Annotated in this window: 54 protein-coding genes, 1 tRNA gene and 1 other RNA gene; 22 read left to right on the forward strand and 34 right to left on the reverse strand. The window is 66.9% G+C overall.

What is annotated here, in order from left to right:
* On the reverse strand, positions 1-616 hold a 616-nt coding region (locus A5713_RS08115), incomplete at its 3' end, for a metal-dependent hydrolase (RefSeq protein ID WP_068094538.1).
* 236 nt (positions 617-852) lie between these two features.
* Here A5713_RS08115 and A5713_RS08120 point away from each other — a divergent pair.
* Positions 853-1,656 carry a DUF1906 domain-containing protein gene (locus A5713_RS08120; RefSeq protein WP_068094434.1) on the forward strand — a complete coding sequence of 268 codons (804 nt, stop codon included), beginning with the start codon at positions 853-855 and terminating at the stop codon, positions 1,654-1,656.
* Positions 1,657-1,687: 31 nt separating this feature from the next.
* Here the strand turns inward: A5713_RS08120 and A5713_RS08125 are convergent.
* The 3 genes from A5713_RS08125 to pgm form a co-directional block, all read right to left on the reverse strand.
* Positions 1,688-1,760: transfer RNA gene (locus A5713_RS08125), tRNA-Ala, on the reverse strand.
* 53 nt (positions 1,761-1,813) lie between these two features.
* A complete protein-coding gene (locus tag A5713_RS08130) occupies positions 1,814-2,983 on the reverse strand; it encodes an MFS transporter (RefSeq protein WP_068094436.1) in 1,170 nt (389 codons plus the stop codon).
* A 92-nt stretch (positions 2,984-3,075) separates the two neighbouring features.
* The gene (pgm, locus tag A5713_RS08135; RefSeq protein ID WP_068094439.1) at positions 3,076-4,704 is read right to left on the reverse strand and encodes a phosphoglucomutase (alpha-D-glucose-1,6-bisphosphate-dependent); all 1,629 of its coding nucleotides are present in this window, start codon (positions 4,702-4,704) and stop codon (positions 3,076-3,078) included.
* Between the two features lie 105 nt (positions 4,705-4,809).
* Here pgm and crcB (A5713_RS08140) point away from each other — a divergent pair, with 105 nt between their 5' ends.
* The gene (gene crcB / locus A5713_RS08140) at positions 4,810-5,205 is read left to right on the forward strand and encodes a fluoride efflux transporter CrcB (RefSeq protein ID WP_068094442.1); all 396 of its coding nucleotides are present in this window, start codon (positions 4,810-4,812) and stop codon (positions 5,203-5,205) included.
* Positions 5,202-5,585: a fluoride efflux transporter CrcB gene (gene crcB / locus A5713_RS08145; protein WP_068094444.1), complete on the forward strand. Its 384-nt coding sequence runs from the start codon at positions 5,202-5,204 to the stop codon at positions 5,583-5,585. The genes crcB (A5713_RS08140) and crcB (A5713_RS08145) overlap by 4 nt, the downstream gene beginning before the upstream one ends.
* On the opposite strand, the gene A5713_RS08150 is transcribed toward crcB (A5713_RS08145), so the two are convergent.
* The 3 genes from A5713_RS08150 to A5713_RS08160 are packed head-to-tail and all read right to left on the reverse strand — an operon-like array spanning position 5,586 to position 7,453.
* The gene (locus A5713_RS08150; RefSeq protein ID WP_068094446.1) at positions 5,586-6,203 is read right to left on the reverse strand and encodes a GNAT family N-acetyltransferase; all 618 of its coding nucleotides are present in this window, start codon (positions 6,201-6,203) and stop codon (positions 5,586-5,588) included.
* On the reverse strand, positions 6,200-7,075 hold the full coding sequence (locus A5713_RS08155) for an LLM class F420-dependent oxidoreductase (protein ID WP_068094449.1): 876 nt from the start codon (positions 7,073-7,075) through the stop codon (positions 6,200-6,202). Before A5713_RS08155 ends, A5713_RS08150 begins: the two co-directional genes overlap by 4 nt.
* 21 nt (positions 7,076-7,096) lie before the next feature.
* The gene (locus A5713_RS08160; RefSeq protein ID WP_068094452.1) at positions 7,097-7,453 is read right to left on the reverse strand and encodes a DUF488 domain-containing protein; all 357 of its coding nucleotides are present in this window, start codon (positions 7,451-7,453) and stop codon (positions 7,097-7,099) included.
* Between the two features lie 48 nt (positions 7,454-7,501).
* On the opposite strand from A5713_RS08160, the gene A5713_RS08165 reads away from it, so the two are divergent.
* A complete protein-coding gene (locus tag A5713_RS08165) occupies positions 7,502-8,776 on the forward strand; it encodes an HNH endonuclease signature motif containing protein (protein ID WP_068094455.1) in 1,275 nt (424 codons plus the stop codon).
* Here A5713_RS08165 and A5713_RS08170 read toward each other — a convergent pair.
* The 3 genes from A5713_RS08170 to A5713_RS08180 all read right to left on the reverse strand — a co-directional run bounded on the left by A5713_RS08170 (position 8,773) and on the right by A5713_RS08180 (position 11,528).
* A complete protein-coding gene (locus tag A5713_RS08170; protein ID WP_068094457.1) occupies positions 8,773-9,471 on the reverse strand; it encodes a DsbA family protein in 699 nt (232 codons plus the stop codon). The genes A5713_RS08165 and A5713_RS08170 overlap by 4 nt on opposite strands.
* A 20-nt stretch (positions 9,472-9,491) precedes the next feature.
* Positions 9,492-10,415 (reverse strand): CoA ester lyase, encoded by a 924-nt coding sequence (locus tag A5713_RS08175; RefSeq protein WP_067920905.1) that lies wholly within the window; start codon positions 10,413-10,415, stop codon positions 9,492-9,494.
* A gap of 150 nt (positions 10,416-10,565) precedes the next feature.
* Positions 10,566-11,528 carry a hypothetical protein gene (locus A5713_RS08180; protein WP_068094459.1) on the reverse strand — a complete coding sequence of 321 codons (963 nt, stop codon included), beginning with the start codon at positions 11,526-11,528 and terminating at the stop codon, positions 10,566-10,568.
* A gap of 250 nt (positions 11,529-11,778) precedes the next feature.
* Between A5713_RS08180 and A5713_RS08185 the strand changes: the two genes are divergently transcribed.
* Positions 11,779-12,351 (forward strand): hemerythrin domain-containing protein, encoded by a 573-nt coding sequence (locus A5713_RS08185; protein WP_068094462.1) that lies wholly within the window; start codon positions 11,779-11,781, stop codon positions 12,349-12,351.
* 53 nt (positions 12,352-12,404) lie between these two features.
* On the forward strand, positions 12,405-13,850 hold the full coding sequence (locus A5713_RS08190) for a YdiU family protein (protein WP_197516337.1): 1,446 nt from the start codon (positions 12,405-12,407) through the stop codon (positions 13,848-13,850).
* A gap of 2 nt (positions 13,851-13,852) precedes the next feature.
* Here the strand turns inward: A5713_RS08190 and A5713_RS08195 are convergent, their stop codons facing one another.
* Genes A5713_RS08195 through A5713_RS08210 form a run of 4 tightly spaced genes read right to left on the reverse strand, consistent with a single transcriptional unit; the run spans position 13,853 to position 16,004 of the window.
* A complete protein-coding gene (locus tag A5713_RS08195) occupies positions 13,853-14,680 on the reverse strand; it encodes an LLM class F420-dependent oxidoreductase (protein ID WP_067920913.1) in 828 nt (275 codons plus the stop codon).
* A gap of 5 nt (positions 14,681-14,685) precedes the next feature.
* Complete coding sequence (locus A5713_RS08200) at positions 14,686-15,105, reverse strand: DUF4267 domain-containing protein (protein ID WP_068094467.1); 420 nt, start codon at positions 15,103-15,105, stop codon at positions 14,686-14,688.
* A gap of 46 nt (positions 15,106-15,151) precedes the next feature.
* Positions 15,152-15,571: a YkvA family protein gene (locus A5713_RS08205; RefSeq protein ID WP_068094470.1), complete on the reverse strand. Its 420-nt coding sequence runs from the start codon at positions 15,569-15,571 to the stop codon at positions 15,152-15,154.
* Positions 15,572-15,602: 31 nt separating this feature from the next.
* Entirely contained in the window at positions 15,603-16,004 is a 402-nt protein-coding gene (locus tag A5713_RS08210; RefSeq protein WP_068094542.1) for a DUF732 domain-containing protein, read from the reverse strand.
* A gap of 121 nt (positions 16,005-16,125) precedes the next feature.
* On the opposite strand from A5713_RS08210, the gene A5713_RS08215 reads away from it, so the two are divergent.
* Positions 16,126-16,989 (forward strand): phytanoyl-CoA dioxygenase family protein, encoded by an 864-nt coding sequence (locus tag A5713_RS08215; RefSeq protein WP_067920919.1) that lies wholly within the window; start codon positions 16,126-16,128, stop codon positions 16,987-16,989.
* On the opposite strand, the gene A5713_RS08220 is transcribed toward A5713_RS08215, so the two are convergent.
* Both A5713_RS08220 and glnA read right to left on the reverse strand, forming a co-directional pair.
* The gene (locus A5713_RS08220) at positions 16,908-17,897 is read right to left on the reverse strand and encodes a DMT family transporter (protein WP_068094473.1); all 990 of its coding nucleotides are present in this window, start codon (positions 17,895-17,897) and stop codon (positions 16,908-16,910) included. The genes A5713_RS08215 and A5713_RS08220 overlap by 82 nt on opposite strands.
* 56 nt (positions 17,898-17,953) lie before the next feature.
* Positions 17,954-19,390 (reverse strand): type I glutamate--ammonia ligase, encoded by a 1,437-nt coding sequence (gene glnA / locus A5713_RS08225; protein WP_068094477.1) that lies wholly within the window; start codon positions 19,388-19,390, stop codon positions 17,954-17,956.
* 295 nt (positions 19,391-19,685) lie between these two features.
* Between glnA and A5713_RS08230 the strand changes: the two genes are divergently transcribed.
* Positions 19,686-21,464, forward strand: a complete 1,779-nt coding sequence (locus tag A5713_RS08230) for an NAD-binding protein (protein ID WP_082972843.1) — start codon at positions 19,686-19,688, stop codon at positions 21,462-21,464.
* Positions 21,465-21,777: 313 nt separating this feature from the next.
* Here the strand turns inward: A5713_RS08230 and A5713_RS08240 are convergent, their stop codons facing one another.
* Positions 21,778-22,122, reverse strand: coding sequence for a hypothetical protein (locus tag A5713_RS08240; protein WP_156751798.1), 345 nt, complete (start codon positions 22,120-22,122; stop codon positions 21,778-21,780).
* A 253-nt stretch (positions 22,123-22,375) separates the two neighbouring features.
* On the opposite strand from A5713_RS08240, the gene A5713_RS08245 reads away from it, so the two are divergent.
* Positions 22,376-23,329 (forward strand): UDP-glucuronic acid decarboxylase family protein, encoded by a 954-nt coding sequence (locus tag A5713_RS08245; RefSeq protein WP_068094484.1) that lies wholly within the window; start codon positions 22,376-22,378, stop codon positions 23,327-23,329.
* Positions 23,326-24,525, forward strand: a complete 1,200-nt coding sequence (locus A5713_RS08250; RefSeq protein WP_068094486.1) for a glycosyltransferase — start codon at positions 23,326-23,328, stop codon at positions 24,523-24,525. Before A5713_RS08245 ends, A5713_RS08250 begins: the two co-directional genes overlap by 4 nt.
* A gap of 12 nt (positions 24,526-24,537) precedes the next feature.
* On the opposite strand, the gene A5713_RS08255 is transcribed toward A5713_RS08250, so the two are convergent.
* Positions 24,538-25,269 (reverse strand): class I SAM-dependent methyltransferase, encoded by a 732-nt coding sequence (locus A5713_RS08255; protein ID WP_067920931.1) that lies wholly within the window; start codon positions 25,267-25,269, stop codon positions 24,538-24,540.
* A gap of 207 nt (positions 25,270-25,476) precedes the next feature.
* On the opposite strand from A5713_RS08255, the gene A5713_RS08260 reads away from it, so the two are divergent.
* On the forward strand, positions 25,477-26,376 hold the full coding sequence (locus tag A5713_RS08260) for a universal stress protein (RefSeq protein ID WP_068094544.1): 900 nt from the start codon (positions 25,477-25,479) through the stop codon (positions 26,374-26,376).
* Positions 26,377-26,389: 13 nt separating this feature from the next.
* Here A5713_RS08260 and A5713_RS08265 read toward each other — a convergent pair whose 3' ends face one another.
* Positions 26,390-27,688, reverse strand: coding sequence for an MFS transporter (locus A5713_RS08265; protein ID WP_067920933.1), 1,299 nt, complete (start codon positions 27,686-27,688; stop codon positions 26,390-26,392).
* Between the two features lie 209 nt (positions 27,689-27,897).
* On the opposite strand from A5713_RS08265, the gene A5713_RS08270 reads away from it, so the two are divergent.
* Positions 27,898-28,584, forward strand: a complete 687-nt coding sequence (locus A5713_RS08270) for a M15 family metallopeptidase (RefSeq protein ID WP_082972845.1) — start codon at positions 27,898-27,900, stop codon at positions 28,582-28,584.
* On the opposite strand, the gene A5713_RS08275 is transcribed toward A5713_RS08270, so the two are convergent.
* The gene (locus tag A5713_RS08275; RefSeq protein WP_082972846.1) at positions 28,581-30,044 is read right to left on the reverse strand and encodes a serine hydrolase domain-containing protein; all 1,464 of its coding nucleotides are present in this window, start codon (positions 30,042-30,044) and stop codon (positions 28,581-28,583) included. The two genes, A5713_RS08270 and A5713_RS08275, sit on opposite strands and share 4 nt — an antisense overlap.
* 341 nt (positions 30,045-30,385) lie before the next feature.
* Between A5713_RS08275 and A5713_RS08280 the strand changes: the two genes are divergently transcribed.
* The 3 genes from A5713_RS08280 to A5713_RS08290 all read left to right on the forward strand — a co-directional run bounded on the left by A5713_RS08280 (position 30,386) and on the right by A5713_RS08290 (position 31,605).
* Positions 30,386-30,961 carry a peptidoglycan recognition family protein gene (locus A5713_RS08280; protein WP_231980283.1) on the forward strand — a complete coding sequence of 192 codons (576 nt, stop codon included), beginning with the start codon at positions 30,386-30,388 and terminating at the stop codon, positions 30,959-30,961.
* Positions 30,962-31,148: 187 nt separating this feature from the next.
* The gene (locus A5713_RS08285) at positions 31,149-31,382 is read left to right on the forward strand and encodes a hypothetical protein (protein ID WP_067920941.1); all 234 of its coding nucleotides are present in this window, start codon (positions 31,149-31,151) and stop codon (positions 31,380-31,382) included.
* A 4-nt stretch (positions 31,383-31,386) separates the two neighbouring features.
* Positions 31,387-31,605 carry an ANTAR domain-containing protein gene (locus tag A5713_RS08290; protein ID WP_067920943.1) on the forward strand — a complete coding sequence of 73 codons (219 nt, stop codon included), beginning with the start codon at positions 31,387-31,389 and terminating at the stop codon, positions 31,603-31,605.
* Positions 31,606-31,727: 122 nt separating this feature from the next.
* Here A5713_RS08290 and A5713_RS08295 read toward each other — a convergent pair whose 3' ends face one another.
* The 10 genes from A5713_RS08295 to prfB form a co-directional block, all read right to left on the reverse strand.
* Positions 31,728-31,967, reverse strand: a complete 240-nt coding sequence (locus A5713_RS08295; RefSeq protein ID WP_068094495.1) for a hypothetical protein — start codon at positions 31,965-31,967, stop codon at positions 31,728-31,730.
* A gap of 1,803 nt (positions 31,968-33,770) precedes the next feature.
* Positions 33,771-34,138, reverse strand: a transfer-messenger RNA (tmRNA) gene (gene ssrA, locus A5713_RS08300).
* Between the two features lie 88 nt (positions 34,139-34,226).
* A complete protein-coding gene (locus A5713_RS08305; protein WP_068094498.1) occupies positions 34,227-35,072 on the reverse strand; it encodes a maleylpyruvate isomerase family mycothiol-dependent enzyme in 846 nt (281 codons plus the stop codon).
* 34 nt (positions 35,073-35,106) lie between these two features.
* Positions 35,107-35,952, reverse strand: coding sequence for an EamA family transporter (locus tag A5713_RS08310; RefSeq protein ID WP_142393456.1), 846 nt, complete (start codon positions 35,950-35,952; stop codon positions 35,107-35,109).
* Entirely contained in the window at positions 35,949-36,458 is a 510-nt protein-coding gene (smpB, locus tag A5713_RS08315) for an SsrA-binding protein SmpB (RefSeq protein WP_067920951.1), read from the reverse strand. Before smpB ends, A5713_RS08310 begins: the two co-directional genes overlap by 4 nt.
* A 2-nt stretch (positions 36,459-36,460) precedes the next feature.
* The gene (ftsX, locus tag A5713_RS08320) at positions 36,461-37,354 is read right to left on the reverse strand and encodes a permease-like cell division protein FtsX (protein WP_067920953.1); all 894 of its coding nucleotides are present in this window, start codon (positions 37,352-37,354) and stop codon (positions 36,461-36,463) included.
* Entirely contained in the window at positions 37,355-38,044 is a 690-nt protein-coding gene (gene ftsE, locus A5713_RS08325) for a cell division ATP-binding protein FtsE (protein ID WP_067920955.1), read from the reverse strand.
* Positions 38,045-38,087: 43 nt separating this feature from the next.
* Positions 38,088-38,573, reverse strand: coding sequence for a hypothetical protein (locus tag A5713_RS08330; protein WP_068094502.1), 486 nt, complete (start codon positions 38,571-38,573; stop codon positions 38,088-38,090).
* The gene (locus tag A5713_RS08335) at positions 38,570-39,565 is read right to left on the reverse strand and encodes a mechanosensitive ion channel family protein (protein ID WP_068094505.1); all 996 of its coding nucleotides are present in this window, start codon (positions 39,563-39,565) and stop codon (positions 38,570-38,572) included. Before A5713_RS08335 ends, A5713_RS08330 begins: the two co-directional genes overlap by 4 nt.
* Positions 39,555-40,676 carry a peptide chain release factor 2 gene (gene prfB, locus A5713_RS08340; protein ID WP_068094508.1) on the reverse strand — a complete coding sequence of 374 codons (1,122 nt, stop codon included), beginning with the start codon at positions 40,674-40,676 and terminating at the stop codon, positions 39,555-39,557. Before prfB ends, A5713_RS08335 begins: the two co-directional genes overlap by 11 nt.
* Before the next feature lie 163 nt (positions 40,677-40,839).
* Here prfB and A5713_RS08345 point away from each other — a divergent pair, with 163 nt between their 5' ends.
* On the forward strand, positions 40,840-42,207 hold the full coding sequence (locus A5713_RS08345; RefSeq protein ID WP_068094514.1) for an FAD-dependent oxidoreductase: 1,368 nt from the start codon (positions 40,840-40,842) through the stop codon (positions 42,205-42,207).
* Here the strand turns inward: A5713_RS08345 and A5713_RS08350 are convergent, their stop codons facing one another.
* Both A5713_RS08350 and A5713_RS08355 read right to left on the reverse strand, forming a co-directional pair.
* Complete coding sequence (locus A5713_RS08350; RefSeq protein WP_067916792.1) at positions 42,208-42,624, reverse strand: group III truncated hemoglobin; 417 nt, start codon at positions 42,622-42,624, stop codon at positions 42,208-42,210.
* A gap of 8 nt (positions 42,625-42,632) precedes the next feature.
* Positions 42,633-43,430: a universal stress protein gene (locus A5713_RS08355; protein WP_068094516.1), complete on the reverse strand. Its 798-nt coding sequence runs from the start codon at positions 43,428-43,430 to the stop codon at positions 42,633-42,635.
* A 237-nt stretch (positions 43,431-43,667) separates the two neighbouring features.
* Here A5713_RS08355 and A5713_RS08360 point away from each other — a divergent pair, with 237 nt between their 5' ends.
* The 3 genes from A5713_RS08360 to A5713_RS08370 are packed head-to-tail and all read left to right on the forward strand — an operon-like array spanning position 43,668 to position 47,416.
* Positions 43,668-45,992, forward strand: a complete 2,325-nt coding sequence (locus A5713_RS08360) for a nitric-oxide reductase large subunit (protein WP_068094518.1) — start codon at positions 43,668-43,670, stop codon at positions 45,990-45,992.
* A 3-nt stretch (positions 45,993-45,995) separates the two neighbouring features.
* On the forward strand, positions 45,996-46,622 hold the full coding sequence (locus tag A5713_RS08365; protein ID WP_067916786.1) for a hypothetical protein: 627 nt from the start codon (positions 45,996-45,998) through the stop codon (positions 46,620-46,622).
* Positions 46,619-47,416, forward strand: coding sequence for a slipin family protein (locus A5713_RS08370; RefSeq protein ID WP_068094521.1), 798 nt, complete (start codon positions 46,619-46,621; stop codon positions 47,414-47,416). The genes A5713_RS08365 and A5713_RS08370 overlap by 4 nt, the downstream gene beginning before the upstream one ends.
* 19 nt (positions 47,417-47,435) lie before the next feature.
* Here the strand turns inward: A5713_RS08370 and A5713_RS08375 are convergent, their stop codons facing one another.
* The gene (locus tag A5713_RS08375; protein ID WP_068094524.1) at positions 47,436-47,765 is read right to left on the reverse strand and encodes a hypothetical protein; all 330 of its coding nucleotides are present in this window, start codon (positions 47,763-47,765) and stop codon (positions 47,436-47,438) included.
* Between the two features lie 33 nt (positions 47,766-47,798).
* Between A5713_RS08375 and A5713_RS08380 the strand changes: the two genes are divergently transcribed.
* The 3 genes from A5713_RS08380 (at position 47,799) to A5713_RS08390 (ending at position 51,314) form a co-directional block, all read left to right on the forward strand.
* Positions 47,799-48,587 carry an inositol monophosphatase family protein gene (locus tag A5713_RS08380; protein ID WP_068094528.1) on the forward strand — a complete coding sequence of 263 codons (789 nt, stop codon included), beginning with the start codon at positions 47,799-47,801 and terminating at the stop codon, positions 48,585-48,587.
* 78 nt (positions 48,588-48,665) lie between these two features.
* Positions 48,666-50,072, forward strand: a complete 1,407-nt coding sequence (locus tag A5713_RS08385) for an acyl-CoA dehydrogenase family protein (RefSeq protein WP_068094533.1) — start codon at positions 48,666-48,668, stop codon at positions 50,070-50,072.
* A gap of 36 nt (positions 50,073-50,108) precedes the next feature.
* Positions 50,109-51,314: an acyl-CoA dehydrogenase family protein gene (locus A5713_RS08390; RefSeq protein WP_067923985.1), complete on the forward strand. Its 1,206-nt coding sequence runs from the start codon at positions 50,109-50,111 to the stop codon at positions 51,312-51,314.
* Between the two features lie 80 nt (positions 51,315-51,394).
* Here the strand turns inward: A5713_RS08390 and A5713_RS08395 are convergent.
* The coding region (locus A5713_RS08395) for an aldo/keto reductase (protein ID WP_197509241.1) at positions 51,395-51,656 on the reverse strand (262 nt) is incomplete at its 5' end.

Below are 51,656 nucleotides of genomic sequence, written 5' to 3' on the forward strand. Positions count from 1 at the left end.
ACATCGAGAACGCCCTGATCAAGTAGCTCCCGGAGACGTGCTGGTAGACGTCGTACACCAGCGACCGGTGCTCGACCTCCTCGGCGCCGTGCCAACGCAGCAGATCCAGCATCATGGGGTCGGCCTTCGCGTAGTCCAGGCCCCGGTTCGTCAGCACCCATTGGCCCAACATCGCGGTGTAGTGCTCCAGCGCGGCCACATCGGCCAGCCGCCGATACAGCCACCACCGCTTCATGGCCGGCGGAAACCACTGGGGCGGGTCGCCCAGCGTCATCGACAACAGCCTCCCGAGCCGATCCGTGTACGGCTTGGTGTCGATGCCCTGCTCGGCGAGGTGGTCGAGCACCACCTGGTGCGCCCAGGCATGCCAGGACTCCTGCTGGATGAACGGCTTGATCGCCGCCTCCAACTCCGGGTCATCGACCATCGACGACGCTTCGAGCACGGCCTTGATGAAGTGCCGCTCGCCCTCGGGCAGCAGCAGATGCAGGACGTTGATCATGTGCGTCGAGAACGGATCGTCGGGGACCCAGTGCAGCGGCGTCTCCGACCAATCGAACCGGACCATCCGCCGATACCTGGGGTGCCCGTCGTGGTGAAGTTGGACCTCGGGCATCAGAAACTCCCTCCCGACTACTGCGAACAACCGTTCACTCGCCCGCGTACCCACGCGAGCGGCCGGTTATGCGTACCGGCGGTACCAGGATGCGGAAAGTTCGCTTTCGGACTAAGGGACTCGAACCCCCATGCGCTCCAGCGATTGACTCGACACGGTGAACCGCAGAAACCGATTTGATATCGACTGCTATGCGCCACTTATGTTGACAAAAGTCACAAAATTAACATCACGCGATGCAGGACTTCTCGGTGAGTGCGCAGCGGTCGCGCCCTCTCCCCCGGCGCGACGTATTGCGCTACGCCATCACCATGTCGGCACTGCCAGCGCTGTATGCGGCATCGACAACCGCCACGGCCCGTGCCGCCGTCGGCGCCACCCCCACATTGATCGACTTCGCCGCGCGCCAAATTCCGGCGCAGCAGATTAGAGCCGCCGGCCACTCCGGGGTCATCAACTACGTCTCGCTGTCGCGTCCCGGCTCGTCCATGGGCGCCAAGCCGATCACCCGGTCCTACGCCGAGCAGCTCAACGCCGCCGGCCTGATCATCGTCAGCAATTACCAATACGGGAAGCCGGGCGGGACGGCACCATCGGACTTCCGGCGCGGGTTCGAGGGCGGCGTCGATGATGCGCGCACGGCCTGGAAGCTGCACACCGAGGCGGGTGGCGGTCAGAGCGCCCCGATCTTCTTCAGCATTGACGAGGACATCAACCACGACACCTGGAACAACTTGGCGCTCAAGTGGTTTCGTGGAATCAATTCGGTACTGGGAGTGCAGCGCACCGGCGTCTACGGCGGTATTGATGTGTGCCGGTGGGCCGCCGCTGATGGGGTTATCGGGAATTCGAGCACCCCGGGCCACCGGTGGGCCTGGCAAACCAAGGCCTGGTCCCACGGCCAGATCGATCCCGCCGCGGTGCTCTACCAACGCGTGGTGAGCACGGCGTCGAATCCAGGCCCAAAAGTCGGGGGGCTCGAAGTCGACGTCAACGACGTCCTTGCCGGCGATTGCGGCCAGTGGAACCTACATCGGTGAGCCGGGTGTCGTCGGGCCGCCGAATATCCGGTGGAGCTAAGGGGACTCGAACCCCTGACCCCCACACTGCCAGTGTGGTGCGCTACCAGCTGCGCCATAGCCCCAAGTCGTGCCAGTCGAAGCTACACCACTGGTAACCGTCCTTCAAAGTTGCTGCTCAGGCTGCCTCACCGTCCGCTTGAGACTCCGCCAAACCGTGTTCCGGATGGATCAGCGTGCGCGTTTCCGCCGCCGGCACCCAGCCGACGGCGGCGACCAGCAAGACGATCCCGCTGATGCCGAATCCCCAGCCGAAGCTGAGCTGCTCCGCGGCCCACCCGACTGTCATGGAGCCGACGATGGCACCCAGATCGGACAGCATCTGCACCGCCGCCACCGGAATGCCCGCGCGCGCCTCGTTGCCGAGGATGTCGGCCACCGCGGCCTGCATCGGGGACATGAAAATGCCGGTCGTCGCACCGGATATGGCCGCGGCGATCATGAACGCGGGCAGCGACGACACGACTCCCAGCGCGGCGGTCGCCACGCCGGACGCCGCCAGGCCCACGATCAACAGCGTGCGCCGTCCCATCCGGTCGGACAGGTAACCACTGGGGACGACGGCCACAGCGTTGCCGGCGGCGAACGCCGCGAGCGCCACCCCGATGACGCCGACGCTTTTGCCCATGACGTCGGCGAGGAACAGCGGCACCAGCGCGACCCGCAGACCAAACGCCGCCCAGCCGGTCGCAAAGTTGGCCAGTAGCGCCGCCCAGTACGCGCGGACGCGCAGCGCCTGGCGCATCGTCACCGTCGATCGGGTCGGCGGCGGGGGCGCGGCCAGTTCCGAATGCCGCAACCCGTAGAACAACGCCACCACCACACCCAGCATGGCGACGCCGTACACGATGAACGGGGCGGTCAGACCCCAGCCCGCCGTCAGGCCGCCGATCGCCGGCCCGCCCACCGCGCCGATCATGAACGAGGTCGTGAACAGCCCCGCGATTCGCCCCCGCGCATCGGGTGGGCTGATATGGATCATCAGTCCCAGCGCCGAGACGTAGAACATCGTCGAGCCGACACCGCTGATGCCGCGGAACACCAGCAATTGCCAGTACGCCTGCGAATACGCGCACGCGATCGTGGACAACGCCACGATCAGCAAACCACCGATGTAAATCCGTCGCTCGCCCAACCGCTGCACCAGCGCACCGCTGACCGGTGCGAAACACAGCCGGCTCAACGAAAAGACGGTGACCAAGAAAGTCACCGCTTTGATGCTGACCCCGAAGGTATGCGCGAAGGCGGGCATCGCCGGCGAAATGACACCGTAGCCCAAGGCAACCATGACATTCGCCCAGCTGAGGATCCAGACTTCGCGGGGCAGCCGACTAGAACGAGTGCCACGTCCCCCCGAACGGGCAAGGCGGAGGGAAATGGTCACCCAATGACTTTATTAACCACCTCGCGCGCGGCTTCCTGCACCTCCGCCAAATGCTCTGGGCCGTTGAATGACTCCGCGTAGATTTTGTACACGTCTTCCGTGCCCGACGGCCGCGCGGCAAACCAGGCGTTGGCGGTCGTCACCTTCAATCCGCCCAGCGCGGCACCGTTGCCGGGCGCGGCGGTGAGTTTCGCGGTGATCGGCTCGCCCGCCAGCTCCGTGGCGGTGACCTGCTCGGCCGACAGCTTGGCCAGGCGGGCCTTTTGCTCGCGGTCGGCGGGCGCATCGACGCGAGCGTAGAACGGCGTGCCGTACTCGGCGGTCAGTTCCTGGTACCGCCGGGACGGGCTCAGCCCCGTAACGGCCAGGATTTCCGAGGCCAGCAGGGCGAGGATGATGCCGTCCTTGTCGGTGGTCCACACCGAACCGTCGCGCCGCAGGAACGACGCGCCCGCGGACTCCTCACCGCCGAAGCCGATGGTGCCGCCGATCAGGCCGTCGACGAACCACTTGAACCCGACCGGCACCTCGACGAGCTTGCGGCCGAGACCGGCGACCACCCGGTCGATGATCGACGAACTCACCGCGGTTTTGCCCACGGCGATGCCGTCCGGCCACGACGGGCGGTGCGTGTAGAGGTAGTCGATGGCCACCGCGAGGTAGTGGTTGGGGTTGAGCAGTCCCCCGTCGGGCGTGACGATACCGTGGCGGTCGGAGTCCGCGTCGTTGCCGGTGGCGATCTGGTAGCGGTCCCGGTTGGCGATCAGGCCAGCCATCGCATCGGGTGAGCTGCAATCCATCCGGATCTTGCCGTCGTGGTCGAGCGTCATGAACCGCCAGGTCGCATCGACCAACGGGTTGACCACGGTCAGGTCCAGACGGTGGCGCTGGGCGATCTCACCCCAGTAGTCCACGCTCGCCCCGCCCAGCGGGTCGGCGCCGATGCGGACCCCGGCCGCGCGGACCGCGTCGATGTCGACCACGTTCGGCAGGTCGTCGACGTAGTCGCCCAGGTAGTCGTGACGCTGGACGGTTTGCAGCGCCCGGGCCAGCGGCACCCGCTTCACGCCGGCGCCGTCGCGCAGAATCTCGTTGGCGCGCTTGGCGATTGCGTTGGTTGCGTCGGTGTCCGCCGGGCCGCCGTTGGGCGGGTTGTACTTGAAGCCGCCGTCCGGCGGCGGGTTGTGCGACGGCGTGACGACGATGCCGTCGGCCAGCGCCTCGGCGCGCCCCCGGTTGTAGCCGAGGATGGCGTGGCTGACCGCCGGTGTCGGGGTGTAGCGATCGCGGGAGTCGATCATCGTGACGACGTCGTTGGCCGCCAGCACCTCCAGCGCCGACACCCACGCCGGCTCGGAGAGGCCGTGCGTGTCACGGCCGATGAACAGCGGGCCCGTGGTGCCCTGGGCGGCGCGGTATTCGACGATCGCCTGGGTGATGGCCAGGATGTGGGCCTCGTTGAAGGCGCCGTTCAGCGCCGACCCGCGGTGGCCCGACGTGCCGAACACCACCTGCTGGGCGACGTCGTCGGGATCGGGCTCAATCGAGTAGTAGGCCGTCACCAGGTGCGGCAGGTCGACGAGGTCTTCGGGCTGGGCCGGCTGGCCGGCGCGGGGGTGGGCCATGGTTGTCAATTCTGCCTGCGGCGCACGTCGCTGACTTGTCAGGTACTTTTCTGACGTCCCGGATTCACCCACCCGTAAGTCCAGGCAGAGGCGAAGGGATCGCGCGTGGCACACGACTATCGCGAGTTGGCCGCGGTTTTCGCCGGCGGGGCGCTGGGCTCCCTCGCCCGTGCCGGCCTGGGCACGCTCGCCGCCGGCGACCCGGCGAGGTGGCCGTGGCCGACGTTCACGGTCAACATCGTCGGCGCCTTCCTGCTCGGGTACTTCACCACCCGGCTGCTGGAGCGGCTGCCGTTGTCCAGTTACCGGCGCCCGCTGCTGGGCACCGGATTGTGCGGCGGACTCACCACCTTCTCCACGATGCAGGTCGAGACGCTGAGGATGGTCGAGCACGGCCATTGGGTCCTGGCCGCGACCTACACGCTCACCAGCATCGTGGTGGGACTGTTGGCGGTGCACCTCGCCACCAAATTGGTGCGCCGCGTCCGGATCCGCGGATGACGGCCGGCGCGGCCACGACGGCTGCGGTGTGGGTGGGGGTGGCACTGATCGGCGGCGCCGGGTCGGTGCTGCGGTTCGTGGTCGACCGTGCGGTGGCCAGGCGGGCCGCCCGGTCATTGCCGTTCGGCACGTTGGTCGTGAACGTCAGCGGCGCCGCGCTCCTGGGCTTCCTCGGGGGCCTGGTGCTCAGCAAGGAGGCGGCCCTATTGGCCGGAACGGCGTTCGTCGGGGCCTACACCACGTTTTCCACCTGGATGCTGGAAACGCAGCGGCTCGGCGAGGAGCGACAGCTGCGCACGGCGGTCGCCAACATCGTCGTCAGCGTCGCGCTGGGCGAGGCGGCGGCGTTCTCCGCGCAGTGGATCGCCGAGCAGCTCTAGTCAACCGCGGGGAACGTCGTCGGGCGTGCGGGGCAGCGCATAGAGCGCCATCCGCCGGTTCGACATGTCGTGCTCGCCGAGGAAGACGCAGCCTCCCCGCTCGCAGAATGTGCGCGCCAGGGCGTTGCGGTGGTCGGGATCGAACATGATGCGCCGGCATTGCGGATCGAGGCCCAGGATGCTGCCCACCAGGTAGGGCAGCAGGTAACTCACGTGTCCCCGCTTGATGTAGTCCAGATCGGCCACCGCGACGTGCAACCCCAGATCGTGGGGATCATGCTCATATCGGGTCGCGATGGAATCCTTTGCCGCCCTGTACAATTCGATGTAGGCGCGGTCTGTTCCATAGAGCGTGGCGATGAAGGGTCGCGAGAAGGCGCCTTCGATCTGCGCGCGCAGATAACGATGCCAGCGCGCCACCGGCCAGGCGGACTCCCACGCTTCGGCCAAGTGCGGCCGGCTCATCCACTCGGCGATCATCTCCGCGTCCGCGTCGGGATCGGCCAGACGCAACCCGTATGGGTCGGGCAACGCGGGAATGGGAGGTGGTGGGACTGCGCGGACTTCGGCGGAAACGTCGGTCAATTCCCGCGGCAGGATGGGGTCGGCCCCGCTCACGCGAGTGCCGCCTTCATCCACCGCTCGGCCAGCGCCACAACCCATTCGGCCGCCGCCTCGGGCCGGTCGGGAGGTGACTCGACGAGAACCAGTTCGTCGATGCCCATGTCGGCGAGGGCGCCGATGTCAACGACTTCCGGGTCGCGTAGCGCGACCGACAGCCGCAGCTGGGCGGGATCCCGCCCCGAGTCGGTGCATAGCCGTTGCAGCTCGGCGACGCGATCGCGCGCGGCCTCCAGCCCATCGATGTTGAACCCGTACCAGCCGTCGCCCCACTTCGCCGCACGGCGCAGCGCCGAATCGCTGTTGCCCCCTAGCACGATCGGGATACGACGGTCCCGCACCGGTTTGGGGTTGACCCGGATGGACTCGAACTTCACGAAGTCGCCGTCGAACGAGGCGACGTCGTCACGCCACACCGTGCGCATCGCGGCCGCATATTCGGCGGTACGCGCACCGCGACGGGCGAAGGGCACTGAGAGCGCGGCGAATTCCTCCCTGGACCACCCGACGCCCACGCCCAGTGTCAGCCGCCCACCGCTGAGCCGATCCAGGCTGGCGGCCTGCTTGGCCACCACCACCGGATGGTGTTCGGGCAGCAGGAGCACGCCCGTGGCCAGGCCGATCCGCGACGAGACGGCCGCGGCAAAGCTCAGGGCGATCATCGGGTCAAGCCAATCCGCCTGCGCCGGAACGGCAATGACGCCGTCCTCGGAGTAGGGATAGCGCGAAGCGGGCCGGTCGGCCATCACGACGTGTTCACCCACCCACAGCGTGGCGAAACCGCAATCGTCAGCGGTCGACGCGACGGCATCGATCACCGCGCGGTCGGCGCCGGTACCGATCCCCAGGGCATGCAATCCCAGCCGCATCGCAGAATCGTCTCACGACGTTCAGCGGCTTTTCAGCATCTCCGCAAGGACGGCCGCCTGGCTGATCTCCACCTCGCGAGTCGCGGTGACCAGGGTGAGGACACCGTGCCCGGCCAGATCGCGGAGCTCGTCCAGCGCCGGGCTGTCGCGCAGCTCCGCCCAGTAGCGCTTGGCGAACTCGTCGAACCGTTCGGGGCGGTGCTGATACCACTCCCGGAGTTCCTTCGACGGTGCGACGTCCTTGCACCAGGTGCCCACCCTCGGATCGTCCTTGCGCATCCCCCGCGGCCAGACGCGGTCGACCAGCACGCGCCGACCCTCGTCGGCGGCGACGTCGTCGTAGACCCGCGCCACGCGAACCCTGTCCTTGGCGCTCATAAACGCCAGGGTAGGCGCCCGTCGGTAGACTTCGTTATTATCGAACTTATGTTCGAAGAATTGGCGAACGTCGACCCGGCGGCCGGTGAATTGGCCCTGATAGAACGCATCGCCGAGCTGGAGATGGTCAAGTGCGCCGCCGCTGCCGGCCAGGCCCGGGCCGCGGCCGCACTGGACGCCACTCGGTGGGCCACCGAGGCGGCCGAAGGGGTGCCCGCCGCGCGGCGCGGGCGCGGCGTGGCGAGCGAAGTCGCGCTGGCGCGGCGCGACTCCCCCGCCCGGGGCGGTCGGCATCTGGGCTTCGCCAAGGCCCTCGTCTACGAGATGCCGCACACGCTGGCGGCGCTGGAATGCGGGGCGTTGTCGGGGTGGCGGGCGACGCTGATCGTCCGCGAGAGCGCCTGCCTGGAAGTCGAGGATCGCCGGGCGTTGGACGCGGAGCTGTGCGCCGACCCGGCGGGACTGGACGGCATGGGCGACGCGCGAGTTGCCGCCGCGGCGAAAGCGATCGCCTACCGGCTGGATCCGCACGCCGTCGTCGAGCGGGCGGCCAAAGCCGAGATGGAACGCACCGTCACCATTCGGCCCGCGCCCGACACGATGACGTACCTCACCGCATTATTACCTGTGGCGCAAGGCGTTTCGGTGTACGCGGCGCTGCGCCGCGAAGCGGACACCCGCGGCGACGGGCGCACGCGCGGTCAGGTGATGGCCGACACCCTGGTCGAACGGGTCACCGGCCGCGGCGCCACGGTCCCCAGCCCGATCGCGGTCAACCTGGTGCTGTCCGACGAGACGCTGCTCGGCGGTGACAACGCGCCCGCTGACCTCGCCGGCTACGGTCCCGTCCCCGCGGCGGTCGCGCGCGCAATGGTCAGTAGCGCTGTCACCGACCGGCGTTCGCGCGCGACGCTGCGCCGGCTGTACGCCCATCCGCGCTCCGGAGCGCTGGTGGCGATGGAGTCACGGGCACGCCTCTTTCCCCGCGGGCTGGCCGCATTCATCGGCCTGCGCGATCAGCGTTGCCGCACGCCCTACTGCGATGCGCCGGTCAGACACCGCGACCACGCGCGGGCGTGGGCCGACGGCGGCCCGACCACCGCAGACAACGGTCTGGGCCTGTGCGAGCACTGCAACTACGTCAAGGAGAACGCAGGATGGCGGGTGAGCACCGCCGTCGACGAAAACCACACGCACACAGCGCTATTCACGACGCCCACCGGCAAGGGCTACCGCTCGATGGCGCCGCCGCGCGTCCCCACGATCACGGTCAGCGAGCTGGAGATCCGCGTCGGGGTCCGCCTCGCGCGACACGCGGCCTAGGTGCCCTGACCGGTGAGGCGCTCGACATCGATGACTTCACCGCGGTTGATGCTGACCCAGTCACGCCCGGCCAGGTAGGGACGCAGGCTCCGGCCGATGAGCTCGACATCGGCGGGTGATTTGGGTCGCTGCAGCTCGTACACGTGGGGTAACTCGGCCATGCCGGTGACGACATTCCACAGCGTCAACGCCTGGGGACCGGTGGGCGGGTCCACCAAGACCGGTCCAAACAGGCACTGTCCCAACAAGAACAGGGTGGGAACACCATAGCCGCCGGCGTCGATGACCCGCTGATGGTCGTAGCGGATCTCGTCGTGGGTGGTCGGGTCGTCCAGCGCCGCGTCGAAAACCGACGGGTCGGCGCCGATGTCGCACAGCAAGCGACGGGCAACCGCGGGGTCGTGCGGTTTACCGCCCAGCGTGTGCAGTTCGTGGCCGATGGCGCCGTACCACCGATCCAGCAGCGCCATGTCCGTTCGGCGCAGCAGCGCCCCGATCCGCATCAACGACCACCCATAGGACCACTCCCGCTCCCACGGGTGCTTCTGGCCCTCGGACCGGTTGATCTCTTCGAGGCTGAAGAAACGCCAGTCGACGGTGATGCCGAGTTGATCGCGCACGTCGCGAATCCACAATGACGTTTGGTAGGCGAACGGACACATCGGGTCGAAATGGAACTCCACCGCAACGCTCATGTTCGGACCCGCTTCGCCGCTCAGTAGTGATAGGTGTCCGACGGCGCGGGCGAATGATCCCGTTCTTCGTCGTCGAAGTCCGACGGTTCGATGCCGTAGGCGCGGGCCAGCTCGAGGATCTTCGTGGCCCTGGCAATCCGCGGCAGGTCGGAACCGTTACGAATCTCTCCCCCGTCACGTTCGAACTCGGCGAAAAACTCCTTCGCCCACGATATTTCGTCGTGCGATGGCGACAGGCCCTCGTTGACCACCGCGCACTGGTCCGGCGTCAGGCAGATCTTGCCGGTCATCCCGAATTCCACGGACACGGCCGTGGCCTCGATCAGTTTCAACGCATTCGAGCCGATCGTGGGCCCGTCGATGGCGCTGGGCAGGCTGGCCGCCTTCGCGGCGATCGTGAAGCGCGAGCGGGCGTAGGCCAGCGTGCTCGGGTCCTCCCCGAAACCGGTGTCGCGGCGGAAGTCTCCGATGCCGAAGGCGAGCCGGAAGGTGCCCTTCGCCGCGGCTATTTCGGTGATGCGTTCGAGCCCGCGGGCCGTCTCCACCAACGCCACGATCGGCACGTTGGGCAGCCGTTGGGCGGTCTCGGTGACGTGGTCGACCGATTCGACCATCGCCAGCATCACCCCTCCGACCGGCGTTCCCGCCAGTGCCGCGAGGTCGTCCGCCCACCACGGGGTGCCGAACCCGTTGACGCGCACCCAGTCGGTGTTGCCGGTGTCCAGCCAGCTCACCACGTTGTCGCGGGCGGCGTGCTTGTCTTTGGGTGCGACGGCGTCCTCGATGTCGAGTACGACGATGTCGGCCCGCGAGTGCACCGCGGACTGGAACCGGTCCGCGTGCGCACCGTTGACCAATAGCCAGCTCCGGGCCAAAACGGGGTCGATGCGGTAGCCGATGGCGTCGTCGGGCTCCGTCGCGCTGGTGTTGACCTGGTCGTACATTCGGTCTCTCGTGGTTATCGGTATCGGATTGGTGCCTTAACCGTAGCGATATCCCCAAACGGGCGGTTGGGCATGCCCCCTCGACGCAGAAATGGCCAGACCGCCCGAGGATCGAGCCCTCCCCCGGGCGGCTGACTGTGGAATTTTCGGCTAGTTGATGCCGACGACCTCCTGCGCGATGGCGGCAACGCGCGTTTGGGCGGCCGACACCACCCGCTGGCGGTTCTTGTTGGCCTCCTCGTACGCGATGATCGCCCGCACGTCGCTCGGATTGGTGAGGTCCTTCACCTCGGCGACGGCCTCGCTCACGTTGAGCTCGTCGTAGTTGGCGATGGGCAGCTCGTCGGCGTCGAGGACCCCCACGGAGGCGCGTGCCGCGTGCAGGGCGTCGGCGGTCTGCCGGGCCCCCTCGTTGCGGGTCACCCGCTCGGCCGCCTCGAGGGCGGCGTTCCGGGAAGCGACGATCGCCCGGGTCGCCACGTCACCCGCGTGCGCGCCCCTGCTGACCAGTTCGTTGAACGTCGGGCGGGCCGAGCGCAGCGCGTCCGCGGCCCTGTCGACACCGCGGACCGACCACTCGACCGGCAGGTTCACCAGTTTGACCGCGGTTCCGGCCGCCGCCTGCAACGGTGTGCGACGCAGCGCGGCCGGTCCACCGAGCGCATCCTCGGCGAGCACGGTCGTCAGCCAATCGACGGTCGCCGAATGAGCGGTGATCAGTCGCGTCGCCAGGCTCTCCACCTCGGGGAGCTCGGCGGCCACGGCCAGCGCCTTGAGGTAGCGGGCGCGGTCGAGCAATTGATCCTCCAGCGCCAGGTCGCCCAGCAGCGCCTCGTCGAACGGTTGCGCCTGTTCGGTCAGCGCCTTGACCGCCGCCGCGGCGCGGCCCAGGAACGGGCCGACGATGTCGGGGACGCCACCCAACCCGCGTATCGCCTTCTCGATCGCCTCGGAACGGTCACGTGCGTTCGACGCGTTCTGTGTCAGTTCCCGCTCGACGGCCTCGGTACGCGCCTGTGCGATGCGGGTTTCGGCAACCTGGATCTCGGTGTTGGTCAGCTGGTGCAAAGCGCGCAGCTGCGCCAAAACCGTCGTCTTGTCCGTTGAAGTCATTGAAAAACTCGCCTCCTGCGTTGATTTTCTGGATCGGCACGAAAGCGCCTTTGGGTCGGCTACCCATTCGGGCGCGGACAGATAACATCGGCACCCGGCGTGTGATCCAGATCGCTTTGGCCCCTGGCCCGAGGTGGCCGCGCCGGCGCGACCGCCCTCGTTTAGCGGTTTGTACAGCGGGTACGTCTCGACGAGCCGCACACAGCCCATGGTGCGAATTTCCAACTCCCAGAACACTGGAGGTATCGCGATGGCCGACATGATTGTGCAATCGCCCGACGAGGTCGTCGCTTTCCTGAAGGCGCAACACAACCTCATCGAGGACATGTTCGACGAAGTCCTGCACGCGTCCGACCCGCAGGCGCGGGAGAAGCCGTTCGTCGAGTTGCGTCAATTGCTCGCCGTCCACGAGACGGCCGAGGAAATGGTGGTGCACCCGCGGGTGCGCCGCGAGACCGACGACGGGGACGCCATCGTCGACGCCCGGCTCAAAGAAGAGCACGAAGCCAAGGAGCTGCTGTCACAGATCGAGGACCTCGATATCGCCTCGCAGCAGTTCGTCGACGCCGTGACCAGGCTGCGCGACGCCGTCCTCGAGCACGCACGGCACGAGGAGGAAGACGAGTTCCCCGTTTTGCTCCGGAAAGTCGACGAGGACGATCTCAAGCGGATGGGCGCGGCTGTGCGAGCGGCCGAGGCCATCGCGCCGACCCGCCCGCACCCCGGCGTCGAGTCGGCGAAGCTGAATTTCGCCCTGGGGCCGTTCGCGTCGATGCTCGACCGCGCCCGCGATGTGATCAAGCAGGCCATCGGAGTCGGCTAGGCCTGCACCGCCGAACTTTCCGTAGGCTCGACGAGGTGAGTGTCGCTCCGGATATGACCGTTGCCCTGCAACACCGGTTCTTCCGTGAGCTGCCGGAGATGGCCATGCGCTGGCAAGCGGAGGCCCCGGCCGAGCCGAGGCTGCTGGCGTTCAACGACGGGTTTGCGGCGGAGCTCGGACTGGACGCCGACTGGCTGCGGAGTCCCGACGGACTGCGCTTCCTGGTCGGCAACCTGGTGCCCAGCGGCGCCGTTCCGGTGGCCCAGGCCTACGCGGGGCATCAATTCGGCGGCTTCGTCCCCCGGCTGGGCGACGGACGCGCCCTGCTGCTCGGCGAGCTCGTCGACGCCGAGGGCCGTCTGCGCGACATCCACCTCAAAGGCTCCGGGCCGACGCCGTTCGCGCGCGGCGGCGACGGGCTGGCGGCGGTCGGTCCCATGCTGCGCGAGTACATCGTCAGCGAAGCGATGCACGCGCTTTCAGTGCCGACGACACGATCGCTGGCCGTGGTGGGCACCGGCCGTCCGGTGCTGCGCGAAGCGGAATTGCCCGGGGCCGTGCTGACCCGGGTGGCCAGCAGCCATCTGCGGGTGGGCAGCTTCCAGTACGCAGCGTCGTCCGGCGACGGCGAATTGCTGCGGCGCCTCGCCGACCATGCGATCGCTCGCCACCACCCCGGCGCCGCACAGGCCGAACGCCCCTACCTCGCACTGTTCGAAGGCGTAGTCGCGGTGCAGGCATCGCTGATCGCTCGCTGGATGCTGATCGGATTCGTGCACGGGGTGATGAACACCGACAACATGACGATCTCCGGCGAGACGATCGACTACGGACCGTGCGCTTTCATGGAGGCCTACGACCCCGACACGGTCTTCAGTTCGATCGACTTCTGGGGGCGCTACGCCTACGGCAACCAGCCCCTGGTCGCGGGCTGGAACCTCGCTCGGTTCGCCGAGACGCTGCTCCCCCTGCTCTCCGATGACATCGAGGAGGCGGTCGCGCTTGCGGAGGCATCGTTCGGCGTCTTCCAGCGCGAGTACGACGCCGTGTGGTCGTCCGGCATGCGCGCCAAACTCGGTTTACCGGCCGACATCGAAGCCCGAGACTGCACGGCGCTGGCCGACGACTTGCTTGCCCTGCTGAAGGACAGCCACGTCGACTACACCTCGTTCTTCCGCCACCTCGGCCGGGCGGCGCGCGGCGATGCCGAACCCGCGCGCGGATTGTTCGTCGACCTCGCCGGGTTCGACGCCTGGCTGTCGCGCTGGCAGAGCCTGCGCCCCGACGCCGACGTCATGGACCGGGCCAACCCGGTCTACATTCCGCGCAACCACCTGGTCGAGGAGGCCCTGGCCGCCGCGACGGCCGGCGAGCTGGGACCCGTCGAACAGCTCCTCGCTGCGGTGGCCGCGCCCTTCGACGAGCGGCCGGGTCTGGAGCGCTACGCCAGCCCGGCCCCGGAGGACTTCGGAAAGTACCAAACGTTCTGCGGCACTTAGGCTTACGTCAGCTTTGCGGCCTCGGCCTGGAGCTCGTCGAGCCGGCGGAGGGTCTGGTCGCGAGGCTCGGTGGGCAGCTCCACCAGCAGGTGCTCCACCCCGAGGGCGAGGTAGCCCTCCAGCTCGTTGGCCGTCGGCGCGCCGCCGTGGAAGCTGATCACCGGTACGTCCTGGCCGGCGACATCGCGCAGTTGCTGAAGTTGCGGGGCCAGCACCTCCGCGGACGGTGTCATCGACAGCCAACCGGCGTGCAGCCGGGCGATGCGTTTGAAGCCCGCGGGCCCGCCGCCGAAGTACAGCGGCGGATAGGGCTTCTGCACCGGCTTGGGCCAACTGTAGATCGGCTCGAAGTTCACGAATTCGCCGTGGAACCCGGCCGTTTCGTGCGTCCAGATCTCGATCATCGCGTCGATCCGCTCGTCGACGACCCGGCCGCGAACCGCGGGATCGATGCCGTGGTTGGCGATCTCTTCGCGCAGCCAGCCCACGCCGACACCGAACCGAAACCGTCCCTGCGACAACAGGTCCAGTGACGCCACCTCCTTGGCCGTGTGGATCGGATCGCGCTGCGGAACGAGTGCGATGCCGGTACCCAGGACGAGCCGTTCGGTGACGACCGCGGCCGCGGTCAACGCCACGAAAGGATCCAGGGTGCGGTAGTACTTCGGCGGGATCGGTCCGCCCGCCGGATACGGCGTTACGTCCCCCGCCGGAATGTGGGAATGCTCAGCGAGAAACAGCGACTCGAACCCACGCTGCTCGAGCGCCTGCCCGAGCGCCACGGGATCGATGCCCTCGTCCGTCACGAATGTCAGCACGCCTAGACCCATGGTGCTCAGTCAACCGCATTCAGCTCGCCCCCGCGACCGGCTCCCCGCTCGACCCCGGTGGTACGACGCGCCGCACCCCACAGCCCGACGCCGATGCCGACGACCGCGCCGCCGAGACCGATGATCCGTTGCGAGGGTTTCAGTTCGTCGTGGACACTGATGCCGCCGAGCAGGTCCGCCGCGTCCGCACCGCCGGACGCCAGGAACCAGCCGCGGGTGTTCTTGCCGCGCAGCGCCGCCGCCGCGAGCATGCCGCCGATCAACGCGTCGCGATATCCCATGGAGCGCAACAACAGTCGTGCGGTCGGAGCCGGGTCGCCCGGGTCTCCCCAGAACCGGTTCGCGCCCAGGGGGTCGATGAGGAACCAGATGCCGGAGGTGAGTCGGATGCTGCCCGCCAGTAGAGCGGCTCGGTCGATTGCCATGGTCTGCCAGCCTATGGGCACGCCCGCGCGAGCGGTATCGAGGCCGTCACTCCAGTGCGGGATCGGGCAGCCCGCACAGTTTGCACAAGGTGGCGAGCCCCTCGGGTGTGCCTGGCCAGTGCTTGGCGAGCGCCTCGGATCCCGCCGTGCGGCTGATCCAGCGCAGCACCAGGCCGACGATGATCACGTCGTCGGCGAACCCGATGACCGGGATGGCATCGGGGATCAAGTCGATGGGCGACACGACCAAGGCGATGAGCGCGACCAGCGCGATCCGGATCCGTCGCGGCAGTTCGTCGTCGGCGGCGAGGCGTTTCAACAGCCGAAGCACATCGGGCAGCAGGCGCACCAGGTCCTGCATGTTGGCCTGGGGTTTCATCAACCAGAGGGTGATGGCGAGGATCACCCAGATCACCGCAAACGCGCTTGCGAGGCCGATCAGAATCATCCACCAGTCAGACCACATCGTTCGATCTTCCTGGACGGGGTCCCGCGCCCTACGCGGCGCCCGGCGTCGGCCACGGAAACATGGGCCACATCCCCGTCGGCGGCAGCGTGGGACCTGGCGGTGGCTCGGTGGTCGGTTCCCCGAGGTGCTGGGGGCAGTAGGCGGCCACCGCGCTGACCGTGAACTTGGTTGCATCGTCCACGGAAAATCCCGGGTTGCTCGCCGACATGCTTTGGATGACGTCGGCCTGCGAGTGGCCCTGGTCCATCAGTTGGCAGGCCTTCTTCGCGACCCCGATCGCGACCGGCCCGCTCTTGACGGGAACGCCCGCCTGATCGAGCGCCGCCAGGAAGCTCGCATCGGGGCCCGGCCCGTTGTTGCCGGGTGGATCGGCCTGCGCCGGAGCGGCGACGCCGATGAGGGCGGCGAAGCTCGCCAGCACGAGAAGCATCCGCACCGCTTCATCCTTGTACACAAAGCCGGTGTTGTCCTGTCGGGTGCGTCCCCCGCGATTCGGTGTGAGTTGAGGGGAACTCGGCTTAGTGTGGGTGCGGGATGAAGGACGAGTGCCAATGAACATCGACGACGAGCCCGTCACCACGCTGGAAGACCTCAGGGGCGACCTCGCGCAGCGGTACCGGCGGACGCCGAGCGGCGGGCAGTCGGTGGACAGCGCCGTCGTCGAGGCGGACATGGCGGCCCTCGACCGTGACGGCTACGTCGTCTGGGAGAACCTGCTCACCGGCGAGCAGTGCCGGCAGATCCGTGAGGTCGTGCGCCCGTGGCTCGCCCACACGGGACGCAACTCCTTCGAGGGCCGGCGCACCCAGCGCATCTACAGCCTGCTGAGCCGAACGCGGGTCTGCGACGGGCTGGTCGACAACCCCCGCGTGCTTGCGGTGCTCGATCGGCTGCTGATGCCCAACTACCTGCTTTCGGCGTTGCAGGCCATCAACATTCAGCCCGGGGAGGCCGCGCAGCTGGCCCACCACGACGACGGCTTCTATCCGGTTCCGCGGCCACGAGAACCGTTGGCGGCGGCCACGATCTGGGCCATCGACGACTTCACCGCCGACAACGGCGCCACGGTGCTCTACCCGGGCAGCCACCGTTGGGGCAAGCGCAGGCCCGGCCCCGACGATGCGGCCGTGCCCGTCGTGATGCCCGCCGGGTCGTGCGTCTTCTTCGTCGGGACCCTGTGGCACGGCGGGGGCGCCAACAGCACGGACCGCGACCGCCTCGCCGTCACCGCCCAGTACTGCCAGCCGTGGCTGCGGCCGATGGAAGCCTTCACGTTGTCGATATCGCGCGACATCGCCCGGACGGTCTCCGACGACATTCGCCGCATGCTCGGCTACAGCATCCACCCGCCGTTCGTCGGCGCGGTCGACGGTCTGCACCCGCTGCGACTGCTGGAAACCGCGCAGGACTCGTAGGCCCCGTTCCCATCTGGCACTGAGGCCCGCGCCGGATGGCGCTGCGACTCGATCGCCTGGCTGCGGCTCAGGGCGACGGCGCTGGCCACCATCGCCGCGACCGAGACCGGCAGCTCGAGGGCCGTCGAGCGCCCCACCGCCAGGTGTTCACCCAGCACCGCGATGCCGAGCAGGACCGCGACAACGGGCTCCCCCACCAACATGATCGGCACCGACGCCTGCAACGCCCCGGCGTGGAACGCCGAGTTCTGCACCACCGTCACGGCGACGGCCAGGCCCACCAGGAGGTAGGGAGCGGGGACCGTGAGGAGACCGTGCCAGCCGCCGACGGCATAGCGGTGCGTGCAGATCTTCGTCAAGACGGCGATCATGCCGAGCAGGACCGCCACGGCGGCGCCCAGCAACATCGCCCGCGCACGCCCGACCGCGCGGCTCGCGGCGATGACGCAGACAACCAGCAACGGCACCGTCACCGACAACGCGAGGGTCCACGCCGGTACCGCGGGGCGGTTGTGGCCCTCGCGGGGCTGGCCGACGAGCACGAAGAGCGCCAAGGCCGCCGTCAGCAGCGTCGCCCAGCCCCATTGCGCCGCGCTGATCCGTTGGTGGCACAGCCGTGCGCTCATCGGCAGCGCGAACAGCAGCGACGAAACCAGCAGCGGCTGGACCAGAAGCAGGGATCCGTGGGCCAACGCCACGGCTTGAAAGACGTAACCGGCGACCGCTCCGACCGTGCCCGCCCACCACAACGGTTTGCGGGCCAGCGTGGTGACCATGGTTCCCGACATGCCGTCATCGGCCGGAACGTCCTGAGCGGCGCGCTGCCGGACGACGATCCCGACCGCGGCCCAGAACGCGGACAGCAACGCCGAGAAGATCGCGATCGCGTGTGATTGCACCCACCCCATGCCCGTTCGGGTACCCGGGACCTCGGCGACGTTAACTGCGCCGGGAGCGAACTACCTCATACGTCGTAGTAGAGGGCGAATTCGTACGGGGTCGGCCGGAGGTTGAACGGCGCAATCTCGTAGGTGCGCTTGTAGTTGATCCACGTCGCGATGACGTCCGGGGTGAAGACTCCGCCCTCGGTCAGGTATTCGCTGTCTTCCTCCAGACGATCGATCACCGCGGACAGCTGCGTGGGCGCCTGCGGAATCTCCGCGGCCTCCTCCGGCGGCAGCTCGTAGAGGTCCTTATCGACCGGCGGAGGCGGCTCGATCTTGTTCTTGATGCCGTCCAACCCGGCCATCAACTGGGCCGCGAAAGACAGGTACGGGTTGCCCGACGAGTCGGGGCAACGGAATTCCAGCCGCTTGGTCTTCGGATTGTTACCGGTGATCGGGATGCGCACGCACGCCGACCGATTGCGTTGGCTGTAGACCAGATTGATCGGCGCCTCGAAGCCGGGAACCAGACGCTTGTAGGAGTTCACGGTCGGGTTGGTGAAGGCCAGCAACGACGGGGCGTGGTACAGCAAGCCGCCGATGTAGTGCCGCGCAGTGTCGGACAGGCCGGCGTATCCCGTCGGGTCGTACATCAGCGGCACGCCGTCCCTCCACAGCGACTGGTGGCAGTGCATACCGGAACCGTTGTCGCCGAACAACGGCTTGGGCATGAACGTGACGGTCTTCCCGGCCTGCCACGCGGTCTGCTTGACGATGTACTTGTACATCTGATGGTCGTCGGCCGCGTGCAGCAACGTATTGAACTTGTAGTTGATCTCGGCCTGGCCGCCGCTGCCGACTTCATGGTGGCCCTTCTCCAGGGAATAACCGGCGTTGGTCAGGTGGGTGAGGATCTCGTCGCGCAGATCGACGTAGTGATCGGTGGGGGCCACCGGAAAGTACCCGCCCTTGGGGCGGACCTTGTAGCCGAGGTTGGGGCTCCCATCCGGCTCGGCGTCCTCTCCGGTGTTCCACCACCCGGATGCCGCGTCGACCTTGTAGAACGATCCGTTGGTGCTCGAGTCGAAGCTGACCGAGTCGAAGATGTAGAACTCGGCCTCCGGACCGAAATAGGCGGTGTCCGCGATGCCGGAACTGATCAGATAGTTCTCTGCCTTGCGGGCGATGTTGCGCGGGTCGCGCGAGTACACCTCGAGGGTGAACGGGTCGTGCACGAAGAAGTTCACGTTCAGCGTCTTGCGAGCCCGGAACGGGTCGATGGTCGCGGTCTCCGGATCGGGCAGCAGCACCATGTCGGACTCGTGGATCGATTGGAACCCGCGGATCGAGGAACCGTCGAAGGCCAGGCCGTCCTCGAAGACGCTCTCATCGAAGGCGTAGATCGGAATTGTGAAGTGCTGCATGGTGCCGGGCAAGTCACAGAAGCGGACGTCGACGTACTCGATGTTCTCATCCTTGGCGAGTTTGAAAATATCGTCGGGCGTCTTATCGGACACGCAACGCTCCTTAGCTTGATCGTCGGCACTGGTGTGCGAGCGTTTTGTACGCCTCGACCATTTCGCCCGCGTCACCACCGCAAGTCGAACCTGTTGCGTCACAGAAAGTCCATGGCATCGCGATTCCACGGCGGCCGGCTTCCGGTGGCACTTCCCTGCGCGTTGGCCGATAGTCATATGGACCACGCAGCTGCAGCAGAAGTAGGAGTAGTCATGCCACGCAACACAAACGGCGGTCGTCCGGCGACCAGCCGTGGCGATCGACGCGCGTAAGAATCGAACGAAGCCCCACGCGATGGGCGAGCTCTTTCAATTTCACCGCGAGATAATCGTCAGCGGTGACGACGCGCTGTCGAAGACGATCGCCGAGGAGCTGAGGGGCGCGGGCGCGCGAATCATCAAGATCAACACCGCCGCCGACCTGCTCGGGGCCGGGGTGCATCGCGCACGTGCCGTCGTGTGCGCGGGCCCCAATGACGCAGTAAACCTCGAAATCGCCTTGTTGGCAAGAGAGTTCAGCCCGAACGTGCGGGTGGTGGCACGGTTGGCCAACGACGTACTGCGCGAAGCGGTGGTTGCTGTCAACGGTCCCGGCGCGATCTTGGACGTCGCCGACCTCGCGGCGCCCTCGATCGTCGAGGCAGTGTTGTCACGTAACGCGCACCAATTCGACACGGCGGGTATCGAATTCGTGGTCTGGGGATCCGAGGCGCCTTACAGCGCGACGCTCCGGGAGATCTACGCCGACCTGGCACCGGTCGCGGTGGTTCACGGCAAGAATTCGCCCGCTCCCGGTGAGGTGGTGCCATGCCCCGGACGAGATCTGCGGGTCTACGCCGGCGACTGGACGTCGATGATCGGCGTGAAGGACGAATTGGAGGCCCGCGGAATCACCTTGCCTCCCCCGGCCGCGACGCGCGCTCGCCACTCCCCGATCCGGCGGGTCATCGACGCGGCGCGCGCCATCCGAGACGAAGTGAACCCCATGCTCTTCCCCTCGCTGGCGTTCGCGCTGCTTCTCACTCTTGGCTCGACGGCCGTGGTGCGCTTCGCCTATCACAACCCCAAAATGTCGTGGATCGACGCCCTGTACTTCGCGTCCGAAACGATCACGACGGTGGGTTACGGCGACTTCAGCTTCGCCCAACAATCCACTTCCCTGCGGCTGTTCGGCGTCTTGTTGATGTTCGGCGGCGCAAGCGTCACCGCCATCCTCGTCGCGTTCCTTGCCGACCTCCTGCTGTCGCGCCGCTTCGTCCAATCGGCCGGACTGCGGCGCGCGCGCCACATGCACGACCACGTCGTCGTCGTCGGGTTGGGTTCGATCGGGGTGCGCGTCGTCAGTGATCTCGCGGCGGCCGGATACGACGTCCTGGTCATCGAGCCGGACGACAGCAACCGCTTCCTGCCGACCGTGGCCGAACTCGATGTGCCGGTGATCTTCGGGGATCCGACGATGCGCCAGACGCTGCAGTCGGCGCGCATCGACCGCGCCCGCGGGGTGGCGCTGGTGACGCAGGACGACATGAAGAACATCGAAACCGGGATCGTGCTGCTCGAAATGCTGGGATCCGACACGAAGGTGCCCATCGTCATGCGCGTTCAAGGCCGCGCGCTGGGCACCGCGGTGCACCGGCGGTTCGGTTTCGAGAACGTGCGGTCGATCGTCGACCTGGCGGCGCCGTGGTTCATCGGCGCGGCGATGGGCTTGCAGGTGCTCGGCACGTTCTGGGTGGGCCAGCGCTCCTTCATGGTCGGCGGGATGCTGGTGGCGGCGGGCAGCGAGCTCGACGGGCTGCGGATGGTCGATCTGTCCACTCAGACGCGCGTCATCGCGATCACCCGGCCGGAAGGGCCGGTCAGGTTGCGCCCGCGCCGCGACGCCCGCCTGAAAGCCGGTGACACCGTCTACCTCATTGGCCCGTACCGAGAACTGATCGCGACGCTGCGCAAGGGCCAGCCTCCGCCGCTGATGACGATCAACGGCGAGCGCACCGTGGCATTGGCGGCCGCACGGTCGACGCGCCGGCCGGAGGTGCGCCCACCAAGGTGGGCGCCCGATCCGGACGGTTAACGAACGGCTAAAAATCGAGCCAGTTCATCGCGCCCTGTTGTGATGTGCAGCACATTTGTGCTTTCTTTGTATCCGAGGTCACAAACGCGATGGGAGCTTCCATGGCCGCACCCCACGGATCGAGCAAGTACGTAGTCGTTGCACCGCGCGCTAATGGAGCGGTCCATTCACATCGGATACTGCTGGCCCTGGTCGTGGTCATGGCCCTCATCGCAGCGATCACCGGAGTCGTCGTCGCCGCCTCGACGGGGCACACCACCGCCGCGCTCGTGATCGCCGTCGTGGCCGGCGGGTGGTTCTCCGCCGCCCTCTGCTAGCTGGCGACGGCGCCGGGGCAGTACTTGATCCGGCCGAGGTCGACCCACATGTTGGCGCGCTTGGCGGCCTGCTGCGGGGTCAGCCCCGTAATGCTCTGGTTGTTCGCCTGTTGCATCGCGCCGACGATCTGAGCGCGTGACCAGCCCTGTGCCATGGCGTTGCACATCGTCTGCTCGGTCTGCATTTCGTAGTTCGGCCAGTCCGGCGGGAAACCGATCGGGTCGGCATGGGCCGCAGCGAGTGTGGCCGGCAGCGACGCCGAAGCAACGAACGCGATCACGAACGACACGGGGATGAGCAGCCTTCTCGTGATGGACGGGGGTGTGAGCGACAGTTGCACGGACACTTCTCCTCGATTCAGCGCCTCGATGATTCGGAGGCTCGACAAGCGGTGGCCCCCGTTCATCAATGGTAGGGCTTGGGTGCGTTGACCGGGCCAGAAGCCGGGCACGGAGTCAACGCGCGCGTTCGGTTCGGTGCGCCTATAACCGCCATGTGGACAGAAACCGTTCCGGCGGCCGTCTTGCGGCGCCCCCGGCCGGCCATGCGAGGCTACGTCGTGTTGACGAGCGAACCGTCGCTAAGGAGGCAAGGTGAGAGCCCTGGTTGCGGGCGCCGCGGGCTTCCTGGGGTTCCACCTCTGCGATCGGCTCCGCCGCGACGGCATGGAGGTCGTCGGGCTGGACAACTTCTGCACCGGCAGCCGCGCGAACGTACAGCGACTCGCGGGCGATCCGGGCTTCAGCTTCTTCGAGCACGACATCACCCGGCCGGTCGACTCGGCCGTCTCGGGTCCGCTGGACGTCATCTTCAACATGGCGTGCCCGGGCTCGCCCCGGGCCTACCAGCGGGATCCGTTGTCCACGCTGGACACCAACTACGTCGGGACCAGGAACCTGCTGGAGTTGGCGCGCGAATCGGGGGCGACCATTCTTCAGGCGTCCACCAGCGAGGTGTACGGGGATCCGGCAATCCATCCGCAGGCCGAAAGCTACTGGGGCAACGTCAATTGCTTCGGCGCGCGCGGATGTTACGAAGAGGGCAAGCGAGTCGCCGAGACGCTGATGCTCGAGTACGCGCGCCGCTACGGTGTCCCCATCAAGGTCGTCCGCATCTTCAACACCTACGGTCCGGGGATGGATATCGAGGACGGGCGGATCATCTCGACGTTCATCGTCCAGGCGCTGCGCGGCGACCCGATCACCATCTTCGGTGACGGCAGCCAGACGCGGTCCTTTTGCTACGTCGACGATCTCGTCGACGGGCTCGTAAAGATGGCGGTGAGCGAACCCTCCTTCACCGGGCCCGTAAACCTCGGCAGTCCAGCCGAACTCACCGTCCTCGAAACAGCGACCATCATCAGGGAAAGGACCGGATCCACCTCGCCAACCGTCTTCAAGCCGCTGCCCCCGGACGACCCGAGGAGGCGCAAGCCGGACATCTCTCTCGCCGAGTCCAGCCTCGGCTGGCGCCCACGCGTCCCGTTCGAGCAGGGGCTCGAGCGGACGATCGACTATTTCAGATCGAAAGTGGGCCTCCCGCAATGAAATTCGTGCTGGCAACGCTGGGTACTCGCGGCGACATCGAGCCGTGCGCCACCATCGCCCGGGAACTGCAACGCAGGGGCCACGACGTGCTGATGGCGGTCCCGCCCAACTACGTCGGCTTCATCGAGTCGGCGGGCCTCACCGCGGTCTCCCACGGCCCCGACCAGGTGCGGCAGAACGCAGAAATCGCGCGCAAATACGGGCCGACGCCGAATCCTGTTGCCATGGCGTGGGAAATCTTCCGGGACATCACGCAAATGTGGCCGGGGCTGGGCAGGGCGCTCACGTCGCTGGCCGACGGGGCGGACCTGCTGCTCACGGACGCCAGCGAGCAGGGGCTGGCAGCCAACGTTGCGGAATACTATGGGATTCCACAGGCCGCCATGCACATCTACCCCATCGCTCCGAGCGAAACGCTTTCGCCCGTAACCAAAGACGCCGAAGACGAGCTGCGCCGGGCACTGGGGCTGTCAGCGGAAAAGGGCCCATCCGCGCCGCACCCAGTGGAGATCCAGGCCTACGACGAATTCTTCTTTCCGGGACTGGCGGCCGAATGGGCGCAACACGGTGTCCGGCGACCTTTCGTCGGCGGGCTGACGCTGGAGCTGCCGACCGAGGTCGACGACGACGTCGCGTCATGGCTCGATGCGGGAACACCGCCAATCTATTTCGGTTTCGGCAGCAGCGCGCGCGTCGCATCTTCCGTCGACATTGTCACGATGACCACCGCCTGCGCCCAACTAGGCGAACGCGCGTTGATTTGCAGCGGCGTCAGCGACCTCAGCGACCTCCCGCAGTCCGAGCACGTGAAGCTGGTGAGCTCGGTGAACCATGCGACCGTTTTCCCCGCTTGCCGCGCGGTCGTCCACCACGGGGGTCCCGGCACCACGTTCGCGGGCATCCGGGCCGGAGTCCCTACGCTGGCCCTGGCCGTCTCGGTCGACCAGCCGCTCTGGGCGGCCGCGGTCAACCAACTGGGAGTGGGCATTGGACGGCTCTACGGCGAAACCACGCTCAATTCGTTGGTCGCGGATCTGCGGTCCATCCTCACACCGCAGTGCGTGGCCCGCACCCGCGAGGTCGCCGGCCTGATGGCCACACCCGCGCAGAGCGCCACCACGGCGGCCGACCTCTTGGAGGATGAGGCCCGTCGCGGTCACTCGACCGAGGAGCAAGCGCCGCCGACCGCGGAATGATCGATACGCGTGTCAGCGCGGGGCGGTCGAATGGTGGATCTGCGCGGCCGAGACGCTGTCATAAGACGGCAACGCGAAGTCGGGCGAGGCACAGATGTCGGCGCTGTCGCGGACCCGGTCCAACCAGTAACTCTGATCGGCCGCCGACGCGCAGGCGTAGAGCTTCATGTAGGTCGCCGCGAACGGGAACAAGAAGCCGTTGCCGACCGCCTGCCAGACGGCCGCCGCCACGCCCGGGGTCTCGACGCCCCGGTAGTCGTCCAGCGCGATCACGCCACGTGGCGCAGCGTGGGTCACGGCGAGGTGGATGTCCTTCGCCACGCACCGGTAGCTGTGACAGCCGTCGATGTGGGTGAACCGAAGTGCCCGTTCGCCAAGATCGAGCTCCGACGACGGGCAGACCTCAAGCTGTGGCCGGCGAGTGTGGAACCGGTCCCAGTTGGCCAGGAACTGCTGCTGGTCCAGGCCCGCGTACTGCCGGCGCGGGAGCGGCGCGAGGTCGTCGTGATCGACCACCGCATCGAAGAGATCGCAGATCACCAGTTCTTCGTCGTCACGCAGGCCGTAACCCATCAGGATGGCGGACTTGCCCTGGTATGTGCCGATCTCGAGCATGTCCCCCTTGATGCGCTCGGCCGTCTGGCAGGCGAGCAGCTTGGTGAAAAGCGCGACATCGGCCTCGAAGAACCAGCCGTCGACGTTGTCCATCTGCTCGGCATAGAGGTTCCATACGGCATCGGTCATGATGCGCTCCTGCGCATGAACTCCTCCAAGGAGGTTCGTGGTGGCCGACGTTTTCAGATGTGCGCCGTGCGTTGAAGGGTATCAATGGGTCACGCGACTCACTCGGGGCCTTTGGTCCTTCGGCTTGGATCTCTTCGGCCCTGACAGTCACGGCCGCCCCGAGTGATCCTGCCGGTGGGTACACGGCCGATCAGGGAAGAACTCCAAATGTGGCAACCACCACGTGGCGCCGTCTTGGTAGGCGTTGATGGCTCGGCCGCGGCCCTGCGTGCCGTCCGGTGGGCGGCCCGGGATGCGGCGCTGAGGAAGGCGCCGCTGACCCTGGTGCATGTCGTCGACGCCCTCTTGCCGGAGTGGTTCGAGGTCGCCGCGCTGGCGGGCTTCAGCCAATGGCAGGAACAGCGGGCACGCGATGTCATCTCGTCGGCGATCAAGGTCGCCGAGGAGAACACCGATGAGCGCGATCCGGTGCAGATCGACGGCAAGGTGTTGCGTTCTGCCACCGTCCCGACGCTCATCGGCCTCTCCAAAGCCGCGGAGATGGTCGTGGTCGGCTACCGGGGACACGGCGGCGTCCTTGCCGGCAACTTCCTGGGCTCGGTGAGTTCGAACTTGGTTTACCACGCGCATTGCCCGGTCGCCGTAATCCACGACGACAAAGCCCTGACCGGCAATGGCGCGCGGGCACCGGTGCTGGTGGGCATCGACGGCTCGCCGGCGTCGGAAGCGGCCACTGCCATCGCGTTCGAGGAAGCCTCCCGGCGCGGTGTCGGGCTGCTGGCCATGCACGCCTGGACCGATCCCCGGGTTGCCGGCTCCAAGGGGTCGTTCCAGGACGCCAAATGGGACGCTCAACTATCCGAGGAGGAGGCGACGCTCGCTGAGCGACTGGCCGGTTGGCGCGAACGCTATCCCGACGTGGGGGTCGATCGCAGGATCGAAATCGGTGATCCGGCGCGTTGGCTGATCGAGGCGTCCCAGCGCGCGCAACTCGTCGTGGTCGGCAGCCACGGCTGCGGCTGGGTCAGGGGCAGGTTGCTGGGATCGGTCGGGGCGGCGGTGGTCAACCGGGCCAAGGTCCCGGTGATCGTGGCGCGCCGGTCGTGACGGCGGCCGCTCGCTAGTTCCCCGGCCTGACGGGCACGAGGTCTTCGGTGAGGGCCTCGTCGGCCAGATCTTCGAGTTCCTTGCCTTTCGTCTCCGGTCCGATCGCATAGCCGAGCAGCGTCAGCGCCCAAAGGCCGGCGAGCGCCAGATACGGCGCCTCGAGCCCGTAATGCGTGATGCCCCAACCGACCACGGCCGGGGCCGCGATGGAGACGACGCGGCCGCCGCCAACTGCGATGCCGAAACCCGTGCCGCGCAACACCGTTGGGAAGAGCTCTGAGACGTACGTGTCCCCGACGCCCCACAGCCAGCCGAGGGTGGCGATGGCGATCGCACCGAAGACCAGGTATCGGTCCAACGAGTGGGAGGTGGCGGCCAGGACGGTCGAGACCAACTCGATCACTCCGGCGAGGATCGCCGAGGGGCGCCGGCCCACCCAATCGGCGAGCGCGGTTCCCAGGTAGACGAATACGACCTGGAGCAGGAAGAACAGCAGCGCGTAGCGGATCGCCTCGATCGAGGAGGCGTGGAACCTCTTGACGATGTACGTCGTCAAGAAGACGGTCACGCCCCAGTAGCCGACCGCGTTGGCCGTGTAGATCAGCCAGCCGGAGAACAGTCGCCGACGCACGCCGGGAAGGTGCCACAGCCGCGGCTTGCTGGCCCCGTTGTCGACCCGGGCCTGCACGTCGGTGTACCGGTGCGATTCGGCTATTCCCCGCCGGACGAGGAACAGGACGACGGCCGGGACGATCGCCACGATGAAGGCGGACTGCCAACCGAACCGCGGCACCAGGGCCAGCGCGACGGCCGCTGCGAGGACATAGCCCAGGGAGAAGAAGGAGAAGATCACCCCGCCGACTCCGAGGGCGCGCGTCTTCGCAGGCCAGACCTCGGCGGTGTAGGGCGCACCGACCGCCAGTTCCCCGGCACCGCCCACCCCGGTGAGGAAGCGAAGTCCGGTGAAGGCGGCGACATTCGCCGTGAGCCCGGCCAATGAGGTGGTGATGCCGTAGAGCAGGATCGACGCCCCGAGGGTGGTCTTACGCCCCCACCGGTCGGCGGCGTATCCGAAGCCGATGGTGCCGATTGTGTAGCCCAGCAGGAAGATTGAGCCGATGTAGCCGGCCTCGGCGTCGGTGATGTGCAACGTCTTCTTTATGTCCGGCAGCACCAAGCCGTAGATGTTCACCGCGTACGAGTCGAAGCCATAACCCAATCCGGCTGTCACCGCGACGAAGAGGGCCTGCTTGAACGTGGCGGGTAGGGCTCGAGGTACCTGGGTCGTGGGGCTGCCCACATTTGACGTCACCTGAGGGAAGGTATGCGCGAGGCCACGTGCGCAAAAGGATCACAATCCGCCTGATCGGAACCGGCGCCGCGCCGATCCGAGGTAGCTTGGCACCGGGCTCGCCGGGCCATACGGCTTGTCGCGGCGGCCTGGTAGGGATGGAAGAAGCAAGCGGTGAGGACTCATCCCAGTTGACGCCCTCCGAGCGGCGGGGTCCCGCGGTGGCGGGAATGCTCGCAGCGTGTCTCGTGCTGGTGCAGTGCACCGCCGCGCAGCCGCCTCCGGCGGCACCGTCGCGGTCCGCTCCACCGTCATCGTCGGCCGATGGGTCATCGTCGGCCGGTGCGCCGCTTGCACCCGCCGGCGCGACCGTCGAACCGGTCACCGCCGCCGAGCTCGGCGCGAGCTGGCGGCCGGGCTGCCCCGTCGAGCCGGGGCGCCTGCGACGGATCACCCTCGACCACATCGGTTTCGACGGCCAGGCGCATCGGGGCGAGCTGATCGTGTACGAGGACTTGGTGCCGGACGTCACCGCGATCTTCGACCAGCTCTACCGGCTGCGTTTTCCCGTCGAGAAGATCCGCACGGTCGACCACTATCCGGATGCGGATGACGAATTGTCCATGGAGGACAACAACACGTCGGCGTTCAACTGCCGAACCATCCCGGGGACCGACGAATGGTCTCCGCACGCTTACGGCCGGGCGATCGATCTCAATCCACTTGTCAATCCGTGCCTGTACGCAAGCGGATATTTCGAACCGCGCAACGCGGCGGCCTACCTGGACCGCAGCCGCACTGATCCGGGACTCTTACACGCCGGCGACCCGGCGGTCCGGGTCTTCACAGATCGTGGCTGGCGGTGGGGTGGTGAGTGGACGGCTCCCCTCGATTACCAACACTTCGAGCGGCCCTAAAGGCCCAGGGCCTGAGCCGCTGCCGTGGCAATCTCACCGCGCAGATCCGACATCGGTGGACTGCCCCGGGTGTGAATCGAATTCGAGAGCACCACGACGTAGGTGTCTGAGCTCGGGTCCATCCACACGGAGGTTCCGGTGAAGCCGGTGTGGCCGAAGCTACCGATCGGGAAGACGACGCCTCGCGGCGCGGACTGGCCCGTATCGATATCCCAGCCGAAGCCGCGCAGGTTCTGCCCCGCGATCGCCGGATAGTGCGGGGCGAGCAGCGGATCCGCTCTGTTCGGTCTCTTCGCGACGGCCGCTCGGGCGGCGGCGTTGGCCGCCTTGAGTTGCTCGAGCGTGTGTCCCGGTTGCTGCGGACTGGTCATCATCTCGAGAGTTGTTTGCGCCAAGGGGAATTGGCTCGGACGGCCCGCGAGCCGGTCAAGCAGTGCCTGGGCAAAAACGCCGACATCGTGGGCCGTCGAGAACACGCCCGCATGCCCGGCCACACCCCCCATGCGCCGCGCCGTCGTGTCCTGCACGGTGCCCCGGAGCAGGTGATCGAGGTCCGGGTTCTTGCCCGGATCCCCTCTGCCCTCTTCGTCTCGTGCCGTCGGTGCGATGCGGGCCAGCAGACCGGTGTTCCAGGTCCCCGCGGGGCAAGCGGCCGGCGCTTGGTCTTGCGGCACGGGAGCCCAGGCGACCGCGGCGCCCAGCGTCGTGTGCGGACCACACGCTTGCGCCGGGGGGAGGTAACGGGTGTCTGCCATGCCGAGCGGCTCAAACACCTGTCGCTGAACGTAGACGTCCAGGGCCTCGCCGGTGGCCTTCTCGATCAGCGCTCCCAGCAGGATGAAATTGATGTCCGAGTAGCGGAAAGCCTGGCCGGGGTCCGACTCCAGTGGCGTGGTGAGCGCGCGATGAAGGCCCTCTTCCTTGTCGGCCTTGTCCAGCCCCCACGGGTCTCCCAGGTTCACGTCCCCGGTTTCCCCGGACGTGTGGGTGAGGAGCATGCGAACGGTCACCTTTGCGCGGCGCGGATCGTTCCCGGTGTTGAAATCGGGCAGGTACTGCTGCACGGGGTCGTCGAACGCAACCTTGCCTTGCTCGTAGAGCTGCATGACCGCGGTCGCCGTCGCGAGGCTCTTGGTCACCGACGCCAAATCGAAGATCGTGTCCTCGGTCATCGGTTCGGCGGGTGCCTGCGACCCGTCCAGGCCGGGTTCGCCGGCCAGCTTGCGGGAACCGTAGGCCTGGTGGAAGGCGACCTTGCCGCCGTGACCGATGACCACAACCGCACCCGGCAACCGGTTCGCCGCGATCGCGTCGTTGATCAGCCGGGAGATTTTTGTGAAGTCAACCGCGGGCGCCGGGTCGGGCGGTTTGACGATTGTCGCGACGTCCGGTCCGGGAGCCCGCGTGCTTGCGCCCAAGGCTGGGCGTCCCGCGTCGCCACGCGCGCAAGCCGCGGTCATTGCCAGGAAGACGGTCCCGGCGGCGATCGCGCTTCGGATCGCACCGCGAAAGCCTGCGGCGACCGGTCGATTCATTGTGGCGCCCATCTCGTTACCTGCGATTTTGTTTCCGGATCTTGACGGCGTCAAGCGATCACGCCCGTATCGTGAGGGCGGTGTGCGAGCCTGCGCCCGGCCGGCCCCATAACTCGCCAGCCGTCGTCAGCCGACGCCAGCTGTTAGCGGTGGCCGGCGGCGTGGGCGTAGGGGTGGCTTCCATGATCCGATCCTGGCCGCCTTCGGCTCGGCGACCTTCCCCGACGTCGACCGGCGTCAGCCTGAGGTCGGAGATTGCGGCACCGTTGCTCTGCCGCGACGCCTGGGGCGCGCGCCCAGCGGGCGCTGGCGGAAAGCGCCACACCATCACCCGGATGACCCTGCACCACGAGGCCGTCGTCCTTGGCGACAACCGCAATGCCCCGGGCCACCTGCGACGGGATCAGCGGTACCACCAGGATCAGCACGGCTGGATCGACATCGCCTATCACGTCGGCGTGGACCGCAACGGCAACATCTACGAACTCCGGAGCACCGAAATCGCGGGTGACACCGCGACCGACTACGACACGACGGGCCATTTCCTCGTGCTGTGCGAAGGAGACTTCGATCAAGAGGCCGTGTCGGAGGCCCAGCTTCAGGGAGCGGCTCGCGCGTTCGCATGGGCCGCCCAGAATTTCCGTATAGCAACCGCCACGTTGGCGGGCCATCGCGACCTAGCCCAGACCTCTTGCCCTGGTGGAAATCTCTATGCCCACCTTTCCTCGGGTGACCTGAAACGCCGCATCGACGATCTGCTGGCCGCGGGCGGAGTCGACCTCCAGCGCTTCTGCGGACCCGACGCCGCCGCAAGAGTCGCGGCAATCGAGGCCGGCGACTGACGAGCGCTGCCCGCCGTTGGCCGGGTTGACCGGCGGCAGTCGACCACGGCGGATTTTCTACAAGTGCACTAGTGCAAAGCTGCTTCGCGGGTATAGGATTCCAGGACGTTACAACCCTCAATTCGGCGGGACGTAGGCGTCCGGAATTGGGTCTAAGTCGGACGGGACGTGGGCGTCCGCGGCACATATGGCCAATGCCAAGACCTTTCACAGCCAGAAGGTTTCCATGAAACAACTGTGTGACGACCTAACCCAATTCGCTATCCAGGTGCGCCAGATCGGATATTCCGTCAACGGCGGCGTCGGAGAGCGGGAATGCCTGGACCTGAGCGCACGCATGCTCGCCGCGGTTAAGCAGGCTCAGGCCCGGGAGCTCACCGACCTCGCTGAGACACCCAGCGACCGCGAACAGACTGGCTAGAAGGATGACCGACAGGGCCAGTCAACTCTGGCCCGGCGACCTCATCGCCCAAGCCACGGACATCATCACCGACCGGTTCCAACTCGACGGCACGCAAGCCTTCGAAGTGCTCCGCAGAATGTCACGCGACACCAGGATGCAAATGTGTGTGGTCGCCGAGCAGATCATCAACCACGATGTGCCGGTGGACGCCGTGCTCCGCCTGGAAAACGGAGCTGATTGAACAGCAACGCGCTGCCAAGCGGGTTCCATCGCCCGGCGCGTGTCGGGTTACCCCGCAGCGTGTGTCAGTGAAGCCGCTGGAAGCGAAACGTCAGGTCCACCAAAGCTTTTGGTTATTCTGCATTACCAGGAGCCGCCGGGCTCGTGGTGGTCGTTGAGGTCGTCGGACCCGTTGAGGTAGTAGGACTCGTTGAGGTAGTAGGACTCGTTGAGGTAGCAGGACCCGTTGAAGTCGTAGGACTCGTTGAGGTGGTAGGACTCGTGGGGCTCGTCGTCCGCGCCGGGCTGGTCGGGCTCGTCGGGCTCGTCGGAGTCGGAGGAGTCGTGGGCGTGGTACTCGCCAGGCCCGGGCCTTCGCCGCACCAGTCCGCCACATCTTTCGGATACTGCTCGAGCGGTGGAGGACAACGCTGCCCCGGCGGGAAATTGGCGCCGGCGTTGAGCAGATCGCAGGGCACATAGACCTGCTTGCCCTTGGGAGTGTTGGTCAGACACTTCGTCGGCGGCTCGCCATGGGCTTGGACGGGAATGGGGGCCGCCGCCACCGCCACCACCGCACCGAGCGCCCAAGCAAGACGGCGATAGGTCATGAGAGCTCCTCACTCGCTCTTCCGATACACGTTCCCGCGATGCGGTGTCGGGCGTGCACAACGTGACATCGCCGTCGTATGGCGATTAAAGCCGCTCACCCCAGGCAAAATCCAACCGGCCTTGCCTAGTCTTATCCTCCCTCGGCCGTTTCCACACCCATCCTGTGTAGCCCGCCGGCGGTGCTTCGACGAACGGGCTTGGTGGAGTTGAGTGTGACGATGCTGCGCGGGCGTCATTGCTGTCAGTCATGCTGCCCGGTGGCCTATATCGAGGCTGTCCTAAGTGACAACAGGTGCCGGTTTAACTCTGCGGTCTAACGATCATCCACCCGTTGTCACCGGGCAGCACACGGGTTGAGCGGGTGACGGCTGCGACCCGGAAGGGATGACCGTTGTTGGTGATCTCGGTGTGTCCCTGCCTACCCTCTGACGTCCAGTTCAGGGTTGCGGTCCACTCGCAGGTGCAACTAGTCGTAACCGCAGTCAGATTCCAGACTTCCGTCGGGTCCGAGGCGCTGATCGAGTGCGGCAATTCCACGGGACGGCGCACCTCGCCTTCTGGAACAGCCCCCTCGTCCGGGATAGCGGTGACAGTGAGAGGTGTTGTGTCCAGGTTTGCCTGGAACCGATATGGCTTGAGTCCCCCACATTGTGCCCACGTGTTCGCCCACGTACCTTGCAGTGGGTTTGTACGGGAGACCACATTGATTGAGATGCTGTCGACCACAACCGTGTGTCCATTCCGCGCCTGCAAATCCACCGTGACGTAGTTGCCGCTTGCTGGGATGCCTCCGTTAGCGGTTGCCCACGCGTCCACGTCATCCCTGGGAAGCACCATGGGCAAGTGCTGCGGATCCTTATTGAAGACCCATCCTTCCCCGCCATGTTGACAGCTGGCTCTGGACGACGGAACCCTTGCGGTGGCAGACAAGTACTCCTCCGGACTGATTATCTTGGTGAACCAATGCAAGGGCCCGCCTACGGCCCAAGCAACAACCGGAACGACAACTGCTGTGGTCAGTACACCGCCCACCCACACCAGAATTTTCGTCCAACGGCTTCGGGGAGAAGTGGTGACTGCGTCGTCCGGCGGCGTCTGATTTGTGTCCTTTGCTGACACGGTGTCCCCTCACCCTCATAACAGCCGATATGACTGCTGCAATATCTCGGACACGGACCTGCGGCGAAACCAGGCGCCTACAGGCGCAGTCCCTTCACAAGACGATCACGATGTGCACCGATGTTGCATTTTCTCGCTAACCGCCAACAGAGTCTTTGGCCCTCAGAAGTGCGAATCCTCTTCGATATATCTGCGCTCGGCTGAATGAGGATCTGGCCCGGCGTTTCCAGCCGATGAAGGGCTCACTTGATGAATAAGCGGTTCCAACACACCCAGGGAATCTCGCGAAAACTTTGGCCCCCATCGAACCCCTTGCACGGTTCAAATCGGAACTACTATTCGGGAGTCTATAACATCAATCTTGACGGGAATCGTGACGCTGGGGACGATTCTGCGCCTTAATGGCCTTGCTTCGTGAAGGAAAAGAAGAAGGGCCGCATCTCTGCGGCCCTTCTGTTGTGGAGCTGCCGGGAATCGAACCCGGGTCCAACGGCATTCCCTCAAGACTTCTCCGTGCGCAGTCCACTATGCCTCTGCTCGGATCTCCTGGTCACGCGGACTAGCCAGGATGACGATCCCAGTCGCTGTTGGTGTCCCGATGACTCCCGCGACCGGACTCATCGGTGGATCCCTCTAGCTGACGCCAGGCTCCGGGTCGAGGGCTTTCCCGGTCTGACGGACTAGCTGTCGCTTAGGCAGCGAGAGCGTAGTCGCGCTGATGTGAATCGGCGCTTATCTGGTTGCAACGACGCTTACGGTGGTCTCTTGCCTGCACCGGCACGCTTCCCTTGATTCGATGCGCGATGTCGAAACCTTTCAGCCCCTCGCACACCCGCCGATTTTCGGCAGGAAAATCAATGGTACGCCGATATCAACGCGCGGCAACGGAGTTGTCTTCCCGAGCGGCGGCGATCAGATCACGAAATTGAGGTGCTCGACGACCCGGGCGGCCACGTCCTGGTCTCCGCCGAGGTCGATGTCCTGTGACCGCGAGGCACACATCGGGCGCCCGCCGGCGAGCCGGGTGAACTGCAGCCCGTCCAGCCGGATCGTCACCGTCGGCTCCAGACCGCCGAAGTCGTCGACCACCTGGGCCCGGCCGTCGACGCTGACGCGGATGCCGCGGGCAAGCGGCCCGGTGAGCTCGAACAGCACACGCGAACCCTCGGGCGCGTTCGCCCGCTTGCCCACCACGTAGCCCATCGTCGCGGCGATCTCGGCGAGGGACAGTTCCGACGCGGGCCCGACGAGCTGATCGTCGGACGACGGCCGCCCCAGGGCCTGACGAATGTCCTGCTCGTGCATCCAGCAGTCGAACACGCGGACCCGCATGAACCGCCCGTAGCTCTCCGGACCCACCGGTGTCAGCGTCACGGCGTCCCACTCCTCGGCGGGCATGCCCGCCAGCGCCCTGCGCCGTTCGTCGGTGATGCCCTTGAAGCGTTTGAGCACGTCCGCGCCGGATTCGGCGGCCAGGTGACGCACCCAGCACTCATTCATCACTCCGATGTCGTTGCGGACATGCTCCAGTGCCGAGACGTCGATGTCGGGCTGGGGCGCGGGGGCGCCGGCGAGGAAGGATTCGGTGCCGATCATGTGCGCCACCAGCGCCTTGACGTCCCAGCCGGGCAACGGACTGGCCGCCTGCCATTCCGCTTCCGGCAACCCGTCCAGCAGTGTGGTGATGTCGTCCCACACCGCGAACAGACCAGCGAGCACATCGGACTTGTCCAGCTTGGTGACGGGGCGATCGGCCATGCTCGGATAGTAGGCCGGTCGGCCGGCCAGGTCGTCAGCTGGCCGCGATCATGGCCACGGATCCCATGGCCATCACCATGCCGAAGCCCTGCCAGCGGGTCAGCCGCTCGCGCAGCACGACCATCGCCAGCACCACCGTCGCGGCCGGGTAGAGCGAGATCAGGATGCTGGCCAGCGAGAGCAGCCAGGTGTGCAGGGCCAGCAGCATGGTGACGTTGGCGCAGATGTCCAACAGGGCCACGGCCCAGGCGAGCTTCATGGGCTTGCCGCGCGGCGCCCGAAAGTTGTCGCTGGCCGCGGCCATCACGAAGATCACCACGGTGGCCGAGAGCCGGGCGAAGACCAGCGGCCACAGCTTGCACGCGTGCGGCGCCTGGTGGAGAAACACCAGGTTCAGCCCCATCGCCGAGCCGGCCAGCAGTGTGAGCCAGGCCACCTTCGGGGTGAACCGATACGGTGTCACGCCCTGCGCCGTCGCCTCCCGGCTCACCAGCATGACCGCGATGAGGGCCAGTACGACGCCCACAGAGGCCCCCGGCCCGGGACGCTCCCCCAGGGCCACTCCGACCGCCACCGGCACGGCGGCGTTGAGGACCGCGGCCAGCGGCGAGACGACGGAGATCGGCCCGGCGCCCAGCGCCGCGAAGAACGCCCACATGCCGACCGCCATCCCGACGCCGTACAGGCCGCCCCAGAAGATGGCGCCGCGCGAGATGGGCCCGCCCACGACGAGGGCCAGCGCGCCCAGCAAGAAGGTCTCGATCGGGTAGACCACCAGCATCACGCGTAGCGCGGCCACCCGTCGAGCGGCTACACCGCCCACGAAATCGCTGACGCCGTACGTGACGGCCGACAGCTGGGCGTAAGCGGCCCCGATCAGTTCATGCCCTTGGCTCGGCGACCCAATTCACGGACCACTTCGCGCTGGGCATCGCGGCGGGCCATGTCCTGGCGTTTGTCGTGCGCTCGCTTGCCGCGCGCCAGCGCGAGCTCGACCTTGACCTTTCCTTCGGAGAAATACAGAGACATCGGCACGAGGGCGAGGTTACCATCTCGTATCTTTCCGACCAGACGGTCGATTTGTTGCCTATGTAACAACAACTTTCGGTTGCGACGGGGCTCATGGTTGGTCCAGCTACCGTGCTGATACTCCGGAATGTGCAAGTTGCGCAACCACACTTCGCCGTCGTCGACGGTTGCGAACGCGTCGGCCAAAGACGCGTGGCCCTCGCGCAGGCTCTTCACCTCTGTGCCCAGCAAAGCCACTCCGGCCTCGAACTCTTCGAGAATCGAATAGTTGTGCCGCGCTTTGCGATTGGTGGCGACAATCTGTTTGCTGCCGCGCTTGCCGCCCGCCCCCTTGGCCCGGCCAAGATCTTTGGCCATAGCTACCGCCGAATGTAGAGGCGCAACGTCGCGTAGGCGGTCAGCCCGGCCATCGACACGCCGAGCAGGAACAACCACGGCGAGATGTAGAGGATGTCGGCATAGTCGACCTTCGCGATCAAATGAGCTTGGTAGAACTGGCTCAGCGCGTTGTCCAGGAACCACGCCCGCACCAGGATCAGGCCGACGATCGCGATGGCCACACCGATGGACGCGGCCAGCATCGCCTCCACCAAGAAGGGCAACTGCGTGTACCAGCGACTGGCGCCGACCGAGCGCATGATCCCGATTTCGGTGCGTCGCGTGTAGGCGGCGACTTGCACCATATTGGCGATCAGCAGGATCGCCCCGACGGCCTGCACCAGCGCGACGGCGAATGCGGCGTCGCGCAAACCGTCCAGAACGGCGAATAACCGGTCGATCAAATCCTTTTCGTTGAGGATGCTGCGCACCCCGGGCTGACCCTGCATCGCGGCATCGAACTCCGCGTGCTGTTCGGGATTGTTCAGCTTGACGATGAACGACGCGGGAAACGATTCCTTGCCGGCCACGTCCTTGAACTCCGGGAACTTCTTGATCGCGTCGTTGTAGGCGTCCTGCCGGTTGATGAAGCGCACCGATTTGACGTCTTGTCGTGCATCGATCTTGTCCCGCAGCGCTTTACACGGAGCCGACGCACACGTCGCGTCGTTGGCGGAGATGTCGTCGGTGAGGAAGACCTGCGTCTCGACGCGGTCGAGATAGATCTCCCGCGAGTTGTCGGCCAGCCGGACCACCAGCAGGCCGCCGCCGAACAAGCCGATGGAGATGGCCGTGGTGAGGATCATCGCGGCCGTCATCGTGACGTTCCGACGAAGACCGGTCAGGACCTCGTTGAACAGGAAGCCAAAGCGCACTTAGCGGTCCATCCCATAGATGCCGCGCTGCTCGTCGCGAACCAGCCGCCCCAGCGACAACTCCACGACGCGCTGGCGCATCGAGTCGACGATGTGGTGGTCGTGCGTCGCCATCACCACCGTCGTCCCCGTGCGGTTGATCCGCTCCAACAAATCCATGATGTCCTTACTGGTGTCCGGGTCGAGATTGCCAGTCGGCTCGTCGGCCAGCAGAACCAGGGGCCGGTTGACGTACGCGCGCGCGATCGCGACGCGTTGCTGCTCGCCACCGGACAACTCGTTCGGCAGCCGGTTGGCTTTGCCCGACAGGCCGACGGTTTCCAGCACCTCGGGCACCACCCGGTTGATCGCGTCGGTCCGTTTGCCGATCACTTCCAGCGCGAAGGCGACGTTTTCGTACACGGTCTTCTGTTGCAACAGGCGGAAGTCCTGGAAGACGGTCCCGATCACCTGACGCAGCTTGGGGATGTGACGGCCGCGCAGCTTGTTGACGTGGAACTTCGACACCCGGATGTCGCCGGACGTCGGGTTCTCCTCGCCGAGCAGCAGCCGCATGAACGTCGACTTGCCGGAGCCCGACGGGCCGATCAGGAAGACGAATTCACCCTTGTCGATTTTGACGTTGACGTCCTCCAACGCCGGGCGGGCCGACGCTTTGTACTTCTTGCTGACATGGTCCAGGGTGATCATCACGGCACGCCAGTGTAGCCGTGAATTTCGCTGGCAAGCCAAGTCAACTGGCTGGCGGCGGTGAACTGGGCGCCGGACCGGGCCCTGGCTGCGGTAGCTGAGGAGGCGGTGTGGTCGGGCTCGTACTGGGTGGACAGAACGGCGGCGGCAGCAGGCAAGGCAACTGCGGCAGCTGCAGCGGCGGCGGCGTCGTGGTCGTCGTCACCGGCGGAGGTGGCGGCGGTGGCGGCGGCGTGCTCGTCGGGGTCGGCGTATAGGTGGGCGTGGCCGGCGGCTGCTGCACGCGACTGCGGGGCACCCAGGTGTAGTTGGGGTCCGGAACGAAGCCCGGGGGCACGACTTGCTGCGCCGGCGGCTTGGGCGCCGGTTCGGGACGATAGGTGTCGTAGACCCACCACACGACGAAGAAGGCGACGATCAACACCAGGGTCGACGTGCGGACTCGCCCGCCGAACATGTATTGCGGCCAGCGGTGATCTGAGTCGGAGTCCCCGCTGCGCTTCTCGAAGATGCTCAGGGTGAACTTCAACGCTTCTGCACCGCACCTTGCACGTCGTCGTCGATCCGGTCTTCGGCGGCCTGGGCGGCCGGGACCGACGGGTCTTCCACCAGCCCCACCGTCGCGTCCGCCGCGGTCATGATGCCGACGCGGGCCAGCGCGCGAATGACCAGGACGCGCAGTTGCCGGCCGGCCTCGAACTGCTTGCCGGGCAGGGTCCGGGCCACCAGGCGCAAGGTGACGGTGTCGACTTCGATGCTCTCCACGCCCATGACCGTGGGGGCATCCAACAGCAAGTCCCCGAGCACCGGGTTGTCCATGGCGCGGTCGCACTCCTGGTGCAGGACCTCGTTGACCCGGTTCAGGTCGGCGCTGGTGGACACCGGGATGTCCACCACTGCGCGCGCCCAGTCCTTGGAGAGGTTCACCACCTTCACGATCTGCCCGTTGGGGATGGTCAGCACCTCGCCGTCCGGTGAGCGCAGCCGGGTCACCCGCAGCGTCACGTTCTCGACGGTCCCGCTGGCCTCCGTCGACGCCACGACGGTGAGGGTGACCAGGTCCCCGAAGCCGTACTGCCTCTCGGCCAGGATGAAGAAACCGGACAGCAGATCCCTCACCAGCTGCTGCGCGCCGAACCCCAGCGCGGCGCCGACCACGGTGGCCGGCGCGACCAGCCCACCGACGGAGAACTGCAGCACGTCGGCGATCTGCATGATGACCCAGATACTGATGAGGACCACCGACACCCAGGAGATCACCGAGGCCATGGCCTGGCGGTGCTTGGTGGCCTCCGAGCGCACCAGCGCGTCGCTTTCGGTGAAGCCCAGGTTGAGCTGACGGGTCACCTGCTGCGCGACCCAGTTGACGAACCGGGCCGCCAGCACCGCCACGATCAGCACCATCACGATCCGCAGACCCCTGGTGATGATCCATTGGCCGACGTCGCCGCGCCAGAATTCGTGCCAGCCCAGCGCCTTTATCACCGCGGGCGAGGCGAGAAGAGTTGTGTTAGTCGTCATCTTTTCGGTTGCGCCACCGGATTCCCGCTTCCAGGAACCCGTCGATGTCTCCGTCCAGGACGGCCGCCGGATTACCGACCTCGTAGTCGGTCCGCAGATCCTTGACCATCTGATACGGGTGCAGCACGTAGGAGCGCATCTGGTTGCCCCACGAACTGCCGCCTTCGCCTTTCAACGCGTCCAGCTCGGCCCGTTCTTCGGAACGCTTGCGCTCCAACAACTTTGCCTGAAGCACCCGCATCGCCGAAATCTTGTTCTGCAGTTGCGATTTTTCGTTCTGGCAAGTCACGACGATACCCGTTGGGATGTGGGTTAGACGAACCGCCGAGTCGGTGGTGTTCACCGATTGGCCGCCCGGGCCGCTGGAGCGGTAAACATCAACCCGCACATCGCCTTCCGGAATGTCGATGTGATCGGTGGTGTCCACCACCGGAAGGACCTCGACTTCGGCGAACGACGTCTGGCGTCGATTCTGGTTGTCGAACGGGCTGATCCGCACCAATCGATGGGTGCCCTGCTCGACGGACAACGTGCCGTAGGCGAACGGGGCGTGCACGGCGAACGTCGCGCTCTTGATGCCCGCCTCCTCGGCGTAGGAGGTGTCGAACACTTCGACGGGATACTTGTGCTGCTCGGCCCACCGGATGTACATCCGCATCAGCATCTCGGCCCAGTCGGCCGCATCCACCCCGCCGGCGCCGGAGCGGATGGTCACCAGCGCCTCCCGCTCGTCGTATTCGCCGGACAGCAGCGTGCGCACCTCGGTGGCCTCGATGTCGGCGCGCAGCGCCTTCAGCTCGGCGTCCGCCTCGGCGAGCGCTTCCGTTTTGCTGGCGGCACCTTCTGCTTCTTCGGCCGCCAGCTCGTAGAGCACCGGAAGGTCGTCGAGGCGCCGGCGCAGCTCCTCGATGCGGCGCAGCTCCCCTTGCGCGTGTGACAGTTCGCTGGTCACCCGCTGCGCGCGGGCCTGGTCGTCCCACAACTGGGGATCGGACGCCTCGTGTTCGAGCTTCTCGATGCGGCTGCGCAGACCGTCCACATCGAGCACCCGCTCCACCGTGGTCAGGGTGGAGTCAAGGGCGGCGATATCGGCTTGACGGTCGGGTTCCACAGCCGACAACGTTACCGGGGCCCGCCAGGCACCTCGTCTCCCGGCGAGTGCCCCGCCCACGACCAGCGGTCATGCGTTTAGCATCGAATCACGATCATGTGCGCCCCGCACTGCGCGCCGACAGCCCCCCGCGCGCTCACCGGGCACGAATAGAAGGTCGAGTATGCGCCCATACCACGTTGCAATCGTCGGCTCGGGACCGTCGGGATTCTTCGCCGCGTCAGCCCTGCTCAAGGCGGCCGACGCGGCCGAGAACCTCGATATGGCCGTCGACATGCTGGAAATGCTGCCCACCCCGTGGGGGCTGGTGCGCTCCGGCGTCGCGCCCGACCACCCGAAGATCAAGTCGATCAGCAAGCAGTTCGAAAAGACCGCCGAGGATCCGCGCTTCCGATTCTTCGGCAACGTCGTGGTCGGTGAGCACGTGCTGCCCGGTGAGCTCACCGAACGCTACGACGCCGTGGTCTACGCCGTCGGGGCGCAGTCCGACCGGTCGCTGAAGATTCCCGGCGAGGACCTGCCCGGCAGCATGGCCGCCGTCGAATTCGTGGGTTGGTACAACGCGCACCCACACTTCCAAGAACCCGGCCCGGACCTGTCGGGCGCCCGGGCCGTCGTCGTCGGCAACGGCAACGTCGCCCTGGACGTCGCGCGCATCCTGGTGACCGATCCCGATGTGCTCGCACGCACCGACATCGCCGACCACGCCCTGGATTCGCTGCGGCCGTGTGGTGTGGAGGAAGTGGTGGTGATCGGGCGACGCGGGCCGCTGCAGACCGCGTTCACCACGCTGGAGTTGCGCGAGCTGGCGGATCTGGAGGGCGTCGACGTGATCGTCGATCCAGCGCAGCTGGAGGGCATCACAGCTGACGACGAGGCCGCCGCGGACAAGACGACGAAGCTGAACATCAAGGTGTTGCGCGATTACGCCGGGCGCGCGCCACGGCCCGGCCATCGTCGAATCGTGTTCCGGTTCATGACTTCGCCGATCGAGATCAAGGGCGACGGCAAAGTGGAGAGCATCGTGCTGGGCCGCAACGAACTGGTCACCGACGACAGCGGCCGGGTGTCCGCAAAGGACACCGGCGAGCGCGAGGAACTGCCGGTTCAGCTGGTGGTGCGGTCGGTCGGCTACCGAGGTATGCCCACGCCGGGGCTGCCGTTCGACGACAAGACCGCGACCATCCCCAATACCGCCGGCCGGGTGGAGGGAAGCCGCAACGAATACGTCGCCGGATGGATCAAGCGCGGCCCGACGGGTGTCATCGGCACGAATAAGAAGGACTCCCAGGAGACGGTCGACACCCTGCTGGCCGATCTGGGTCGCGCGAAAGCCGGCGACCTGGCGGACTTCCCCGAGGACCACGCCGACAAGCTGGCCGAGTGGCTGGCCTCACGCCAGCCGAAGCTGGTCACCTCAGCGCACTGGGAGGTCATCGACCGTCACGAGCGCGCCGCCGGTGAGCCGCACGGGCGTCCCCGCGTCAAGCTGCCCAACCTCGAGGAGCTGCTGCGCATCAGCCACGGCTGATCACGAAGCCGCGGTGGCGAGCAGTTCGGGTGCGTCGAGTCCGGTGAGCCGGCGGTGCATGGCCCAGGCGATCCGGGCGCCCTGAACCTTCGCCCGGTCGGCCGCCGGTCCGCGATACATGTCGTCGACGGTGGTGTGCCAGATGCTGAGCCAGCGCAGGAAGTGGCGGTTGGACAGCGGGGTCCGCCGGTGGATGTCGCGGTGCGCCTGCAACGCGCTGCCGCGGTAGCTTCCCGCGCGAAAGAGCACCGTCTCCCAGAAATCGCACATCCTCGGAATGTGTGCGTCCAAACCGACGGCGCGCAAGCCGGCGAACGGCTCGGCCAGCACCTCGTCGGCCAGCGCCCGCCCGTAGAAGCGGCGCAGGAGCGCCTCCACGTCGGCGCGGCCGACCAGATCGGCGTTCGCTTCCGCCATTCCCGCGGTCACAGGTTGCCGCACCGTATCGCCAGCACGGAATGTCCCGCGTTGCAAACCCGCTCAGCGGTATGACCTTCGGTGACCAGCAGCTGCCCGGCTTCCGGGTTGGCGCGCAGGTACTGCTCCACACTGTCGCGCACGATCGCGGGCTCCGCCCGCACGTCCGGGTACAGCCGCGTCCAACGCGCGAGCCGTCGAGTCAATTGCGCTTGCGCCGAACGCGTTCCGTCACCGTCGTCCTGGGAGTCCTCACCGCGATACACCCAGAGCGCGCGCAGCGTCGCCTCGCGCAGCCTCGCCTCATCGAACGCATGCCGCAGCACCATGCCGTTGTCGGCCTCGGCCAGCACCGTCGTCACCTTCGGCGCCGCCGACCGTCTTGCCGGCTGCCGGATGACCGCGACCGGGCACCGGGCCGAGCCGGCCAACGCCGTCGCGACCGGGGTTCCGCCATGGCGGGCGTGGTTGAGCCCGATCGAGCCGACGCAGATCATGGCCGCCGACCGCGACTCCTCCAGCAGCTTGGTGAGCGGCCTTCCGCACAGGATGTCGGTTTCGATCTTGACCGGAGCGCCGGTGGCGCCCACGGACCGATGGGCGTCGGCCAGCGCCGTCCTCGCGCCTGCGAGGCGCGCCTCGCAGGCCTGCGCGGTGGTGGCGTCCTGCGGGTCGACGACATAGACCAATCGCATCGGGATATCGCGGCTGACGGCCTCGTCGATCGCCCACAGGGCGGCCTGCTGCGCCGCCCTCGAGCCGTCCACCCCTACGACGACTGCCGGAGCCGGGAGGCTATTGCTCATCGCGGTCTCCTCTGCTGAGGTGTAAGCGGGGAACTTTCGCGTCGCCCAGCCATGACGTTATGGGGGGAAGCCACTCTCGCCCAGGGGCATTGGTCCCGAAACAGATGCCATAGGCCCTTGGCGACGTGTGACGGCGAAGAATTGGCGTTCCCCCGGCGATGACAACCGAATACAAGCTGTTTGCGCAGATGGACGGCGGGGCGTCACCACCCATCATCGGAGACGGGAGACTCGCGTATGGCCGCTCAACAGACCGCTCAACCGACTTCCTCACAGCCCCTGGTAGGCAAAGGCTGGCTTCAGGGCGTCGCCCTGGTCATGATCTTCGGCTTCCTGGTCATGGGCATCCTGGCCTACCGCACCTACTCGGCGTCGATGCCGATGCCGGACAGGGTCGTCAACGAATCGGGCCAGCTGCTGTTCACCGGCGACGACATCACTCGGGGGCAGGAGCTCTACCAGACTCGGGGCCTGATGGAATACGGCTCGGTGCTGGGGCACGGCGCATACCTGGGGCCCGACTACACCGCCGAATACCTGCGGATGGCGACGCAGGACGTCGCCGACCAGCTGCGGGCGCAGGGGGTGACCGACCCGCGCGATCGAGTGGTCACCGAGTTCCGTACCAACCGATACAACCCCAACTCCAAGACGCTGGTGTTCACCGACCGGCAGGCCGCGGCGTTCGACCACATCCAAAACCACTACGCCACCTACTTCGGCGAGAACTCGACCAAGTACGGGTTGCTGCCCCGGATGATCACCGACAAGGCGCAGATCCACGACCTGACGGCGTTCTTCGCGTGGACGGCCTGGGCAGGCGCGGCCGAACGCCCCGGTCACAAGTACAGCTACACCAACAACTGGCCGGCCGAGCCGCGGGTCGACAACGGCCCGACCGCGCCGGTGATCGTGTGGTCGGCGCTGTCGCTGATCGCGCTGCTCGGTGGCATCGGCGCGATGTTCGCCGTCTACGGGCGATGGAGCCAGAAGGTCGGCTGGCACAGCGCAGAGTCGTCCACGCTGTCATTCCGCCAACCGGGCGAGGTGAGCCTGACGCCGGCGCAGCGCGCGTGCGTGTGGTTCTTCGCGATCGTCTCTGTGCTGTTCCTGGCGCAGACGCTGCTGGGCGCGGCCGCCGAGCACTACCGGGCCGACCTGTCGACCTTCTTCGGGCTGGACCTGGCCCGGGTGCTGCCCTACAACCTGGCGCGCACGTGGCACGTGCAGCTGGCGCTGTTCTGGACCGCGGCGGCCTTCCTAGCCGGCGGCATCTTCCTGGTGCCGTTCATCGCCCGCCGCGAGCCGCGCCGTCAGGGGTTGCTGGCGTACGTCCTGCTCGGCGCGGTCGCGGTGGTGGTGTTCGGTTCGCTGATTTGCGAGGCGCTCTCAATCTACGGAGTGATCCCACATGGGCTGCTGTCCCAGCAGTGGGAGTATCTGGACCTGCCGCGGCTGTTTCAGATCCTGCTGATCGTCGGGTTGTTCGTGTGGATTGCGATCATCTTCCGGGGCATGCGGGCCCGGCTCAAAGGCGAGTCGAAGATGAACATGCCATGGTTGTTCTTCTTCTCCGGGCTGGCGATCCCGGCGTTCTACACCGTCGGGCTGTTGGCCGGCAGCGGCACGCATTACACCGTCGCCGAGTTCTGGCGGTTCTGGGTGGTCCACCTGTGGGTCGAGGACTTCCTCGAGTTGTTCACCACGGTGATGGTGGCCTACATGTTCGTGTTGCTGGGCGTGGTGCGCGAACGGATCGCGCTGGGCGTGATCTTCCTTGACGTCATCCTGTACTCCGCGGGCGGCGTCATCGGCACCATGCACCACCTGTACTTCTCGGGCACCCCGGTGGAGCACATGGCGCTGGGCGCGTTCTTCTCGGCGGCCGAAGTGATTCCGTTGACCTTCCTCACCGTCGAGGCGTGGGCGTTCCTGCAACTGGGGGCGCGCCAGCAGTCCGGCGACACCAACCCCTTCCCGCATCGGTGGGCGGTCATGTTCCTGGTCGCGGTGGGCTTCTGGAACTTCCTGGGCGCGGGCATCTTCGGGTTCCTGATCAACCTGCCGATCGTGTCCTACTACCAGATCGGGACCGCGCTGACCGCCAACCACGCACACGGCGCGATGATGGGCGTCTACGGCATGCTCGCCGTCGGCCTGGCGATGTTCACGTTCCGCTACGTGATCCCGGCCGACAAGTGGCCGGAGCAGCTGGCGCGAATCTCGTTCTGGTGCATGAACATCGGCCTGGCGTGGATGGTGTTCGTCACCCTGTTGCCGCTGGGCGTGCTGCAGCTGTATCACTCGGTCAACGACGGCTATTTCGAGGCTCGTTCGCTGGGCTACATCACCAGACCCGGGAATGCGGTGATCGAATGGCTGCGGATGCCGGGCGACCTCATTCTGATCGTCGGCGGTGTGCTGCCGTTCGTCTGGATCGCCTGGACGGCGTTGCGGCATTTCCGCACGGGTTCGACGGTTCAAGAGCTGCCCGAACATCCGCTCTACGTCGAAGCCCCGACCGAGCCGGAGACCGGTGCCCCGGTGGCGGCGAAGGACTGACAGGTGACTCAACCGGCCGCCTCGGTATGGCTGATCGCCGGGTATTCCCTCGCGCTGGTGGCCATCGGCTGGAGTTTCGACTCGATGGCCAGGAGTGCGTCGGCCCGCGCGGCGCGTTGGCGCACAGGGCAATTCACCTACCGGCCGGATCACGACGCCTGGGTGTGCCCGCAGGACCACTGGCTATGGCCGACTTCGTTCGACCCGCGCCACCGGGTCATGCGGTATCGCGCCCAGCCGGTGGTGTGCAACAGCTGTCCCGTCAAGACCGGTTGCACGACGTCCGATCACGGCCGGGAGATCAGCCGCGAGGTGGACCCGTGGCCGCATTCGGACGCCGGACGGTTCCACCGCGGGATCGCCTGTTGCGTAGCCGGATTCGGGATCGTGCTGCCCCTGGCGACGATGTTCACCAACCACTCGGGCGCTGACGTGTTGGTCTTGGCCGGCACCATCTCGATCGTCGCGCTGCTCGGCCTGCCGCTGGTCCGCCACCTGTGGAACACCCCGTCCAATGCGCCCGATCACCTGCCGCACCGCACCGCGCTCGAGGACCAGGCGGCCGCGGCGATCGACAGGTATTCGACTCGCTGGGGCAGCTGGGAGAGCAAGGAGGGCAACGCCACATGACTTCCGTCGTGATCGTCGTCGTCATCGCCGGGTTTGTCGGGCTCGCCGTCCTCGCGATGTGGTCGCTGGCCGTGCTGCGCGAGTACGAACGCGGAGTCGTCTTCCGGATGGGTCACGTGCGCCCCCTGTACGGTCCAGGCCTTCGCTTCCTGATCCCCTTCCTGGACAAGATGATTCGCGTGGATCAGCGGCTGGTGACGCTGACCATTCCGCCGCAGGAGGTGATCACCCGCGACAACGTCCCGGCCAGGGTCAATGCCGTCGTCATGTTCCAGGTGATGGAGCCGCTGAAAGCGATTCTGGCGGTGGAGAATTACGCCGTGGCCACCTCGCAGATCGCCCAGACGACGCTGCGCTCGCTGCTGGGACGGGCCGACTTGGACACCCTGCTGGCGCACCGGGAGGACCTCAACAGCGACCTGCGCACGATCATCGAAAAGCAGACCGAACCTTGGGGTGTGCAGGTTCGCGTCGTGGAGATCAAAGACGTCGAGATTCCCGAGTCGATGCAGCGGGCGATGGCCCGCGAGGCCGAAGCCGAACGTGAACGCCGCGCGAAGGTCATCAACGCCCGCGGAGAGTTGCAGGCCTCCGAAGAGCTGCGCGAAGCCGCGGAGACCCTGTCCAAGAGCCCCGCATCACTGCAATTGCGGTATCTGCAAACGCTGCTGGAATTGGGGGCGGACCAGAATTCGACCGTCGTCTTCCCGCTGCCCGTGGACATCATCACGCCGTTCTTGCGCCACCCCGAGGTACTGCGGGGCGTCGTCGACAACCTCAACAATCGGCGCTGAGTCCTGTCGCGGCCTTTCGCTACACCGGGGGCGGCTCCGAGGGCGCCAGCCGCCAGTTGTCGGGATTCTTCGGCGAATACACCACCGGGAACAACTGGCCCATGGTGGGCCAGTGGTCGACGTCCATCGCCATGCGCTGATACACCGCGTGCTCGCTGACGGTGGGCCCGTTGATCACTCCGGCGATGGTGACGAACTGTTCACCGGTGGCGTCCGGCCGCGGGCTCACCCCGGTGACCAGCAGCGTGCCGTTGAGCAGTTCGCCCTTGGGCCCGCGCGGGAGGAACCGCTGGGCGAGTGCCACCGCGAGAACGGCCATCAGCAGGATCAGCACACCGAATTCCCACACGCCGCCATGGTAAGGCCGTGATAGGACTGCGTCATGAGCCGGGACGATCTCACGTTGGCGCTGACGCTGGCCGACCGCGCGGACGCGCTGACCTCCGCCCGCTTCGGGGCGCTCGACCTGCGCGTCGACACCAAACCCGACCTGACCCCGGTCACCGACGCCGACCGCGCGGTCGAGACGGAGCTGCGGGGGGCGCTGGGGCGCGAACGCCCGCACGACAGCATCGTCGGCGAGGAGTTCGGCGGAACCACCACCTTCACCGGACGGCAGTGGATCATCGACCCCATCGACGGCACCAAGAACTTCGTGCGGGGGGTGCCGGTGTGGGCCAGCCTGATCGCGCTGCTCGAAGACGGTGTGCCCACCGTCGGCGTCGTCAGCGCGCCCGCACTGCAGCGTCGCTGGTGGGCTTCGCGCGGCCGGGGCGCCTTCGTCTCGGTGGACGGCGCACCGCCGCGCCGGCTGGCAGTTTCCTCTGTGGCCCAACTGGATTCGGCGAGTCTCTCGTTCTCCAGCCTGTCCGGCTGGGCTCAGCGCGGACTGCGCGAGCGCTTCATCGCGCTGACCGATGCGGTGTGGCGGGTGCGCGCCTTCGGGGACTTCCTGTCCTACTGCCTGCTGGCCGAAGGCGCCGTCGACATCGCCACCGAACCCGAGGTGTCGGTGTGGGATCTCGCCGCCCTCGACATCCTGGTGCGCGAGGCGGGCGGGAACCTGACCGGCCTTGACGGCGTCGCCGGACCGCACCGGGGCAGCGCACTGGCGACGAACGGGCCGCTGCACGCGCGCGTCCTCGGCAGCCTCGGCGGCCCTGTGAATTAGTTAACAAGTGTTCTCTGTGATCTTACTCCGGAGTAAGATAAGCTTATCCGCATTGCCCCAACAGCAGAGGCTGCCGACATGACCGACACTCGTTCCGGTTCACCACAAACGTCCAAATCCGCCCGCTCACGCAAGCGCAAAGACCGGCAGAGCGGGATCGGGCTGCAACCGCACAAGCGCACGGGCGTCGACATCGCCATCGCGCTGCTCACCCCGCTGATGGGGCAGGAGTTCCTGGACAAATACCAGCTGCGCGACCCGGTCAACCGCGGCCTGCAATACGGGACGAAGACGATCTTCTCCACGGCTGCCGCCGCGTCCCGGCAGTTCACGCGGCTGCAGAATCTGCGCGGCGGGCCGACCCGGCTCAAGTCGAGCGGCAAGGACTACTTCGACCTGACGCCCGACGACGACCAGAAGATGATCGTCGAGACGCTCACCGAATTCGCCGAGGAGGTGCTGCGCCCCGCGGCACACGACGCCGACGAGGCGGCGACCTACCCGCCCGACCTGATCGCCAAGGCCGCCGAGTTGGGCATCACCGCGATCAACATCCCCGAGGACTTCGACGGCATCGCTGCGCACCGCTCCAGCGTCACCAACGTGCTGGTGGCCGAGGCGCTGGCGTACGGCGACATGGGTCTCGCGCTGCCGATCCTGGCGCCCGGCGGAGTGGCCGCCGCGCTGACCCATTGGGGCAGCGCGGACCAGCAGGCCACCTACTTGCACGAGTTCGCCGGCGAGAACGTGCCGCAGGCCTGCGTCGCGATCGCCGAGCCGCAGCCGCTGTTCGACCCCACCCGCCTGACGACCACCGCGGTGCGCACCCCGAGCGGCTACCGCCTCGACGGCGTGAAGTCGTTGGTCCCGGCGGCGGCCGACGCGGAGCTGTTCATCGTCGGGGCACAACTCGACGGCAAGCCGGCCCTGTTCATCGTCGAGTCGTCGACGAAAGGCCTTACCGTCAGGGCGGATCCGAGCATGGGCATCCGCGCGGCGGCCCTGGGCCACGTCGAGCTCTCCGGGGTGTCGGTGCCGTTGAGCGCGCGGCTCGGTGAGGACGAGGCAACCGATGACGACTACTCGGAGGCGATCGCGCTGGCCCGGCTGGGCTGGGCCGCGCTGGCGGTGGGCACCTCGCACGCGGTGCTCGACTACGTCATCCCCTATGTCAAGGAGCGCGAGGCCTTCGGCGAGCCGATCGCGCACCGTCAGGCCGTCGCGTTCATGTGCGCCAACATCGCCATCGAGCTCGACGGGCTGCGGCTGATCACCTGGCGCGGCGCGGCCCGCGCCGAGCAGGGCCTGCCCTTCGTCCGCGAGGCGGCGCTGGCCAAGCGACTCGGCACCGACAAGGGCATGCAGATCGGCCTGGACGGCGTGCAGCTGCTCGGCGGCCACGGCTTCACCAAGGAACACCCCGTCGAGCGCTGGTATCGCGATCTGCGCGCCATCGGCGTGGCCGAGGGCGTCGTAGTCATCTAGGCGCCTCCCCCGATCCGGACTACCGAAAGACCAATCATGGCAATCAATCTGGAACTGCCCCGCAAGCTGCAAGCGGTCGTCGTCAAGACCCATCAGGGTGCCGCGGAGCTGATGCGGCCGATCGCCCGCAAGTACGACCTGAAGGAACACGCCTACCCCGTCGAACTCGACACCCTGTACAACCTGTTCGCGGGCGCCTCGGAGTCGATCGAATTCGCCGGGGCCGACAACCTGGGCGACGAAAACCAGGACAGGGACCAAAACCACAACGGCGCCAACATGGCGGCGCTGCTGCAAACCTTGGAGGCCTGCTGGGGCGACGTCGCGATGATGCTCTCGGTCCCCTATCAGGGTTTGGGCAACGCGGCCATCTCCGCCGTCGCCACCCCGGAGCAGCTCGAGCGCCTGGGCAAGGTGTGGGCGGCGATGGCCATCACGGAGCCGGGCTTCGGCTCCGACTCGGCGGCGGTGTCGACCACCGCCAAGCTGGACGGCGACGAATACGTGATCAACGGCGAGAAGATCTTCGTCACCGCCGGCTCGCGCGCCACCCACATCGTGGTGTGGGCCACGCTGGACAAGGCGGCGGGGCGGGCCGCGATCAAGTCGTTCATCGTGCCGCGGGAGCACCCCGGCGTCACCGTCGAACGGCTCGAGCACAAGCTCGGCATCAAGGGCTCCGACACCGCGGCGATCCGGTTCGACAACGTCCGCATTCCCAGGGAGAACCTGCTGGGCAACCCGGAAATCGAGGTGGGCAAGGGCTTTTCGGGGGTGATGGAGACCTTCGACAACACCCGGCCCATCGTGGCCGCCATGGCCATCGGGGTGGGCCGCGCCGCCCTGGAGGAGATCCGCAAGATCCTCACCGAGGCCGGGGTGGAGATCTCCTACGACAAACCGTCGCACGCCCAGAGCGCCCCGGCGGCCGAGTTCCTGCGGATGGAGGCCGACTGGGAGGCCGCCTACCTGCTGGCGCTGCGCGCGGCGTGGCAGGCCGACAACAAGATCCCCAACTCCAAAGAGGCCTCGATGAGCAAGGCCAAGGCCGGCCGCATGGCCAGCGACGTCACCCTCAAGAGCGTCGAATTGGCAGGCACGACCGGCTATTCCGAGCAATCGATGCTGGAGAAGTGGGCGCGGGACTCCAAGATCCTCGACATCTTCGAGGGCACCCAGCAGATCCAGCAGCTGGTGGTCGCCCGCCGCCTGCTGGGCCTGTCGTCCGCCGAACTCAAGTAGCCCCGGTCCGCGCCGCGCCGAACGTGTAACCACGGCGGAAAATCGGCGATTTCATCGCCCTGAGTGCACGTTCGGCGTAACTATCCGCCGAGCGCGTCCAGCCGCTCGCGGGTGTCCGCGTCGAGTTCGATGGACGCGACGTCGAGGTTCTCCTCCAGGTGGCGCACCGACGAGGTGCCCGGGATCAGCAGCACGTTGGGTGCCACGCCCAGCGTCCACGCCAACGCGACCTGCGCCGGCGTCCGCCCGAGCCGCTCGGCGACGTCGACCACTAGTTCGTGGGTGAGCACGGGGTTGGGCCGCACGAAGGCGGCCCCCAGCGGGAAGAACGGAACGAACGCG

Origin of the sequence: Mycobacterium sp. E2497 (assembly GCF_001668695.1) — a bacterium.
GTDB lineage: Bacteria > Actinomycetota > Actinomycetes > Mycobacteriales > Mycobacteriaceae > Mycobacterium.

Coding starts and splice junctions, on each gene's coding strand:
- A5713_RS08220 (WP_068094473.1), bottom strand. CDS start 17,897: ATGGGGTGGGTGCAATCACACGCGATCGCGATCTTCTCGGCGTTGCTG.
- A5713_RS08215 (WP_067920919.1), top strand. CDS start 16,126: ATGAACATCGACGACGAGCCCGTCACCACGCTGGAAGACCTCAGGGGC.
- A5713_RS08200 (WP_068094467.1), bottom strand. CDS start 15,105: ATGGCAATCGACCGAGCCGCTCTACTGGCGGGCAGCATCCGACTCACC.
- A5713_RS08170 (WP_068094457.1), bottom strand. CDS start 9,471: ATGAGCGTTGCGGTGGAGTTCCATTTCGACCCGATGTGTCCGTTCGCC.
- A5713_RS08205 (WP_068094470.1), bottom strand. CDS start 15,571: ATGTGGTCTGACTGGTGGATGATTCTGATCGGCCTCGCAAGCGCGTTT.
- A5713_RS08380 (WP_068094528.1), top strand. CDS start 47,799: ATGAGCCGGGACGATCTCACGTTGGCGCTGACGCTGGCCGACCGCGCG.
- A5713_RS08230 (WP_082972843.1), top strand. CDS start 19,686: ATGGGCGAGCTCTTTCAATTTCACCGCGAGATAATCGTCAGCGGTGAC.
- smpB (WP_067920951.1), bottom strand. CDS start 36,458: ATGGCCAAAGATCTTGGCCGGGCCAAGGGGGCGGGCGGCAAGCGCGGC.
- A5713_RS08270 (WP_082972845.1), top strand. CDS start 27,898: ATGCTCGCAGCGTGTCTCGTGCTGGTGCAGTGCACCGCCGCGCAGCCG.
- A5713_RS08190 (WP_197516337.1), top strand. CDS start 12,405: ATGACCGTTGCCCTGCAACACCGGTTCTTCCGTGAGCTGCCGGAGATG.
- A5713_RS08195 (WP_067920913.1), bottom strand. CDS start 14,680: ATGGGTCTAGGCGTGCTGACATTCGTGACGGACGAGGGCATCGATCCC.
- A5713_RS08335 (WP_068094505.1), bottom strand. CDS start 39,565: ATGACGACTAACACAACTCTTCTCGCCTCGCCCGCGGTGATAAAGGCG.
- A5713_RS08175 (WP_067920905.1), bottom strand. CDS start 10,415: ATGTACGACCAGGTCAACACCAGCGCGACGGAGCCCGACGACGCCATC.
- A5713_RS08285 (WP_067920941.1), top strand. CDS start 31,149: ATGGCCAATGCCAAGACCTTTCACAGCCAGAAGGTTTCCATGAAACAA.
- pgm (WP_068094439.1), bottom strand. CDS start 4,704: ATGGCCCACCCCCGCGCCGGCCAGCCGGCCCAGCCCGAAGACCTCGTC.
- A5713_RS08155 (WP_068094449.1), bottom strand. CDS start 7,075: ATGCGGCTGGGATTGCATGCCCTGGGGATCGGTACCGGCGCCGACCGC.
- ftsE (WP_067920955.1), bottom strand. CDS start 38,044: ATGATCACCCTGGACCATGTCAGCAAGAAGTACAAAGCGTCGGCCCGC.
- A5713_RS08120 (WP_068094434.1), top strand. CDS start 853: ATGCAGGACTTCTCGGTGAGTGCGCAGCGGTCGCGCCCTCTCCCCCGG.
- A5713_RS08350 (WP_067916792.1), bottom strand. CDS start 42,624: ATGGCGGAAGCGAACGCCGATCTGGTCGGCCGCGCCGACGTGGAGGCG.
- A5713_RS08390 (WP_067923985.1), top strand. CDS start 50,109: ATGGCAATCAATCTGGAACTGCCCCGCAAGCTGCAAGCGGTCGTCGTC.
- A5713_RS08290 (WP_067920943.1), top strand. CDS start 31,387: ATGACCGACAGGGCCAGTCAACTCTGGCCCGGCGACCTCATCGCCCAA.
- A5713_RS08250 (WP_068094486.1), top strand. CDS start 23,326: ATGAAATTCGTGCTGGCAACGCTGGGTACTCGCGGCGACATCGAGCCG.
- A5713_RS08180 (WP_068094459.1), bottom strand. CDS start 11,528: ATGACTTCAACGGACAAGACGACGGTTTTGGCGCAGCTGCGCGCTTTG.
- A5713_RS08260 (WP_068094544.1), top strand. CDS start 25,477: ATGTGGCAACCACCACGTGGCGCCGTCTTGGTAGGCGTTGATGGCTCG.
- A5713_RS08355 (WP_068094516.1), bottom strand. CDS start 43,430: ATGAGCAATAGCCTCCCGGCTCCGGCAGTCGTCGTAGGGGTGGACGGC.
- A5713_RS08360 (WP_068094518.1), top strand. CDS start 43,668: ATGGCCGCTCAACAGACCGCTCAACCGACTTCCTCACAGCCCCTGGTA.
- A5713_RS08185 (WP_068094462.1), top strand. CDS start 11,779: ATGGCCGACATGATTGTGCAATCGCCCGACGAGGTCGTCGCTTTCCTG.
- crcB (WP_068094444.1), top strand. CDS start 5,202: ATGACGGCCGGCGCGGCCACGACGGCTGCGGTGTGGGTGGGGGTGGCA.
- A5713_RS08165 (WP_068094455.1), top strand. CDS start 7,502: ATGTTCGAAGAATTGGCGAACGTCGACCCGGCGGCCGGTGAATTGGCC.
- A5713_RS08275 (WP_082972846.1), bottom strand. CDS start 30,044: ATGACCGCGGCTTGCGCGCGTGGCGACGCGGGACGCCCAGCCTTGGGC.
- A5713_RS08210 (WP_068094542.1), bottom strand. CDS start 16,004: ATGCTTCTCGTGCTGGCGAGCTTCGCCGCCCTCATCGGCGTCGCCGCT.
- A5713_RS08370 (WP_068094521.1), top strand. CDS start 46,619: ATGACTTCCGTCGTGATCGTCGTCGTCATCGCCGGGTTTGTCGGGCTC.
- A5713_RS08385 (WP_068094533.1), top strand. CDS start 48,666: ATGACCGACACTCGTTCCGGTTCACCACAAACGTCCAAATCCGCCCGC.
- A5713_RS08345 (WP_068094514.1), top strand. CDS start 40,840: ATGCGCCCATACCACGTTGCAATCGTCGGCTCGGGACCGTCGGGATTC.
- A5713_RS08130 (WP_068094436.1), bottom strand. CDS start 2,983: ATGGTTGCCTTGGGCTACGGTGTCATTTCGCCGGCGATGCCCGCCTTC.
- A5713_RS08305 (WP_068094498.1), bottom strand. CDS start 35,072: ATGGCCGATCGCCCCGTCACCAAGCTGGACAAGTCCGATGTGCTCGCT.
- A5713_RS08160 (WP_068094452.1), bottom strand. CDS start 7,453: ATGAGCGCCAAGGACAGGGTTCGCGTGGCGCGGGTCTACGACGACGTC.
- A5713_RS08255 (WP_067920931.1), bottom strand. CDS start 25,269: ATGACCGATGCCGTATGGAACCTCTATGCCGAGCAGATGGACAACGTC.